Annotated in this window: 50 protein-coding genes, 1 tRNA gene and 2 pseudogenes (1 of these 53 cut by a window edge); 29 read left to right on the top strand and 24 right to left on the bottom strand. The window is 60.1% G+C overall.

Annotation, left to right across the window (positions count from 1 at the left end):
- The 5 genes from HMPREF0308_RS09990 to HMPREF0308_RS09970 all read left to right on the top strand — a co-directional run.
- Window positions 1-403: the 3' portion of a type II secretion system F family protein gene (locus tag HMPREF0308_RS09990; protein ID WP_236081525.1), read on the top strand. It extends 335 nt beyond the left edge of the window; 403 of the gene's 738 nt are visible here — the last part of the coding sequence; its start codon lies off the left edge, out of view; the stop codon is at window positions 401-403.
- Window positions 400-930, top strand: a complete 531-nt coding sequence (locus HMPREF0308_RS09985) for a type II secretion system F family protein (RefSeq protein ID WP_005531240.1) — start codon at window positions 400-402, stop codon at window positions 928-930. The genes HMPREF0308_RS09990 and HMPREF0308_RS09985 overlap by 4 nt, the downstream gene beginning before the upstream one ends.
- A 66-nt stretch (window positions 931-996) precedes the next feature.
- Window positions 997-1,188 carry a DUF4244 domain-containing protein gene (locus HMPREF0308_RS09980; protein ID WP_005531238.1) on the top strand — a complete coding sequence of 64 codons (192 nt, stop codon included), beginning with the start codon at window positions 997-999 and terminating at the stop codon, window positions 1,186-1,188.
- Between the two features lie 3 nt (window positions 1,189-1,191).
- Window positions 1,192-1,509 (top strand): hypothetical protein, encoded by a 318-nt coding sequence (locus HMPREF0308_RS09975; RefSeq protein WP_005531236.1) that lies wholly within the window; start codon window positions 1,192-1,194, stop codon window positions 1,507-1,509.
- Window positions 1,506-1,829 carry an Rv3654c family TadE-like protein gene (locus tag HMPREF0308_RS09970; protein ID WP_005531234.1) on the top strand — a complete coding sequence of 108 codons (324 nt, stop codon included), beginning with the start codon at window positions 1,506-1,508 and terminating at the stop codon, window positions 1,827-1,829. The genes HMPREF0308_RS09975 and HMPREF0308_RS09970 overlap by 4 nt, the downstream gene beginning before the upstream one ends.
- Here HMPREF0308_RS09970 and HMPREF0308_RS09965 read toward each other — a convergent pair.
- Complete coding sequence (locus tag HMPREF0308_RS09965; protein ID WP_034657445.1) at window positions 1,826-4,189, bottom strand: DEAD/DEAH box helicase; 2,364 nt, start codon at window positions 4,187-4,189, stop codon at window positions 1,826-1,828. The genes HMPREF0308_RS09970 and HMPREF0308_RS09965 overlap by 4 nt on opposite strands.
- A 189-nt stretch (window positions 4,190-4,378) precedes the next feature.
- On the opposite strand from HMPREF0308_RS09965, the gene HMPREF0308_RS09960 reads away from it, so the two are divergent.
- Window positions 4,379-4,582 carry a cold-shock protein gene (locus HMPREF0308_RS09960; protein WP_005531231.1) on the top strand — a complete coding sequence of 68 codons (204 nt, stop codon included), beginning with the start codon at window positions 4,379-4,381 and terminating at the stop codon, window positions 4,580-4,582.
- 35 nt (window positions 4,583-4,617) lie between these two features.
- Here the strand turns inward: HMPREF0308_RS09960 and HMPREF0308_RS09955 are convergent, their stop codons facing one another.
- Complete coding sequence (locus HMPREF0308_RS09955; protein WP_034657454.1) at window positions 4,618-5,247, bottom strand: DedA family protein; 630 nt, start codon at window positions 5,245-5,247, stop codon at window positions 4,618-4,620.
- Between the two features lie 279 nt (window positions 5,248-5,526).
- On the opposite strand from HMPREF0308_RS09955, the gene topA reads away from it, so the two are divergent.
- Window positions 5,527-8,469 (top strand): type I DNA topoisomerase, encoded by a 2,943-nt coding sequence (gene topA, locus HMPREF0308_RS09950; RefSeq protein WP_005531228.1) that lies wholly within the window; start codon window positions 5,527-5,529, stop codon window positions 8,467-8,469.
- Window positions 8,470-8,471: 2 nt separating this feature from the next.
- Window positions 8,472-9,131, top strand: coding sequence for a hypothetical protein (locus HMPREF0308_RS09945; RefSeq protein ID WP_034657444.1), 660 nt, complete (start codon window positions 8,472-8,474; stop codon window positions 9,129-9,131).
- On the opposite strand, the gene HMPREF0308_RS09940 is transcribed toward HMPREF0308_RS09945, so the two are convergent.
- Window positions 9,079-10,347, bottom strand: coding sequence for a DUF418 domain-containing protein (locus tag HMPREF0308_RS09940; protein ID WP_236251912.1), 1,269 nt, complete (start codon window positions 10,345-10,347; stop codon window positions 9,079-9,081). The two genes, HMPREF0308_RS09945 and HMPREF0308_RS09940, sit on opposite strands and share 53 nt — an antisense overlap.
- 60 nt (window positions 10,348-10,407) lie before the next feature.
- Window positions 10,408-11,940, bottom strand: coding sequence for an adenylate/guanylate cyclase domain-containing protein (locus HMPREF0308_RS09935; protein WP_005531225.1), 1,533 nt, complete (start codon window positions 11,938-11,940; stop codon window positions 10,408-10,410).
- Here HMPREF0308_RS09935 and HMPREF0308_RS09930 point away from each other — a divergent pair.
- Window positions 11,939-13,177 (top strand): DNA polymerase III subunit delta', encoded by a 1,239-nt coding sequence (locus tag HMPREF0308_RS09930; RefSeq protein ID WP_005531223.1) that lies wholly within the window; start codon window positions 11,939-11,941, stop codon window positions 13,175-13,177. The genes HMPREF0308_RS09935 and HMPREF0308_RS09930 overlap by 2 nt on opposite strands.
- A gap of 85 nt (window positions 13,178-13,262) precedes the next feature.
- Window positions 13,263-13,335: transfer RNA gene (locus HMPREF0308_RS09925), tRNA-Thr, on the top strand.
- A gap of 205 nt (window positions 13,336-13,540) precedes the next feature.
- On the opposite strand, the gene HMPREF0308_RS09920 is transcribed toward HMPREF0308_RS09925, so the two are convergent.
- Window positions 13,541-15,184 (bottom strand): AMP-binding protein, encoded by a 1,644-nt coding sequence (locus HMPREF0308_RS09920; protein ID WP_005531222.1) that lies wholly within the window; start codon window positions 15,182-15,184, stop codon window positions 13,541-13,543.
- A 235-nt stretch (window positions 15,185-15,419) separates the two neighbouring features.
- Between HMPREF0308_RS09920 and HMPREF0308_RS09915 the strand changes: the two genes are divergently transcribed.
- From HMPREF0308_RS09915 to HMPREF0308_RS09905, 3 genes are read left to right on the top strand one after another with little or no spacing between them, the layout of a single operon-like run.
- A complete protein-coding gene (locus HMPREF0308_RS09915; protein ID WP_005531218.1) occupies window positions 15,420-16,232 on the top strand; it encodes a GDSL-type esterase/lipase family protein in 813 nt (270 codons plus the stop codon).
- 59 nt (window positions 16,233-16,291) lie between these two features.
- Window positions 16,292-17,407 carry an S-(hydroxymethyl)mycothiol dehydrogenase gene (locus HMPREF0308_RS09910; protein WP_005531205.1) on the top strand — a complete coding sequence of 372 codons (1,116 nt, stop codon included), beginning with the start codon at window positions 16,292-16,294 and terminating at the stop codon, window positions 17,405-17,407.
- Between the two features lie 31 nt (window positions 17,408-17,438).
- On the top strand, window positions 17,439-18,059 hold the full coding sequence (locus HMPREF0308_RS09905) for an MBL fold metallo-hydrolase (protein WP_005531203.1): 621 nt from the start codon (window positions 17,439-17,441) through the stop codon (window positions 18,057-18,059).
- On the opposite strand, the gene rfbA is transcribed toward HMPREF0308_RS09905, so the two are convergent.
- The 6 genes from rfbA to HMPREF0308_RS09875 form a co-directional block, all read right to left on the bottom strand.
- On the bottom strand, window positions 18,060-18,926 hold the full coding sequence (gene rfbA, locus HMPREF0308_RS09900) for a glucose-1-phosphate thymidylyltransferase RfbA (RefSeq protein ID WP_005531200.1): 867 nt from the start codon (window positions 18,924-18,926) through the stop codon (window positions 18,060-18,062).
- Window positions 18,927-18,936: 10 nt separating this feature from the next.
- On the bottom strand, window positions 18,937-20,280 hold the full coding sequence (locus tag HMPREF0308_RS09895) for a sugar nucleotide-binding protein (protein ID WP_005531198.1): 1,344 nt from the start codon (window positions 20,278-20,280) through the stop codon (window positions 18,937-18,939).
- 9 nt (window positions 20,281-20,289) lie between these two features.
- Window positions 20,290-21,297, bottom strand: coding sequence for a dTDP-glucose 4,6-dehydratase (gene rfbB, locus HMPREF0308_RS09890; protein WP_005531196.1), 1,008 nt, complete (start codon window positions 21,295-21,297; stop codon window positions 20,290-20,292).
- A 92-nt stretch (window positions 21,298-21,389) separates the two neighbouring features.
- The gene (locus HMPREF0308_RS09885) at window positions 21,390-22,676 is read right to left on the bottom strand and encodes an HNH endonuclease signature motif containing protein (RefSeq protein WP_236251914.1); all 1,287 of its coding nucleotides are present in this window, start codon (window positions 22,674-22,676) and stop codon (window positions 21,390-21,392) included.
- A gap of 276 nt (window positions 22,677-22,952) precedes the next feature.
- Entirely contained in the window at window positions 22,953-24,305 is a 1,353-nt protein-coding gene (locus tag HMPREF0308_RS09880) for a M1 family metallopeptidase (protein WP_005531192.1), read from the bottom strand.
- Window positions 24,306-24,355: 50 nt separating this feature from the next.
- Window positions 24,356-25,435: an alpha/beta hydrolase gene (locus tag HMPREF0308_RS09875; RefSeq protein ID WP_005531191.1), complete on the bottom strand. Its 1,080-nt coding sequence runs from the start codon at window positions 25,433-25,435 to the stop codon at window positions 24,356-24,358.
- Window positions 25,436-26,225: 790 nt separating this feature from the next.
- Between HMPREF0308_RS09875 and lpdA the strand changes: the two genes are divergently transcribed.
- The gene (lpdA, locus tag HMPREF0308_RS09870; protein ID WP_005531189.1) at window positions 26,226-27,638 is read left to right on the top strand and encodes a dihydrolipoyl dehydrogenase; all 1,413 of its coding nucleotides are present in this window, start codon (window positions 26,226-26,228) and stop codon (window positions 27,636-27,638) included.
- Between the two features lie 203 nt (window positions 27,639-27,841).
- On the opposite strand, the gene ramB is transcribed toward lpdA, so the two are convergent.
- Window positions 27,842-29,248, bottom strand: coding sequence for an acetate metabolism transcriptional regulator RamB (gene ramB, locus HMPREF0308_RS09865; RefSeq protein ID WP_005531188.1), 1,407 nt, complete (start codon window positions 29,246-29,248; stop codon window positions 27,842-27,844).
- Window positions 29,249-29,639: 391 nt separating this feature from the next.
- Here ramB and HMPREF0308_RS09860 point away from each other — a divergent pair, with 391 nt between their 5' ends.
- From HMPREF0308_RS09860 to HMPREF0308_RS09825, 8 genes are all read left to right on the top strand, one after another.
- The gene (locus HMPREF0308_RS09860) at window positions 29,640-30,395 is read left to right on the top strand and encodes a succinate dehydrogenase cytochrome b subunit (protein WP_005531187.1); all 756 of its coding nucleotides are present in this window, start codon (window positions 29,640-29,642) and stop codon (window positions 30,393-30,395) included.
- Between the two features lie 14 nt (window positions 30,396-30,409).
- Window positions 30,410-32,425 carry a fumarate reductase/succinate dehydrogenase flavoprotein subunit gene (locus HMPREF0308_RS09855; RefSeq protein ID WP_034657443.1) on the top strand — a complete coding sequence of 672 codons (2,016 nt, stop codon included), beginning with the start codon at window positions 30,410-30,412 and terminating at the stop codon, window positions 32,423-32,425.
- The gene (locus HMPREF0308_RS09850; RefSeq protein ID WP_005531175.1) at window positions 32,425-33,174 is read left to right on the top strand and encodes a succinate dehydrogenase/fumarate reductase iron-sulfur subunit; all 750 of its coding nucleotides are present in this window, start codon (window positions 32,425-32,427) and stop codon (window positions 33,172-33,174) included. The genes HMPREF0308_RS09855 and HMPREF0308_RS09850 overlap by 1 nt, the downstream gene beginning before the upstream one ends.
- A 47-nt stretch (window positions 33,175-33,221) precedes the next feature.
- Window positions 33,222-33,593: a hypothetical protein gene (locus HMPREF0308_RS09845; RefSeq protein ID WP_005531174.1), complete on the top strand. Its 372-nt coding sequence runs from the start codon at window positions 33,222-33,224 to the stop codon at window positions 33,591-33,593.
- Between the two features lie 102 nt (window positions 33,594-33,695).
- Entirely contained in the window at window positions 33,696-34,982 is a 1,287-nt protein-coding gene (locus tag HMPREF0308_RS09840; RefSeq protein ID WP_005531173.1) for a DUF445 domain-containing protein, read from the top strand.
- Window positions 34,983-35,003: 21 nt separating this feature from the next.
- Entirely contained in the window at window positions 35,004-35,465 is a 462-nt protein-coding gene (locus HMPREF0308_RS09835) for a hypothetical protein (protein ID WP_005531172.1), read from the top strand.
- A gap of 13 nt (window positions 35,466-35,478) precedes the next feature.
- The gene (locus HMPREF0308_RS09830; RefSeq protein WP_005531171.1) at window positions 35,479-35,769 is read left to right on the top strand and encodes a DUF2516 family protein; all 291 of its coding nucleotides are present in this window, start codon (window positions 35,479-35,481) and stop codon (window positions 35,767-35,769) included.
- Between the two features lie 2 nt (window positions 35,770-35,771).
- Window positions 35,772-36,242, top strand: a complete 471-nt coding sequence (locus HMPREF0308_RS09825; protein WP_005531170.1) for a hypothetical protein — start codon at window positions 35,772-35,774, stop codon at window positions 36,240-36,242.
- A gap of 68 nt (window positions 36,243-36,310) precedes the next feature.
- Here the strand turns inward: HMPREF0308_RS09825 and HMPREF0308_RS09820 are convergent, their stop codons facing one another.
- From HMPREF0308_RS09820 to HMPREF0308_RS09810, 3 genes are read right to left on the bottom strand one after another with little or no spacing between them, the layout of a single operon-like run.
- Window positions 36,311-37,105, bottom strand: coding sequence for an LmeA family phospholipid-binding protein (locus HMPREF0308_RS09820; protein ID WP_005531169.1), 795 nt, complete (start codon window positions 37,103-37,105; stop codon window positions 36,311-36,313).
- A gap of 51 nt (window positions 37,106-37,156) precedes the next feature.
- A complete protein-coding gene (locus tag HMPREF0308_RS09815) occupies window positions 37,157-37,969 on the bottom strand; it encodes a class I SAM-dependent methyltransferase (protein WP_005531168.1) in 813 nt (270 codons plus the stop codon).
- An 18-nt stretch (window positions 37,970-37,987) separates the two neighbouring features.
- A complete protein-coding gene (locus HMPREF0308_RS09810) occupies window positions 37,988-38,479 on the bottom strand; it encodes a DUF2505 domain-containing protein (protein ID WP_005531167.1) in 492 nt (163 codons plus the stop codon).
- Window positions 38,480-38,503: 24 nt separating this feature from the next.
- Here HMPREF0308_RS09810 and HMPREF0308_RS09805 point away from each other — a divergent pair, with 24 nt between their 5' ends.
- From HMPREF0308_RS09805 to HMPREF0308_RS09795, 3 genes are all read left to right on the top strand, one after another.
- Window positions 38,504-39,607, top strand: a complete 1,104-nt coding sequence (locus tag HMPREF0308_RS09805; protein WP_034657442.1) for a UDP-N-acetylmuramate dehydrogenase — start codon at window positions 38,504-38,506, stop codon at window positions 39,605-39,607.
- Between the two features lie 112 nt (window positions 39,608-39,719).
- Window positions 39,720-40,565: a PDDEXK family nuclease gene (locus tag HMPREF0308_RS09800; RefSeq protein WP_005531165.1), complete on the top strand. Its 846-nt coding sequence runs from the start codon at window positions 39,720-39,722 to the stop codon at window positions 40,563-40,565.
- A gap of 144 nt (window positions 40,566-40,709) precedes the next feature.
- Window positions 40,710-41,597 (top strand): aldo/keto reductase, encoded by an 888-nt coding sequence (locus tag HMPREF0308_RS09795; protein WP_115340926.1) that lies wholly within the window; start codon window positions 40,710-40,712, stop codon window positions 41,595-41,597.
- A 16-nt stretch (window positions 41,598-41,613) separates the two neighbouring features.
- Here the strand turns inward: HMPREF0308_RS09795 and HMPREF0308_RS09790 are convergent, their stop codons facing one another.
- Together HMPREF0308_RS09790 and HMPREF0308_RS09785 are read right to left on the bottom strand one after the other, a co-directional pair.
- Window positions 41,614-42,072 carry an S-ribosylhomocysteine lyase gene (locus HMPREF0308_RS09790; RefSeq protein WP_005531163.1) on the bottom strand — a complete coding sequence of 153 codons (459 nt, stop codon included), beginning with the start codon at window positions 42,070-42,072 and terminating at the stop codon, window positions 41,614-41,616.
- A gap of 38 nt (window positions 42,073-42,110) precedes the next feature.
- Entirely contained in the window at window positions 42,111-43,193 is a 1,083-nt protein-coding gene (locus HMPREF0308_RS09785; protein ID WP_005531162.1) for an alpha/beta hydrolase, read from the bottom strand.
- Window positions 43,194-43,348: 155 nt separating this feature from the next.
- Here HMPREF0308_RS09785 and HMPREF0308_RS09780 point away from each other — a divergent pair, with 155 nt between their 5' ends.
- Window positions 43,349-44,563, top strand: coding sequence for an ATP-binding protein (locus HMPREF0308_RS09780; protein WP_005531161.1), 1,215 nt, complete (start codon window positions 43,349-43,351; stop codon window positions 44,561-44,563).
- On the opposite strand, the gene HMPREF0308_RS09775 is transcribed toward HMPREF0308_RS09780, so the two are convergent.
- Both HMPREF0308_RS09775 and HMPREF0308_RS09770 read right to left on the bottom strand, forming a co-directional pair.
- Window positions 44,560-47,814, bottom strand: a complete 3,255-nt coding sequence (locus tag HMPREF0308_RS09775) for a DEAD/DEAH box helicase (RefSeq protein ID WP_050765436.1) — start codon at window positions 47,812-47,814, stop codon at window positions 44,560-44,562. The genes HMPREF0308_RS09780 and HMPREF0308_RS09775 overlap by 4 nt on opposite strands.
- A gap of 55 nt (window positions 47,815-47,869) precedes the next feature.
- Window positions 47,870-48,256, bottom strand: a complete 387-nt coding sequence (locus HMPREF0308_RS09770) for a hypothetical protein (protein ID WP_005531151.1) — start codon at window positions 48,254-48,256, stop codon at window positions 47,870-47,872.
- A gap of 32 nt (window positions 48,257-48,288) precedes the next feature.
- Between HMPREF0308_RS09770 and HMPREF0308_RS14230 the strand changes: the two genes are divergently transcribed.
- Complete coding sequence (locus tag HMPREF0308_RS14230; protein ID WP_236251915.1) at window positions 48,289-48,639, top strand: SDR family oxidoreductase; 351 nt, start codon at window positions 48,289-48,291, stop codon at window positions 48,637-48,639.
- 414 nt (window positions 48,640-49,053) lie between these two features.
- On the opposite strand, the gene HMPREF0308_RS09760 is transcribed toward HMPREF0308_RS14230, so the two are convergent.
- The 3 genes and pseudogenes from HMPREF0308_RS09760 to HMPREF0308_RS09745 form a co-directional block, all read right to left on the bottom strand.
- Window positions 49,054-49,368, bottom strand: coding sequence for a hypothetical protein (locus HMPREF0308_RS09760; RefSeq protein ID WP_034657441.1), 315 nt, complete (start codon window positions 49,366-49,368; stop codon window positions 49,054-49,056).
- Between the two features lie 194 nt (window positions 49,369-49,562).
- Window positions 49,563-50,039, bottom strand: coding sequence for a hypothetical protein (locus HMPREF0308_RS14045; RefSeq protein ID WP_005531148.1), 477 nt, complete (start codon window positions 50,037-50,039; stop codon window positions 49,563-49,565).
- Window positions 50,040-50,402: 363 nt separating this feature from the next.
- Window positions 50,403-50,732 (bottom strand): annotated as a pseudogene (locus HMPREF0308_RS09745) (hypothetical protein); the annotation flags it as partial.
- 551 nt (window positions 50,733-51,283) lie between these two features.
- Here HMPREF0308_RS09745 and HMPREF0308_RS09740 point away from each other — a divergent pair.
- Entirely contained in the window at window positions 51,284-52,444 is a 1,161-nt protein-coding gene (locus HMPREF0308_RS09740) for an RtcB family protein (RefSeq protein WP_005531143.1), read from the top strand.
- A gap of 137 nt (window positions 52,445-52,581) precedes the next feature.
- Here the strand turns inward: HMPREF0308_RS09740 and HMPREF0308_RS13920 are convergent, their stop codons facing one another.
- The gene (locus HMPREF0308_RS13920) at window positions 52,582-53,859 is read right to left on the bottom strand and encodes a Fic family protein (protein WP_034657440.1); all 1,278 of its coding nucleotides are present in this window, start codon (window positions 53,857-53,859) and stop codon (window positions 52,582-52,584) included.
- 201 nt (window positions 53,860-54,060) lie between these two features.
- On the opposite strand from HMPREF0308_RS13920, the pseudogene HMPREF0308_RS14225 reads away from it, so the two are divergent.
- Window positions 54,061-55,161, top strand: a pseudogene (locus HMPREF0308_RS14225) (IS3 family transposase); the annotation flags it as partial.
- Window positions 55,162-55,423: 262 nt separating this feature from the next.
- Here HMPREF0308_RS14225 and HMPREF0308_RS09725 read toward each other — a convergent pair.
- The gene (locus HMPREF0308_RS09725; protein WP_034657439.1) at window positions 55,424-56,659 is read right to left on the bottom strand and encodes an MFS transporter; all 1,236 of its coding nucleotides are present in this window, start codon (window positions 56,657-56,659) and stop codon (window positions 55,424-55,426) included.
- Window positions 56,660-56,716: the final 57 nt, after the last annotated feature.

The following is a 56,716-nucleotide window of genomic DNA, read 5'->3' as shown; positions in this document are numbered from 1 at the left end:
GCTTCAAACTGCGGCTGGAATGGCTGCTCACGGTGGGCATATTCACGCCCCGCTCGTGGAGGCCGCGGACCCGGCGGTAGTGCGCCTTGGCCACGTCATACGCATGTCGACGGCACACGGGGTCGCGCTCGCAAATCTTATCGAGCAGGCCCAGGCCCAGCTCGATGCCGCGCGCCGCCACGCCAAATCCACGGAGTCTTCGCTGCAGGGCCCACAGGCCACCGCACTTATCCTGGCCTGTTTGCCGTTGGCCGGCATCGCGATGGGAGGGGCGATGGGCGCGGATTCACTATCGTTCCTGTTAGGCGGGGGATTAGGGGGCCTGCTTCTCGACGTCGGTGTGGCCCTTGCCTGTGCAGGCTTTGCCTGGTCGCGCTACATCCTGCGGAGGGCTGCGGCATGATGACCTTGCTTTGTCTGGCCCTAGCGCTTCTTATTCCCACGGCCCCGCCGCTGCGTCGTCTCGTGCGGCCAAAGACGCCACGCGATGGGCCGCGGCAGCAGCCTGCGCCTCTTGATGTTGCGGCTGACCTCGAGCTCTTCGCGGTGTGCGTGGAGGCGGGCCTGTCGGTGCGCGATGCGTTGGCTGGGGTGGCGTCGACAAGCGCCTGCCCCGCGTGGCAGGAAGCTGCCGCGCTGCTGGGGGTTGGTGCGCCGATGTCTTCGGCCATCGCGGTCCTGCGTGAACAACCGCAGTTGGCGGATCTGGCGGGTCTGCTTGAGCTCTCGGGTGAATCCGGCGCCGCGATTGCCGCGGGTTGTCACCGCCTGGTGGAGACGCTGCGCGCGGAGGCCGCCGCGAATGCTGTGGCACGCGCTGAGCGCGCCGGGGTATTCATCGCGGTTCCGCTAGCCGTGTGCTTTCTGCCAGCGTTCATCGTCTTGGGGCTCGTGCCCGTGATTATCAGCCTGGGGACCCAGCTGCTTTAGAAACCTATCCACTAATACGAATCTCACACATCAACTACAGAAACCAGCACTACAAAGGAGAAAAATATGAAAGTTCTAGCTACTCGCATGAAAGCCGTCTTAGGCAACGACGAGGGTATGTCGACGATCGAATACGCCATGGGCTCACTCGCTGCTGCGGCGCTGGCTGCGGTACTTTATGCAGTCATCAATGGCGGACAGGTTCCCGACGCCATCGAATCCATCATCACCGACGCGCTCTCCAATACTCCGCGCTAGGCTATGCAACTCATCCGCATCCTGCGTAATGACACGGGCTCGGTCACCATCGAGGCGGCTCTGGGGTTAAGTTCGCTGGTCATCGTGGCCGCGGGCGCAGTCGCCGGGGTGGCAACGATGGCGGCACACCTCGCGGCTGTCGACGCCGCTGGGGCAGCCGCCCGTGCACATGCCATCGGGGAGCCCTTCTCGAGTGACGGGGCAAGCGTCGACGTTGCTGAGCATGGCGGGCTCGTGACCGCACAAGCCACGGTGCCGGCCCCGCTCGGGTCGATGAAGGCGCGTGCTGTGTTCCCTGCTGAGATCGGGTCCACGCGATGAACCGCTGGCATAACTCCGATGCTGGCTATGCCACCGTGGCCAATGCGGGCATCATCGTGGCCATCGTGTCCCTCTTGCTCGGCGTCACCGCCGTAGCGGGGCGGGTGGCTGCGCGCCACGAAGCGCAGGTTGCGGCGGACATGGCTGCCGTGGCGGCTGCTTGGGACCACGCCCGGGGCAGGGACGCGTGCGCCCAGGCGCGGGAGACGGCCGCGCACAACGAATCGACGCTGCGGGAGTGCCGAGTGGTCGAACGCGACGTCATCGTCACCGTTGCCGTACGGCGGGTGGAGGCGGTGGCGCGGGCCGGGCCTGTCTAAGCGTCGGCAGGCATGGGCCCTGATTGCGTCATCGTCACCAGCGCGCCCAACAGCTTGATGGCGCCTGCCTTGTCCAGCGGGTTGTTGCCGTTGCCGCACTTCGGTGACTGCACGCAGGACGGGCAGCCCGACTCGCACGGGCAGGAGACCACCGTCTCGTAGGTGGTGGCTATCCACTCGGGGAAGCGGCGGAAGCCCTCGTCGGCAAAGCCGGCGCCGCCGGGGTGACCGTCGTACACAAACACCGTGGGCAAGCCCGTGTCCGCATGCTGCGCGGTAGAGACGCCGCCGATATCCCACCGGTCACACGTTGCTATCAGCGGCAGCAGACCGATGGCGGCGTGCTCCGCCGCGTGCAAGGTGCCAGGCGTATCCGCTGCGGTGACGCCCATCGCTGCAAGTGCCAGCGGATCGATGGTGTACGCCACCGCGCGGGTATGCAGGCGCTGTTGCGGCATCTCCAGGGCAATGTCATCGCCCACCGTGCCATCAGGCAAACGCACCTGATAACCCGTCACTTGGTCGATGACCTCTACCTCGACGTTGGCTACCCACAGCCCCGGCGCGTAGTTCACCAGTTCGTCGGCCTCGCGCACGATTCGAATATCCGTGGTCGAGCGCGGGGTCGTGGTGTACTCCGGGGTGTCCGGCTTAGCCAGCGCCAGGTAGTCGGCGAAGTGCAGCTCCTCGATGACGTAGCTCTCGCCCTGGTGCAGATACACCGCGCCGGGATGGACCTGGCTGGCGGCGCGTGCGGCGTCGATTGTGCCGAGCAAACGCCCGTCAGAAGCATCCACGATCATGACCTCTTCGCCCGAACCACCGCGCAGCGACACCGCCGCGTGGGCAGTCTCCGGCGTGAGCTCCTCCCCAGCCGGAATCGGCGCGGCGAACCATCCGCGGTCGCGGCGGCGCAGCAGCCCCCGCTCCGCCAGAGCATGCACCACGTCGTGCGCCCCGAGCTGCTCGATTTCCGCATCCTGGAGCGGCTTCTCGACGGCCGCGCAGTAGACGTGCCCGAACAGGATATAGGGATTCGCCGGGTTGAACACGCTCGTCTCAACTGGCTTGCCCAGCAGCGCGTCAGGGTGGTGCACCAGGTAGGTATCCATCGGCTCGTCGCGTGCCACCAACACCACCACGGAGCCTTGCCCGCGCCTGCCCGCGCGGCCTGCTTGCTGCCAAAAACTTGCCACCGTGCCCGGAAACCCCGCGGTGATGACGGCATCCAATCCGCCCACATCGATACCTAGTTCCAGCGCCGAAGTCGTCGCCACGCCCAACAACTCACCGGAATCGAGGGCCTTTTCCAACTTGCGCCTGTCTTCTGCCAGGTAGCCCGCGCGATACGCAGCGATGCGGCGGGCGAAATCCGGCCGGCCCAACGCGCCCGAAAGGTCTTCCGCCGTGCGTAGCGCCACTACCTCCGCGGCGCGCCGGGAACGCACGAAAGTCAAGGTGCGCGCGCCCTCTGCCACGAAGGTCGCCATCATTCCGGCAGCTTCCGTGGTCGCGGCGCGGCGAACCGGGGCGCCGTTTTCGCCTTCAGCGCCTTCAATGAAGCCCGGCTCCCACAACGCCACCGTTCGCGCGCCCGTCGGCGCACCGTCCTCGGTCACCTCGCGGGTTTTACGCCCCGTCAAACGCTGCGCATGGATGGCCGGGTCCTTCATTGTGGCGGAGGCAGAAATGACCACCGGGCGCGCTCCGTAGTGATCGCACAGCCTTAATAGGCGGCGCAACACCAGCGCCACGTTCGCGCCAAAGACCCCGCGGTAGGAGTGGCACTCGTCGATCACAATGAAGCGCAGATGCCGCAGGAAGCGTGCCCAGCGCTGGTGGGAGGCCAGCATCGACATATGAATCATGTCTGGGTTGGAGAAAATGAACCGCGCGTCATCCCTGATTCCGGCGCGCGCCTCGGTGGGAGTATCGCCGTCGTAAGGCGCGGCAACCATCCCGTGCAGCTCCTCGACCTCTCTGCTCATCTGCAAAACGGAGTGCAGCTGGTCCGAGCCCAGCGCCTTTGTGGGGGTGAGATACAACGCGCACGCAGTAGGGTCACTTGCCAACGCAGTGAGGATGGGAAGCAGGTATCCCAAGGACTTGCCCGAAGACGTGCCTGTGGCCACCACGACGTCGTTTCCCTGCCAGGCGCGCTCGGCTACCGCGACCTGATGGGAGTAGAGCTTGTGCACGTCACGGCCCTCAAGGAAGGTGCGCAGCCCAGGGAGAACCCATTCGGGCCACGGCGCATAGCTGGCCGGTTTCGCCGGCAGGGTGGTGGTGAAAGTGCATGTGGATTCGTCGTAGCGTCGCTGCAGGAGCTCGACGAGTTCTTCACCAAGAGGGTTGGTCACGCTACCCCCTTTCCCGAAAATCTTTTGTGTCAAACTATCGCCTACTGAACAAACGTGCCACACTGGGAGGCAGGCCGATGAATTCTTGGCTCAGTGTTTTTCTTTTTGTTAGTGCTGGCGAAGATTTGTTTTCCACAATCCAATTTTTCGTCCACACCGAGTGGACACTCACATAGAAGGTTTAACACCATGGCACAAGGTACCGTCAAGTTCTTCAACGCAGAAAAGGGCTACGGCTTTATCGAGATGGAAGATGGCTCCGGCGACATCTTCGTTCACTACTCCGAGATTCAGGGCAACGGCTTCCGTACCCTCGAAGAGAACCAGAAGGTCTCTTTCGAGGTAGCTGAGGGGCAGAAGGGCCTGCAGGCACAGAACGTGACTGCTCTCTAAAGCTTTAATTCGCGCAACCCCTTAGGAATGATTTCCTAGGGGGTTTCTGCGTATCCGCGGCGGGTATCCCACCACTCCAGCAGAGCGTTTTGAACCTTCTGTAGGCCAAAGCCGATGATGATTGCGGCGATAATACTGACCACCATCGCGAGCGCCGGCGAATCGGAGAAGGCCATACCTCCCACATAGCCAATGGCTAGCGCTTGGGCAGCCCAGATGGAGACGCCTATGGTGTCGAAGAAGAAAAACAGCGGCCACGGATAGCGCATCGAACCCAACAGAATGGTCATGAATAGTCGCGCTGAGGGAATGAAGCGGGCAATGATGATTGCGGCGCCACCGCCGCGGCGCATGTTGCGCTTGACCCACGCTAGGCCCTCGTAGGCTTTGGAGCCCTTTTGGACGCGGTTGACCAAGGCCATTAAGCGGGTTCCCAGAAGGAAACAGAGATTATCGCCCAGAATGGCTGCCACCAATGCGACGAAGAACATAGTGGGGACGTGCGGGTACCCCTGCGACGCGGACCAAGCACCCACCATATTGAGTGGGATTTCAGAGGGGAGGACGGGGAAGAAACAGTCTAGGAAGATTAGGCTTCCCACCAGCGGGTATACCCATTGGGTGAGCATGACCATTTCGATCCATGCGGTGACGGATGCAACCATCATTCCTCCCCATCGGGCGTGCTGTTCGTGTTAGTGTGCCTTTTATTGTGCCCTGTGCTGAGGCGCTGTCAGGAAACGTGGCCCCCAAAGCTACAGCTGGCTGTAAAGCGACCAGTATAACCGCGCTTAAACAAGGCAGCGCAGCTGCCCTAATAAATACAGAGAAAAAGAACTGTGTACGCTATTGCTCAATTGCCTTTTATTGTGCGCGATCCTGAAGCGCTAAAAAGGGTTTGAAACAGCGACATGAGATCGGGTCATCGAAAGGGATGAAGTCGAGTGGCAGAAGCAGCCGGGAAAACCCTGGTCATCGTCGAGTCAGCGACCAAGGCTAAGAAGATCCAGCCCTACCTAGGCGACAAATACATTGTTGAAGCCTCCGTGGGGCACATCCGCGATCTTCCACGCGGCGCTGCTGACGTCCCTGCGAAGTACAAGAAGGAATCCTGGGCCCGCCTCGGCGTGAACCCTGAGGACAACTTCACCCCGCTGTACGTCATCAGCCAGGAGAAAAAGAAGAAGGTCGCAGACCTCAAGGCCAAGCTGAAGCAGTGCGATCAGCTCTACCTCGCAACAGACCCGGACCGCGAGGGCGAAGCCATCGCTTGGCACCTGCTCGAGGTTCTCAAGCCCAAGGTCCCTGTGCGCCGAATGGTCTTCAACGAGATCACCAAGTCCGCCATCTTGGAGGCGGCAGAAAACACCCGTGAGCTCGACGAGAACCTCATCGATGCCCAGGAAACCCGCCGCATCCTTGACCGCCTCTACGGCTACGAGGTGTCCCCGGTTCTGTGGAAGAAGGTCATGCCGCGCCTGTCCGCCGGCCGCGTGCAGTCCGTTGCTACCCGCGTCATCGTCGAGCGCGAGCGTGAGCGCATGGCGTTCATCTCTGCTGAGTATTGGGACCTGACCGCTTCCCTGCAGACGCAGGGCAATGCTAAGGAGGAGTTCGACGCCCGCCTGACCGCCATCGACGGCAAGCGCGTTGCCTTGGGTCGTGACTTCGACGATAGGGGCCAGCTCAAGGGTGATGAGGTGGTCGTCGTCAAGCAGTCGCAGGCGCACGCGCTTGCCGACGCCCTCCAGGGCGCCACCTTCGACGTTTCCAGCGTCGAGCACAAGCCATATACCCGCAAGCCTTATGCGCCGTTCATGACTTCGACGCTGCAACAGGAGGCAGGCCGTCGCCTGCACTACACCTCCGAGCGCACCATGCGTATCGCGCAGCGTCTCTACGAAAACGGTCACATCACCTATATGCGTACCGACTCAACCTCGCTGTCCAAGCAGGGGCTCAACGCCGCGCGAGGGGCCGCAAGCTCCATTTTTGGTTCGGAGTACGTCTCTGAGGCGCCGCGCATCTACGACCGCAAGGTGAAAAACTCCCAGGAGGCCCACGAGGCTATCCGCCCAGCCGGCGAGAAGTTCGCCACCCCGGGTGAGCTCTCCAGCAGGCTCGACGCGGAGGAGTTCAAGCTCTACGAGCTCATCTGGAAGCGCACCGTGGCCTCCCAGATGGCTGACGCCAAGGGCACCTCCATGAAGGTCACCGTGGCGTCCACCGCCACCACCTCCGAGGGCGCTCAGGACGTGGAGTTCTCTGCCACCGGCCGCACCATCACCTTCCCGGGCTTCCTCAAGGCTTACGAAGATGTGGCTGCCAAGAATTCCGACGGCGAGTCCCGCCTGCCGCACCTGGACGAGGGCGATGACCTCGCCGCCACCAAGGTGACGGCAGACGGCCACTCCACCAACCCGCCGGCTCGCTACACCGAGGCCAGCTTGGTTAAGAAGATGGAAGACCTAGGCATCGGCCGCCCGTCGACGTACGCCTCCATCATCAAGACCATCCAGGACCGCGGCTACGTGCTTTCCCGCGGCAACGCCCTGGTTCCGTCCTGGGTTGCCTTCGCGGTCATCGGCCTGATGGAAAACAACTTCACCGAGCTGGTGGACTACGACTTCACCTCCTCCATGGAGGACGAGCTCGATGCCATTGCCGCCGGCACCGAGAACGGAACCGACTGGCTCAATGGCTTCTACTTCGGCAACGCCGCAGCCAAGGACCAGAAGGCGGACTCGATTGCCCGCCACGGCGGTCTGAAGTCGCTCATCGACATCAACCTCGAGGCCATCGACGCCCGCCAGGTCAACTCGCTGAAGCTTTACACCGACTCGGAAGGCCGCGACGTCTTCGTGCGCGTGGGCCGCTATGGCCCGTACATCGAGCGCGTCGTGGGCACCAACGAGGACGGCACGCCTGAGTACCAGCGCGCCAACCTTTCTGAGACCACCACCCCGGATGAGCTCAACGAGGAGTTCGCAGAGAAGCTCTTCGCCACCCCGCAGGGCGGCCGCGAGCTGGGTGAGAACCCTGCTAACGGGCGCATGGTCGTGGCCAAGGAAGGCCGCTTTGGTCCTTACGTGACCGAGCAGGTGCGCGACGATGAGCGCGAAAAGGCCGAGGCCGAGGCCCTCGAGGTGGTCAAGCAGGAGCGCGAGGCCGAAGACAAGCAGCGCGCCGAGGAAGGCAAGCGCGCCAAGAACTGGGAGACCAAGACTGCGGAAAAGCAGAAGGAAAAGCGCATCGCCGAGTACATCGACGAGAAGCTCAAGCCGGGCACTGCTTCGCTGTTTAGCTCGATGGAGCCATCTACTGTCACCTTGGAAGATGCGCTCAAGCTGCTGTCCCTGCCGCGTGAGGTGGGCGTGGATCCTTCCGATAACGAGGTCATCACCGCGCAGAACGGCCGCTACGGTCCGTACCTGAAGAAGGGCAGTGACTCCCGTTCACTGGCTAACGAAGAGCAGATCTTCTCCATCACCTTGGACGAGGCGCGCCGCATCTACGCGGAGCCGAAGCGCCGTGGCCGCGCCGCCGCGCAGCCGCCGCTGAAGCAGCTGGGTGACAATGACGTCTCCGGCAAGCCGATGTCCGTCAAGGATGGCCGCTTCGGCCCGTACGTCACCGACGGCACCACGAATGCTTCGCTGCGCCGCGGCGACGATCCCGCAACGCTTACCGACGCCCGCGCCAACGAGCTGTTGTCCGAGCGCCGTGCCAAGGAGGCCGCGGATGGCGGTAAGAAGACAACCAAAAAGGCTGGGAAGAAGTCGACCAAAAAATCGACCAAGAAATCCACGAAGAAGGCAACCAAGAAGTCGGCGAAGAAGCCTTCGCCAGGCACTAAGAACGTGGTCAAGGCAGGCAGCCGCAAGTAGCGATGGACTTCCTACAACGCACTGAGGAGGGCGCCGCCGCGCTGTGGCGGGCGGTATATCCCGCAATCACCGATCCCGCCGGTCACCCCGCGCGCCTTGGTTTTCTAGCTGCCGGGGAGGCCAGCGCTTGGGCGCGCATCTTCGGGTTTGAGCCCCGGCTTCTCGACGCCACAGTAATAGCTACTCTATGCACCCAAACGGCGAACCCGGTGCTGCGCGGTGGCCTTGCCGCCGGTTCGGTGGGCCAGTACTGCAAGCGCGGCGAACCGAATGCTCTGGGCATTGCCGCCATTGCCTTGCATCACGGGGCTTATCTGTATCTTTTGCGTGCGCAGCGCAACGACAAGCTGGGCTGGGGCCTGCGCATCGGCGTGTGGGCTGGCGGCCTTGCCGTATCTAAGGGCCGCTACCGCGCGGCCACCGCCGTGGCTGGTGCGGCTGTCGCCGCCACTTCGGCGCTCGCAGGGGATCCAGCTTTGCGCGCAGAGGCCACGAAGGGCGCGAGCCACGGCGCCAACCTCATCCTCTTCTCAGAGGGGCTTACCCTCGCACGCACCCTGCCCGTCAACCCGCTGCGTGATAGCCGCCTACTGGGCGCCGCCGAGGCCGCTAGCCGCGTGCTTGGCCACTTCCTTCTGGTTGATGCACTGGAGCGCCACTGACGGGTGATTCAATGCCGCTAGGCGGCTGCCTTTTTAGTTCTGGCCGCATCGTCTTGCCATAAGAAATTCGGCGATGCAGCCACTCGAATGGGCCCGGCTTGCCAAAGTATTCGAGAAGGCAGGCCAGCAGCAGAGTGAGCAGCCAGTTGCCCACCGCCAACAAGGCCAAGCCGGAGGCATAGAACTGGGAGCCGATGTTTAAGGTGAACGGGAAAATCACCGTGAAGAAGATGATCGACTGCATGATGTAGCCGCTCATCGAGCGCTTACCCAGCGCACTAAATGGCCACAGCCACCAGGGCAGTGTCTGCACCTTCTCTAGCACCAGCGCGAGCATCGCCAGGATGCCCGGGCCGGTAATCACGCCGACGAAGGTGTTGAGAAGATAGAAGGCCCCCTCGGCTTCCGCGGGGAGCACGCCGATAGCAGCAAGGCCCCACGGCAGGCCCACGCCCAAGATGATCGCTGCTGCAATGCCCGCCCAGATGCGCAGCTCGGTGCGGTGAGACGCGACGTCGGCAAGCGTGCCCTGGCGCGCCCACGTAAAGCCCACCAACATGATGGGTCCGTACATGAGCATGAACGGCACGGCGGCAACAGCCTGCCCCAACAGCATCACTAATCCATCCAGCACCAACTTCCCATAGGATTTGGGGAGCTCGGAAAAGAGGACATAATTAATGCCTGATTCCGGAACCAAAAGCGTAAACACAAACGCACCGATTCCAAGGACCGTAATGATGGTCAGCAGGGTATAAGCGATCTTCTTGAGAGTTTTATCGTGCAGGGTAATAAACATGCTGATGACCAAAGCACAGCAGCCGTAGAAAAACATGATGTCGCCATTGAAGATAAACACCAGGTGGATAATGCCGAAAAGGGCCAGGAAGCCGTAGCGCTTGATGATGACCATGCGTGCCTGGCCGAGCGGGAAGCCGCGGCGCCAAAGGCTCAGGGTGATAAGCCCAATACCGAAGCCCAGGAGCGTGGAGAACATCGGCAAGCCGCGGTTATGCGCGAACATCGCGGTAAAGAGCACGGTTGCCTTATCCCACACGTTGCCGGAATCGATGCCGCCGAAGTACTGGCCGTCTGGATGGGCGGTGGTAATCCACCCAGTGCAGACGTTGGCTAGGGCGATGCCGAGAAGAGCCATGCCACGAGCTACGTCGGGCACGATCATGCGAGGTCGAGACTGAGACACTGCGGAGGTCATGGGCCGCATGTTACAGATCTTATGAAATTAGTTCTCGATTACTGCGCCGCGCTTGCTCCACTACTGTTCCGCGCGCTCAGCAAGCGTGGGGCGGATAGGGCGTGCCAGTCGCGTCATGCGGCGTCGTCCGCGCAGCTCAATGGACTTCATCATGGTCCAACGCGCCTGTTCAGCCTCGTTGGCACCGCGCAGCGTGGCGGAGTTAGTCAGCACTTGGCCCGGGGTGTCCTTGGCCAGCTCGGTCAGGCGCGCCGCCTCGTTTACTGCGTCACCGATGACGGTGTACTCGAAGCGATCTGCGCCGCCGATGTGGCCGGCCACCACGTGACCCGCCGCGACGCCGATGCCTGCCTGCAGCTCCAAGCCACGCAGCTCCTGACGCAGCTCGCGCGCTGCCTGCAGCGCCATGGAGTTAGCGTCGTAGACGTTAAGCGGAGCGCCGAATACGGCCAGCGCGGCATCGCCCTGGAACTTGTTGATGATGCCCTTGTTGCGGTGCACCACTTCGACTACGTGCTCGAAGAACTTGTTGAGCGCTTCGACGACCTCCTCCGGTGTGTGGTTGACCGCGAAGGTGGTGGAGCCGATGACGTCGATGAAAAGAACGGCTACCTTGCGGTCCTCGCCGCCCAACTCGGGGCGCTCCTCCAACGCGCGCTGGGCCACCTCCGTGCCCACGTAGCGGCCGAAGATATCGCGCACGCGTTGACGCTCGCGCAGGCCGCGCATCATCTCATTAAAACCTGCCTGCAGCACGCCCAACTCGGATCCGTCATAAATATCGACCTGCACATCATTTTCGCCGCGGCGCACGCGGTTGATGGCGTCCTGCAGCTCCAGGATGGGATCAACCACGCTCATCATCGCGAAGACGGTACCGGTAAAACCCGTTCCCAGGGCGGTCAGCGCAAGGGCGATTACCGCGGGCATGATGTCGGTGGAGTTATCGGTAAACAGTCCCGCGCGCCGGCCCAGCAGAACGAGCACGATTCCGATCAAAGGAATGCCCGACGTCATCACCCAGGTGAAGATGAGGCGGTACTTGATGGGCGGCTCCAGCGTGGAGTCCTCGAAGCGACGCGCCACGGCCTGTGCGGCTACTGGGCGCACCAGACGCTCGGCTTGCAGGTAGGTAAGCAGGACCACCAGCAGTCCCGCCAAGGTGGTGGACACACCGACCACCAGACCCAAACGGCCCGAGGACTGCGAGGCGATAACTACGGCGAGGATGATGCCGATGACCCACACCAAGGCCGCCACCGCGGCTTGGTAAACCGGGATGCGAAGCACGAGGTTGCGCACCATGTTGGGATCATGGGCGTCGGGATTGCGCTGCCAATCCAGCACCGGACGGAAAAGCAGCAGGGTAACCGCGATGCCGATCACCACAGCGAAGGTCACGTATAGGGCGCCGACGAGCTCGAGGTTGGGAACGTCGGAGGTGAAGTCCTTAATTTCCGGCATCGGCAGGAAGAAGACCACGAAGGTCATAATCGCGATGGCGCCGACGATGTTAGATCCCAGAACGAGCGTGGCGTACATCGGCCATTGGGTGCCCATAAGCCAGCGGGCGCCACGCAGTAGTCTGTTCATGATTTATTACTTTAGTTATCCCAGTAGGCTAGGGCGAGTGAATACCGGAAGCGTTGCGCAACGATTGGCAGATACCCCGGCGGTGGCCCACACGATCCTGGCCGCCGCGCGGGCAGCCCGCGGGGAGGGGGACCCGCGTGCCATGAGCCACTCGTGGCTGTTCACGGGCCCGCCGGGTGCTGGAAGGTCCCTGGCTGCGCTCTGCTTCGCGGCCGCGTTGATGTGTACTAGCGCTGACGAAAATGGGGACCCCGGCTGCGGCCAGTGCGAGGCCTGCCGTGGCGTACTCGAGCAACAAAAACACACCGACTTGGTCTACGTGGACCCCCAAGAACAATTCATCACCGTGGGCGAGGCCCGCGAGGTGATCGGCCGCGCCGCGAGCCTTCCCAGCGTGGCGCCGTGGCGCGTGGTCATCTTCAATAAGGCCGATCGCTTCCGCAACGAGGCTGCCAACGCGCTTCTCAAGACTGTTGAGGAGCCGCCGGAGCGCACGGTCATCATCATGGTCGCCCCGTCGGAGGACCCACAGGACTTTTCCCAGACCCTGCGATCGCGCTGCCGCCACCTCTATATCCCGGCACCGAGCGTCGACGGAATCGTCAAGCAGCTCATCGCCGAGGGCGCCAGCGAGCACGACGCCCGCCTGGCCGCCGTGACCAGCCTGCGCCACGTGGGCCGCGCGCGCCACTTGGTGCAGGATCCCGGCGTGCAGAAGCGTCGCGCCATGGCCATCAACCTGGCTGAGGAGGTCTACCGCGGGTCGCAGGCTTTCCAAGCAGTAACGGCATTGCTGAAGTTCGTGGAGACCGACGCCAAAAATTCCCGCGCCGAGCAGGATGCGGAGGAGCTGGTCAAGCTGGAGCAGTCATTTGGCGTGGGTGCCAAGGGTAAAGGCGCGGCCCGGGCACAGCGCGACGCCAAGTCGGCCCTCAAGGAGCTCGAGGATTTGCATAAGAAGCGCGCCAAGCGCCGGATTACGGACGGCTTGGACATGGCGCTCATCGATCTAGCGGGAATCTACCGCGATGCCCTCATGCTCAAGGTCGGTGCTCAAGTGGAGATGACGCACCCGGATTTTGCTGGATTGACAGGCGAACTGGCCAAGCGCGTGAGCGAGGACGGTCTGCTCGCGGCGCAGTCCGCGATTCGCACCTGCCGTGAACAACTTCTGCAGAACGCCAACCCCCAAGTGGCCTTCGACGGCATGGTGGGGCGGTTGCGTTTGGCCCGCTAGAGCCTGCTTTCCGACGCCGATCCACACGCGATTTCCGGAACCCGCCAGCACTGCGATAGAATCCCTTTTGCTGCATATGCAGTGTGCCGCTTTAGCTCAGTCGGTAGAGCATTTCACTCGTAATGAAAAGGTCGTGAGTTCGATTCTCACAAGCGGCTCAAAAAGAACCCGCCTTCTTATCTGTAAGAGGCGGGTTTAGTGCTTCCTGGCTAGTTACCCAGACCTGGAACTACAGACTTCCTGCTCGCCACCGCACGTGCTTGCCGACGCCCCGCAATCCACCAGAAAGCTGCATTTCCACCCCTGGGTATTTGCTAGAGGATGGCGGAGGGAGGGGGAGAAGTAGGAAAGCGTTAGCTCTCGTTAGCTCTGCAGCAAGCGCGGGACAACCTTGCCCGTAGCGTTGCGCGGAAGCTTGTCTAGGAAGTGGACATCGCGCGGCACCGAGTGGTCGGCGAGGTTCTCGCGCACCCATTCGCGGATGGTTTCTGCCGTCACGGACTTGCCCAGCGAATCCTTGGTGGTCACAGCCCACACCGCGATGCGCTGGAAGGTCTTCTCGTCCTCCACGCCGCCGGCGTGCACCTCGTGGATGCCCGGCATCGCTTCCAGAATCTCAGTGACCGACTGCGGGTGAACGTTCTCGCCGCCGACGATAATCATGTCGTCGGCGCGACCCACCACGTGCAGGTAACCCTGCTCGTCGATGTAGCCCAAGTCGCCGATGGAAATCAGCCCGTCAATCTTGTTTAGCTTGATCTTCGGGTTGGTGTAGCCAATCAACGCGGTGGAGTTGGTCAGGTAAATCTCGCCGACCTCGCCGCGCGGCACCTCGATGCCCTCCTCGTCGAGGATGCGCAGCTTCGTGCCCGAAGCCACCTTGCCGCCGGTGGTCGGGTCCTTGGCCACCTCTTCCATCGTCGCCGTGGAGGCGAGCGCGAGCTCCGTGGAGCCGTATACGTTGCACAGAATGGGTCCGAAGCGCCCGTTGGTTTCCTCCACAATCTGCGGCGTGAGCGCGTGGCCTGCAGAAGCGATGAACTTTAACGAAGAGGTGTCGTAGCGCCCAGATGGGTCCACTTCGACCATCGCACGGAAAAAGACGGGGGAGGATAGCAGGCCGTCGAGCTTGTAGCGCTGAATATCATCGAGCGCCAGCTCCGGGTCAAAGTCGCGGCGGGTCACGATGGTGTTGCGCAGACCCAGCGCGATGTTGACGCAGGCCCAACCCCAAGTGTGGAAGATGGACGCCGTCATCTGCACCTTCTGGTTTGCGCGCCACGGGATGTTGCCCACGATGGAGGCAAGCACGACCGGCAGGGTCGGCTCTGGGCGCATGATGCCCTTCGGGATGCCGGTGGTGCCGGAAGACATCAGCACGATGTGGCCATGCTTGGGGTACTTGTCCAGGCGGACCTGGGAGACGGCCTCGGGGTGCTTGACGACGTCGCTTAGCGTGCGCAATCCATAATGTTCCGCGCCCGAGTCGTGGCTGATGATGACCTCGAGCTTCTCGTAATAGGCCGGATCGAGACGGTCGATGAATTCGTCATCGATAGCGAGGACGTTGATGTTGTTTTCTTCGATGCAACCGGCTAGCTGTTCCGGAGAGGAACCCACGTTGAGCAGGAAGATGTGGGCACCCGCGTAGCCTTTGGCACCGAGCGGGATAATGATGCCGCGGCCGTTGCGAGCCATGACACCGAGGCGGATCTCCGGCAGGTCGAGCGCGCGCAAGTGCTTGGCGAGGGTCTGCGCGTTATTGCGCAGTTGGCGGTAGGTGAGGGTGCCGTCGTCATCGATAAGCGCAATGCGATCTGGACAGGTGATGTAGCCCTGCTCGAGCTCGCGCGCCGTGGTGAAGCGGTAGCGGGTCAGGATTGGCCCTGCCTTGATCAGGGGAGTGATTCCGTCGTGGTGGGTAATGATTCCGGACTTGAAGAGTTCGGGGACAAAGCGGCTGATCGCCGCAGCTTTGAAAGCTAAATCGGAAAAATTGAAAGACATATAAACCTATTTTCAAAATAATTTGGAGAGCTATTCGCTTCTCTATCGTATTTTCAGGGCTAACCGTTGCTCTGAAGGGGTCAAATGTTGCTAGTGTTACAGAAGTTACCGTAAAGTAGCGTAGGATACTTTTGATTCTAAACACATTTTCTGAATATCCGGATTCCTGGCGGTCAACTGGACGGGCATCCAGGTTGCGCTAGGATAATGTGCGACAAATTTTGAGAGGAATCTAATGAAGCTGAAGAAGAAGGTGGCTGCTGTCGCCGCCGCTATGTTTGTTGCGGTGGGGGTTGGCCAGGTGCCGCAGGCGGTTGCGGCTGAGCGTAACTTGGTGGCTTTCGGTGACTCCGTTTTGGCGGACCCTGATGTGGGAGCCTACCTGCAGGCGCGTCTGAGCTCTCAAAGTGCTGGTGGTGTGAATTGCCCGCAGTCCAATAACTTTGCAAAGCGCACCGGCGCGAAGTTGGGCCTGCCGGTCGCTGATTTCTCCTGCTCCGGCGCCGTTTCCTTCTCCCCTGGGCCGCAGATGTTCTCCCAGGTGGACCGCGCTATCCAGACGGGGGCGCTCAGCGGTGAGACGCGTCGAGTTCTCTACACCACCGGTTTCAATGACACCTACAACAACCCCGGAATGAGCGAGGGCGAGCTGCGTCGCCGCTTTGTTGATGCGAATGCACCTTTGATTAACCGCATTCGTGCCGCTGCGCCGAACGCGCGTATTCAGATTGTGGGCTATCCGACCATTGGTTCCGCGGGGAGCTACTGCTTGCTGCACGTTGGCCCAACTCCGGCGGATCGCACCTACCTTCCGCAGGTGGAAGGCTGGGAGAATGCAGCCCAGTGGATGCAGGTTGACCTTGCGTCCCGTACGGGTGTCGAATTTCTCGACATGAAGCCTTCTTCCCGTAATAACGGCATGTGTGCGAACGCGGATCAGCGCATGTGGGCTGGTCTTGTGGACTTTACTGCGGGCGACGGCAATCTGCCGCTGCACATCAACCAGCGCGGTCACGAGCATGCGGCAAACGTTATTGCCGCATCCTAGATTCTGAAAGACATTTTCATTAGTACGGCCTTGCTGAAAATCTGTGTAGGCTCGGCCGCATGAGTGAAACAACCGTTAAAGCAGTAATCGCCCGTTCCAAGGGTGCACCAGTAGAGACCGTTGACATCGTCGTGCCCGAGCCGGGCGCTAACGACGTCATCGTAAAAGTTCAGGCCTGCGGTGTGTGCCACACCGACCTGGCCTACCGCGACGGCGACATCGAAGATGCCTTCCCGTTCCTGCTTGGACATGAGGCTGCGGGCGTCGTCGAGCGCGTGGGCTCCGACGTAACTCACGTGGAGGTCGGTGACTTCGTCATCCTGAACTGGCGCGCCGTGTGTGGCGAGTGCCGCGCCTGCAAGAAGGGCGAGCCGAAGTACTGCTTTAACACCCATAATGCTTCCGCGAAGATGCGTCTGGCCGAAGGCGACCAGGACGCCGGCACGGAGCTGACCCCAGCGCTCGGCATCGGGTCCTTCGCGGAGAAGACCCTGGTTCACGAGGGTCAGTGCACCAAGGTGGATCCAGGCGAGGATCCTGCCGCCGCTGGCCTGCTCGGCTGCGGCATCATGGCAGGCCTGGGCGCTGCGGTTAATACCGCCGACATCCAGCTAGGCGAGTCCGTCGCCGTATTCGGCTGCGGCGGCGTGGGCACTGCGGCCATCGCAGGAGCCAAGCTGGCAGGTGCTGCGAAGATCATCGCGGTGGACATCGACGAATCCAAGCTGGAAACCGCCCGCGAGTTCGGCGCCACCGACACGATCAACACCAAGGATTTGAGCGAGGACGAGGTCGTCGAGGCCGTCCGCAACCTCACCGAGGGCTTCGGCACCGACGTCACCATCGATGCAGTGGGCATTCAGCCGACCTGGCGCCAGGCTTTCTACTCCCGCGATCACGCCGGCCGCATGGTCATGGTGGGCGTGCCGAACCTCACGGATCACGTGGATATCCCAGCCATCGACCTGTACGGCCGCGGGGGTTCCATCAAGCCGGCGTGGTACGGTGATTGCCTCCCGGAGCGCGACTTCCCGGCCTACGTCTCCTTGCACCGCAATGGGCAGTTCCCGCTGGACAAGTTCGTCTCGGAGCGCATTGCGCTTGACGACGTCGAGGAAGCCTTCACCACCATGAAGTCCGGCAAGGTTCTGCGTTCTGTCGTAGAGTTCGCGTAAACCGCTAGGGTGCAATCAAGAAGGAGCAAAGATGCAGATCGATAAGGTAGTGACCTCGGGTAAGTTTCGCCTCGACGGCGGGGAGTGGGACGTGGATAATAACGTCTATGTCATAGGCGATGCCTCCGGCGTTTACGTGGTGGACCCTTCCCACGACCTAGACGCAGTGGCCGACATGGTTGGCGACCGCCCCGTCAAGGGCATCCTCCTCACTCACGCCCACAACGACCACTGTGACCTCGCGCCCGCGGCCGCCGAGCGCTTTAGAGCCGAGGTTTATCTCCACCCCGACGATGAGATGCTGTGGGAGGAGTCCAACGGCGGTGCGCCTTTCACCCCGCTGGCGGATAACCAGCAGTTCCAGGTCAGCGGCGAGGACATCACGGTGTTCCACACCCCAGGTCACTCCCCGGGCTGTGTGGTCTTGCACCTGCCATCCGACGGCGTTCTACTCTCCGGAGACACCCTCTTCAATGGCGGGCCCGGTGCTACCGGCCGCAAGTACTCCGACTTCGACGTCATCATCGAGTCGCTGCGCAACGTCGTGTTCCACCTGCCCCCGGAGACTCGCGTCCTGCCAGGTCACGGCGATGAAACCACGGTAGGGGCAGAGGCTGCCCGCATCGACGAGTACGTGGCCCGCGGCTATTAGTTAGCCCTCGCTCGCTGCGTCCACCAGATAGGCGCCATAGCCTGATTTCATGAGCGGATCGGCGAGCGCGGCCAAGGCCTGCCGGGAGATGAAACCCTCGTGGTAGGCCGCCACCTCGGGTGAGCCAATCACCGTGCCGGTGCGCTTTTGCATGACCTCGACGTAGGCGGAGGCCTCGCTCATGGAGTCCACGGTGCCGGTATCCAGCCATACGTCGCCGCGCTGCATGCGCTGTACGCGCAGCTGCCCGCGCCGCAGGTATTCCTCGTTGACCGCGGTGATTTCTAGCTCCCCGCGGGCGCTGGGCTCGATAGACTTGGCGATCTCAACAACGGAGTTGTCGTAGAAATATAGGCCCACCACCGCATGGTTGGACTTGGGCCTTTCCGGCTTCTCCTCAATCGAGAGCGCATTGCCGTCGGCGTCGAAGTCCACCACGCCATAGCGCTGCGGATCAGAAACCTCGTAGGCGAAGATGATGCCGCCCTCCGGATTGCGGCACTGCCCCAGCGCGGTGGCAAAGCCGTGGCCTTCGAAGATGTTGTCGCCCAGAACGAGCGCCACCGAGTCATCCCCGATGAAGTCCTCCGCGATGAGGAAAGCCTGCGCCAGGCCCTCCGGCTGTGGCTGCACCGCGTAGGAGAGCATGAGGCCGAGCTGGGAGCCGTCGCCAAGCAGGCGTTCAAAGGATGCCGAATCCTCCGGCGTGGTGATGATGAGGATCTCCCGGATGCCCGCCTGGATGAGAGTGCTCAGCGGGTAATAGACCATGGGTTTGTCGTAGATCGGCATGAGCTGCTTCGAGATGCCCTTGGTGATGGGGTAGAGGCGCGTGCCTGAACCGCCAGCGAGGATGATGCCTTTCATGAATTCAACCTTAATCCAGCGAGTAGAGCGCGAGGTACAGCGCAATCGCCGCGCGCCAGTTCATAGGGCTAAAGCCGGTGGCCTCAATCTTGGACAAATCCAGCGTGGACTCCAGCGGACGCTGCGCGGGCTCATCGCCGTATTCCTCGGCGCTGACCGGGTGGACCTCGGAAGGGTCGTGGCCGAGCCCGATGAACGTGGCCATCGCGATTTCGTCGCGGCCTACGCTGTCGCCCCCGGAGGATATGTTGTAGATGCCGTAGGGTGCCTGCACCTTGAGCAGGTGAGCGATGCCCTTGGCTAGGTCCTCGGCGAAGGTCGGCCGCCCGTGCTGGTCATGGATCACCTTCGGTTCCACGCCCTGTTTGGCAAGCCGCGCCATGGTCTTGACGAAGTTATTGCCGTCCCCAAAGACCCAGGAGGTGCGCACGATGTAGTGCTTTGGCGCCACGCTTGCCGACGCCTCACCTGCCGCCTTCGACGCCCCATACAGGCTTAACGGGCTGGGTGTTTCCTCCTCGGTGTGGATTTTCTGGGAACCGTCGAAGATGTAGTCGCTCGAGACATGCACCAAGGTCAGGTTGTTCCCCACGGCGATGCGCGCGAGCTTCGCGGGCGCTAGGGCGTTGACTTCCCAGGCGCGGGCGCGGTCGGACTCGGCCCCATTGACGTCGTTGTAGGCAGCGCAGTTAATGATTGTGGAGTAGTGCCGCCAATGGCGCTCAGGTGGGTTGCAGATGTCGAAGTCCTCGCGTGCACAGAACTCAGCGTGGGGCAACACTTGGCGCAGCGCGCGCCCCAGTTGACCGTTTGCACCGGTGACCAATACTTTGCGCGGGGCCATGGGGGTGACGTCGGCAAGGCGTGGGTGAGCCCGGTCTTTGTCAGAGATCTCCGTGGGTTCGAGCGGCCAATCCACCATGTCCAGATTCACGAATGTGTACTCCGCATCCGGTGACCAGTGGTCATTGACGAGGTAAGAATAGGCGGTTTCCTCCAGCGCCTGGAAACCGTTGGCCACGCCCCAGGGCACAAAGACGGCGGTCTCCGGCCCAATTTCGTGGGTGACCAGCTCGCCGTAGGTCGGAGAGCCCTCGCGCACGTCGCACCACGCGCCAAAAACTTTGCCATGGGCGATGCTCACCAGCTTGTCCCATGGTTCGGCGTGGAGGCCGCGAGTCACGCCCCTCGCGGCGTTGAAAGAAACGTTGTTCTGCACCGGCTGAAAGTCCGGCAGCCCGGCATCCAGCATCTTGGCGCGCTGCCAATTCTCCTTGAACCAGCCACGGTTGTCGCTGTGCACATCCAGTTCCAGGATGAGCAGGCCTTCAATGGCTGTCTTCTTGATCTGCATGATTGCCCCTTATTGTCCTTGCTGCGCGTAGTGCTTCTCGACGTCGCCCTTCACCGGACGCCACCACTGCTCATTGTCGTGGTACCACGTGATTGTTTGCTCAAGCCCCACGCGGAGGTCCGTGTAGCGCGGGACCCAGCCGAGCTCGCGGCGCAGTTTCGAGGCGTCCATGGCATAGCGTTGGTCGTGGCCCGGCCTATCTGCCACGTGCTCGTAGCGGGCCTTACCAGTTTCGTCAGTAGCTCCCATGATCTCGCAGATCACTTCGATGACTTCTTTGTTGTTGATGTCTTTCTGGTCGGCACCGATGTTGTAGGTTTCACCGATTTCGCCACGATCCAAAATCGCTAGCACTGCTGCGTTGTGATCATCGACGTGAATCCAATCGCGCACTTGCTCGCCGGTGCCATAAAGCTTTGCGGGCTGATCATCCAATAAGTTGGTGATCTGCCGCGGAATGAATTTCTCCACGTGCTGGTACGGGCCATAGTTATTGGAGCAGTTGGAGATGGTCGCCCGCAGACCGAAGCTGCGCACCCAGGCACGCACTAGATGGTCCGAGCCGGCCTTGGAAGCCGAGTACGGTGAGGAAGGGTTGTACGGAGTGGACTCCGTGAACTTCGTGTCGGCGCCGATTTCAAGGTCGCCGAAAACCTCATCGGTGGACACGTGGTGGAATCGCACGTCATGCTTGCGGCACGCCTCGATCAGTGTGAACGTTCCCACCACATTGGTCTGAATGAAGGGGGAAGGGTCCCGCAGCGAGTTGTCATTGTGCGACTCAGCGGCGAAGTGAACGACTACGTCCGACTGCGCCACTAGCTCGTCTACCAACACGGCGTCAGCGATATCACCGACCACTAGCCGTGCCTCGACTCCCTCAAGGTTCGCGCGATTGCCGGCGTAAGTGAGCTTGTCGAGGACCGTGATTTCCACCTCCGGCCGCTCCTTAGCTACGAGACGAACGAAGTTTGCGCCGATGAATCCGGCGCCACCTGTGACGAGCATTCTGTGCATGGCTACCAAGTTTAGGCCACCGTTCCTATCCTTCCTCAGCTCCGGAGCAAAACGCCAGCGTTGCCCTCCCGCAAGACACACTTGTCCTGCGGTTAGGCACTGAGTTTGCGCGCTGGAGCTTTTTGCGCAGCCGGACTGTCATTGAGAAGGATCTGCCCCGAACGTGCGGGGCGATAACCCACTCTTCCTGTTTTGGGGCATCGTTCCGCATGACCCATATTTCTGGCCCCGTCCCGTTGGTCATTGTTATCAACATGATGACCTCTGCATTGGAGCGTTAAGTTCCGTAAGTCCGTGGTCCCACCGGCTGCCCAAGCATGAATATGGTGGACATCGCATTCGACCCAGGGCTTATCACATCCCGGCCGCGAGCACACCAGCTCTGATGCCGCCAAAGCAATCCGTTGATAGAGGCTTGCACTGCGCTTGCAGCGGCCAAGTTCCAGCGGGAAACCTTTGTCATCTACTGCGCAGATAAAGTCATGCGATGCAGCTCCTATGCGCAACAGGTCGAGCGGGGAAAGCTCCACTCCTGTGTTGGTGGCGAACCTCGTGGAAGAATCCATCTCCTCCAACTCGCTCAACGTGGTGGTGATGAGCAGGGAACCTACTCCGCCGTTAGTGTGCTGCTTCGACTCCAAGTAGTCGTGCACTATTGCCGCCAGCTGATCCGCCATGCGCTGCGAATAAGTGCGCGAGTCTTCCTCGGCGGGGACATTTGGTCCGCCCTGATGGCGGGCTGGTGCGAAAGCAGCCTTGAGCATCGCCGCAGTAGCAGCATCGACATAGCCGCTGATGAACACGCCTCCGTCGGCATCTGGCTGGGAAATGCGCAAGCGGCGCTTCTTAAAGACCGCATCCACATCCGAAACCGATTTGTTGGCCTGACGGATAGCGTTGCGCAGCCAATCCCGCAAAGCCGTATGGGAAAGCTCGCGGGACTTCTCCAAGGCTTGTTGGCGCAATTCTTGCGGCCCAGGCGTCGCGCCCTCAGTGAGGTGTTCCAATTCGCGCTCGATAAGCGCGATGGTCTTTTCGCGCGCGGCATCTTCCTCGAGCATCTGACGGCGCCGCTTTTCGGCTGCCGCGCGCTCCCGCCGATCACGCTCGCGAGCAGCCTCTTCTCGCTTGCGCTCTTCGTCGCTAGCTTCCTCGCCCACTGGCAGCGTTTCAGACGGTGCAGATTCAGAAGGGGAGACCTCAGCAAGCGGCGCAAAAAGTGATTGCCCCGTCTTTATCCGTGACTGAGCTTCGGCGTAAGTGAGCCCCAGTCTCGCCGTGAGGTAGTCTTCTGGCTTGCTCGACCCCACCACGCGCCCAGCATCATCGCGCGCGGCAATGAACGCGAATGCCGCATCCACGGTGGTCTTTTTGCTCATTACGGTTTCGAGATGCTCAAAGGCGGGGTGGAGGCGCCCAAAGTAGACATCAGAGGGATCCTTCAAGAGCTCTCGCAGTGAAGTTAGCGAGCTCGTAATGCTATTGATTGTGGAAATTATTGCCTCATGCTTGTCTTGCATTGTTTCCGTCCCCCTCTCGAATCCCCGTATTCGATTACATGTTCTATTATATCGAATCCTAAAGGTGTGTCAATAGGGAAGTAGAAAAACTTTTCGAATTAAACACTCAGTAAGGGTAGACAGTTATGTGACGAGCTATGCGGGGAATTTGGGTAGCGCCGTGTGATCCAGCCACTGCTCAAGCAGCGCGTCCACGGCAGCCGGATCCTCGCTCTCTGCGTGCAGGCGTTCAATGAGATTCGCAGGACTAACGACGTTATGCTGGCTGGCCTTTACATAGGAGCGGACGGCGCGGAAAAAGGCGACGTCGCCAAGCAGGCGGCGTAAAGCGTGAACCGTGAGGGCCCCACGTTTGTATACGCGGTCATCGAACATGTCGCGTGTGCCGGGATTGGAAAGCTTAAGGTCCTGCTTTTTGCGTGCCAAGACGTTGTAGTGGGAACGCGCCGAATCATGCGCAGGCTGGTCGTGCGCGTGCTCCATCCACAGCCACTCGCAGTAGCAGGCAAAGCCCTCATTAAGCCAAATGTCTTTCCATTCTGTGAGTCCCACCGAATTACCAAACCATTGATGGGATAGCTCGTGAGCGATGAGACGCTCAAAGGTAGCCGAGACATGGTTCGAGCCGAAAATAGAAAGTCCCTGGGCCTCCAGCGGAATCTCTAACTCGTCCTCGGTAATGACGACCTGGTATTCGTCGAATGGGTAACTGCCAAAGCAATCGGCGTAGAACTTCAACATTTCGTGTTGGTGTGCGAATTCGCGCTTGACCGCCTCTTTGAGCTGCGTCGGGGCCCATGCGCGAACGTGCTTGCCCAAATCAATCTCCACAAATTCACCAACCTGCACCGTGGCGAGGTAAGTGGCCATGGGGTGCTCGGTGCGGTAATGCCAGGTCGTTGTGGAACCGCTGGCTTGCTTGCGGGAGACCAATTTTCCATTAGAAATAACACGGAACGGATCATCTGCGGTAATCCGAATATCGTAGGTGGCCTTCTCGCTCGGGGTGTCATCGCATGGGAACCAGCTGGGAGCGCCGTTGGGCTGGCTAGCCACCAGGGATCCTGACTCGGTCTCCTCCCACCCCAGCTCGCCCCACGGGGTGCGAATTGGGCGCGGGGAGCCGCCGTAGCGGATGTGGAGCTCAAACTCGGTGCCTTCCTCCACGGTCTCGGCGAAACTGATGCGCAACTTGCCAGTGGATTGCCGGAACTTCGCCACGCGTGGTGCATTTTTAGCCGTGATACGGCGTGCCACCATGGCGCCACCAAGATCAAGGGTGAGCTTGTCGACGTCGTCAAGTGCGCGCATGTGCAGCACCGCCACGCCCTGCAGCATGTTGGGCTCCACGCGGTAGGTGAGGTCCAAGTCGTAGTGGAGCACCTCGAAGCCTAAATTAAACGCAATACCGGTGTACTCGTCGCGGTGCTCGGAGAGTTGACCAGCGGTTGAGGCGACATGCGAAAGGGCGGTGGAAAGCAGCTTCATAATGCTGCGATCCTACCGCCCTTAAGGTCTAAAGCCCTATTCGAGAAAGCCTAGGAGTTAAGTGCTGCCTCAAATACCGGCCAGGACTTCTCAATGTCTTCGCGCCAGCCCGGCCAAGAGTGGGTGCCGACGTTGCGGAAGTTGAAGGTTGCAGGAATCTGCTGCTTATCCAGCTTTGCCTTCAGATTGTGGGTGCAGTGGTTGACTGCAGCCTCAATGATGCCGCCCTCGACCTGCAGCTGGGCAGAGCCCATGAGTGCAACGGCTGGGTTCATACCCTGCGCGGTGTAGTAAGAAGAGGTGTCGGTCTCACCAGCGAGACCGGTTGCGGAGGAAACGTAGAGAGCAGTGCCGCGCAGCTTCTCGGAGTTGAGCAGGGCATCGTTGTGACGGTTGTTCTCGGAGCCCATTTGGCCCCACATCTGCTCCGGCTCAGCGCCGCCACGGTTAACGGTTAGGCGCAGGAACTGGTGCTCCAGCGGGGTGGAGGTAGCGGCACAGCCAGCGAAGGAGCCTACTGCATCGTAGAAGCCCTGGTTGTGCTGAGCGAAGAGGAGGGAGGAGGTTGCGGACATGGACATACCCGCAACGGCACGCTTGTTGGAAGCCTGCAGGCGGCCCTCGAGGGCGGTCGGCAGCTCCTTGGTCAGGAAGGTCTCCCACTTCTGCGGGCCGGAGAGGTAGCTGCCGTTCGGCTCCTGCTCCCAGTCGGTGTAGTAGGAGAAAGCGCCGGCCTGCGGAACGACGACGTTGACGTTCTTCTGGGAGTAGAAGTCAACGGCCTGGGACAGGTTTAGCCAGTCAGAATCCTGCTCAGCGGAACCTGCACCATTGAGCAGGTAGATGGTTGGGCGGTTAGCGTCCTTCGCACGGATCACTGCCAAAGGAACAACGCGGCCGTTCATAGCAGGGGAGGTGGCCTGGAGCTTCAGGACGCGTGCATCGTCCTTGTACTTCTGGAACCACTTGGTTGCTTCTACCTCTGGGGTGACCTGCAGATCGGAGACCTCCGAGAGGGTGGTCTCGCCAGCTACCTGCTGTGGGGTGAGGGTTGCAGCACCTGCGGCAGGTGCAGTGAGAGTGCCAGCAGCGATGGCTGCTGCTGCGATGATAGTGCTAATTCGCTTCATTGGCTTCTTTCCAACATCTGAAGAGTGACAAGGAGAGCTTACTGTGTTCATGCTGTCTGGTCTACCGTGCGGAGCCAGTAGGGGTAAACAATCTCAGTTCAGTAAGCCATTCGGTAACTGGGATATCGGCGACCGCTTCGTATTCGTTAACAATTTCCGATGAATTTTACTGTTTCAAAACGGCGGCTTGGGGGAATGCCTTTTGTGTAGCGTGTCGGTCAAGGCTGGCTAAGCTGCACAAATTGCTAGGTGGCAGTGTCTTGTAGTGACTTTCGGGGTTTGCCTGTCGATGATGGTGGGCAATGATCATAGGACTCTCGTGAAGTTATTGAAGTTAGCAGTGGTGTGGGGGTGGTTTTTGTGTCATAATCTTCTGCGTCGGAAACCATGTGGCACGTAACGACGTCGCATGAAAGCCCGTTAATATATGTGCAACCCGGTCTGCGGCCCACCCCTTGGGCGTGTGGCCTGCACCTAAATCAGCCAGAAACAATAGAAAGTGAAGCTCAATGAACGCTTTTGATACCCTTCTCGTCATGATCAACAACATCCTCGGTGGCTGGATCCACGCTGGTTCCTCCATGTCCTCCAACGCGGCATTGGCCATGGGGCTGTTCTAAATTAGCCAACGCTGCCCCCGCCACGGTGCCTATATATAGGTCCGGAGGCGGGTTCTTTTTGCTCATCGTTGGTGGGGAGCACATGCTTACCGACGTCCCCATCTCTCGCCCATGCACACAATCGCGGGGGGAGAGAGACACAGCGCACGAAGTTACGTATTCTTATATGCGTGACTAATGAACATTATGACGTTGTAGTACTCGGCGCGGGCCCCGGCGGCTACGTGTCCGCCATCCGCGCAGCCCAGCTCGGTAAGAAGGTTGCTGTCATTGAGAAGCAGTACTGGGGAGGCGTCTGCCTCAACGTTGGCTGCATCCCGTCCAAGGCGTTGTTGAAGAACGCCGAGGTTGCACACACCTTCAACCATGAGGCTAAGGCTTTCGGCATCTCTGGTGATGTCTCCTTCGACTTCGGTGTTGCTCACAAGCGCTCCCGCAAGGTCTCTGAGGGCATCGTCAAAGGTGTCCACTACCTGATGAAGAAGAACAAGATCACCGAGATCAACGGCCTTGGCTCCTTCAAGGACGCAAAGACCATTGAAATCACAGAGGGTGATGACAAGGGTAAGACCGTCACCTTCGACAACTGCATCATCGCAACCGGCTCCGTCGTTCGGTCCCTCCCGGGCGTCGAAATCGGCGGCAACATCGTTTCCTTTGAGGAGCAGATCCTGAAGGACGAGGCTCCGAAGTCCATGGTCATCGTGGGTGCCGGCGCAATCGGCATGGAGTTCGCATACGTCCTGGCTAACTACGGCGTGGACGTCACCATCGTCGAGTTCATGGACCGCGTTCTGCCGAACGAGGACAAGGACGTCTCCAAGGAGATTGCTAAGCAGTACAAGAAGCTTGGTGTGAAGCTGCTGACCGGCTTCAAGACCACCTCCATCAAGGACAACGGTGACAACGTCACCGTTGAGGTCGAGTCCAAGGACGGCTCCAAGACCGACACCCTGACCGTTGACCGCTGCATGGTCTCCATCGGTTTCGCACCTCGCGTGGAGGGCTTCGGCTTGGAGAACACCGGTGTTGAGCTCACCGAGCGCGGTGCAATCGCGATCGACGACTACATGCGCACCAACGTTCCGGGCATCTACGCTATTGGCGACGTCACCGCGAAGCTGCAGCTCGCACACGTGGCTGAGGCACAGGGCGTTGTTGCCGCTGAGGTCATCGCGGGCGCTGAGACCCAGCTGCTGGGTGACTACATGAACATGCCACGTGCTACCTTCTGCAACCCGCAGGTTGCTTCCTTCGGCTACACAGAGGAGCAGGCACGGGAGAAGTTTGCTGACCGCGAGATCAAGGTCGCTACCTTCCCGTTCTCCGCAAACGGTAAGGCTGCTGGTCTCAACGAGACCGCCGGCTTCGTCAAGCTCATCGCTGATGGCGAGTACGGCGAACTCATCGGTGGCCACATGGTTGGTTCCAACGTCTCCGAGCTCCTGCCGGAGCTCACGCTGGCACAGCGTTTCGACCTCACCGCAGAGGAAATCGGACGCAACATCCACACACACCCGACGCTTTCTGAGGCCATGAAGGAAGCTGCCGAGGGCATCGGCGGCCACATGATTAACCTCTAAGCGCTTTTTGCGTTAAGGCCCCCGCGAGGGGGCCTTTTCTGCATCTTCTGGCAAATACCCAGCCCTGGAAACACAGACCTGCTGGTGGCGATCCCGCGAGAACAAACGGGATGCTTGTACGACCACGAGGTCTTGTCTTTCAGGGCTGGGTATTTGCGTTCCGGCAGCGAAGCGCGGCGCCGCAAGCCCGGGATGTCGCGTGCTTAGTAGGGGGCTACGGAAGAGCGGTGGGCGTCGATATTTAGCGTCTCGTTGATAGCAGGGAAAGCGCGCTGTGCGCAGTTCGCACGCGGGCAGGTTCGGCAGCCATTGCCAATTGGTGTTGCTGCAGAGAGGTCGCCTAAATCAAGCCCCTCGGCGTACACCGTGCGGTCTGCGTGGCGAGCTTCGCATCCTAAGCCAATAGCGAAGAGCTTATTCGTATCGCCATAGCGGCCCTGGTGATGCTGCACCGAACGAGAGATCCACAAGTAATTACGGCCATCGGGCATCTGGGCCACTTGGCGGGAGATTACGCCGGGTTTAGAGAAGGTCTCGTAAATATTCCACAACGGGCAGGTGCCGCCAGAGTTGGAAAAGTGAACGCCCGTGGCTGATTGGCGCTTGGACATGTTTCCTGCACGGTCAACGCGCACAAAAGTAAAAGGAATGCCTCGCTTGTTTGGGCGCTGGAGGGTTGAAAGACGAGACGCAACCGTCTCGTAGCCCACGCCGAAGACCTGGCACAAGTACTCAAGGTCGTATCCAGATTGCTCGGCCTCTGCGTGAATAGTCGTGTATGGCAGGATGGTGGCCGCTGCGAAGTAGCTGGCGATGCCGCGCTTAGCCAAGTTACGTGAGGCCTCTGAGGTGAAGGGCTCTTCGTCGACGAGGGCGTCGATAAGCGAGCCGGCTTCTAGGAACCCTAGCTCCGCCGCCATACGGAATGCGCGCTGGCCTTCAGTAAGGCGGCTGGCGAGACGGAACGTTCCCTCTTCGGAATCAAAGCGGTGCAGCGTTCCGTCCATTTGGGGTGTGGTGAGGATCTCCACCCCGTGCTTTTCGGTGAGGCGCACGGCTAGGGCGGCCTCTGTGTCACGGATGCGGAACTGGGAAACGTTGAGCTTGGAGGCAAGGGCCTCGGCGTGTAGATCAAGCTCGTCAAGATAGTTCTGGCGAGCGTAGAAGAAGTCGCGGACTTCGTCGTGCGGCATGGATAAGGCTTGGGTGCCAGCAGTGCGCCGGCTATCGGTAGCCAGTGAGAGCTTGTCGCGCACATTGCGATAGCGACGGTGGATGTCCACGAGGGTTCGTGCCACCGTGGGGTGGTTATAGACCAATTCAGAGAGCTCCTGGAGCTCAACGGGGGAGGGGCAGAGCTCCTTGTCTTGAATTACGTCTTGGATTTCCGCGAGGAGGCGTGAATCGTCGTCGCGTGAGAAGAACGTGGCGTCGACACCGAAGACTTCCGTTATTCGGAGTAAGACAGGTACCGTTAATGGGCGAACATCGTGTTCGATTTGATTCACGTAGCTGGCCGAAAGGCCTAGTGTAGCTGCTAGGGAAGCTTGGCTAAGGTCCCTTTCGCGCCGCAGTTGGCGAAGGCGCGAACCCACGTATGTCTTGCTCATGTGAGAAAGGTTACCGGCGCAGGCCCGGTCGTAACAGGAGTTTTGCAAAGTTTGTGTGAAGCTTCTTAACGACCCTGCGACTGGGGGTATTTTGCGTGGGGTGTGGGTGGTGTGACTCCTGCGAAAGTTTGACACCTAAAGGGGTAACCCTGTCACTTGAATCGTCGCCTGTGACCAACCTCATAAATTGCTGGGAATTCCGCAACGCCCGTATTGCGTAAAGGGCAGCATGCAAGGTAAACGGCTTTTCGAAAGTTAGTTTTTAGGCGATCCTTACCTAAAGAATTTTCTACGGAATGCTTAGTGGCACTTTGGCGGGCTAAAGAAGGCCCAAATTGACTAGTTGCCAGCGAATAAGGCTGCGTAAGGTAAAAGCGACTATGGAGGTGTCATGTCTGTAAAAAATCCTGACCGTGAAGCTCTCGCTCACGGCCGTATCACTAATGAAGCAATTCGTACCAAGCCTTCCGTTCCCACCTGGGCACTGAAGCTCACCATGGCCGTTACGGGCCTGTTCTTTGCGCTCTTCGTTGTTGGCCACATGGCCGGCAACCTGAAGCTTTACTTGCCGGCTCACGACGGCGATGAGGCGCTGGACATCTACGGCGAATTCCTGCGTGGACTCGGCGAGCCGCTGATTCCGCATGGCCACATGCTGTGGATCATCCGTATCGTCCTTCTCGCCTGCGTTATCGCTCACATCTACGGCGCATTTGCCCTGACAGCCCGTTCTAAGCAGTCCCGCGGTAAGTTCAAGCGCACCAACCTCATGGGTGGCCTGGATTCCTTTGCCACCAAGACCATGCTGGTCACCGGTGCCGTCCTGCTGCTGTTCATCATCTTCCACCTGCTGGATCTGACGATGGGCGTGCAGCCGATTGCCCCTGAGGCATTCGTCCACGGTGAGGTTAAGGCAAACATGATTGCCACCTTCAGCCGCTGGCCTGTCACCATCTTCTACGTGCTGGCAATGTGCTGCCTGTTCCTGCACCTGACCCACGGCATCCGTCTGGCTGCTTCTGACCTGGGTATCACCGGTGCAAAGTGGCGTCAGGTCTTCGTGATCCTGGCCTATGTCATTCCGGCAGTCGTTTGCATCGCAAACATCGTTATGCCGCTGTCCATCGCCCTGGGTTGGGTCAGCTAAAGGAGCTTTTGAATATGTCTAACACTGAACTCAAGCGCGAGCACCCAACGTTCTCGCACCCGACGTCGATTGTTCCTGGCGTCACCGCTGGCCGAATTCTGGAGTCCCACGAGCCACACGGCGTCCCAATGAAGGACATGTGGAGCTACCAGAAAGACCACATGGAGCTGGTCTCCCCGCTGAACCGCCGCAAGTTCGAGATCGTCGTTGTTGGTACCGGTCTGGCGGCCGGTTCTGCAGCTGCCGCCCTCGGCGAGCTGGGCTACAACGTCAAGGTCTTCACCTACCATGACTCCCCACGTCGTGCGCACTCCATTGCTGCACAGGGTGGTGTTAACTCTTCCCGTCATAAGAAGGTTGACAACGACTCCGCTTACCGCCACACCAAGGACACCGTGAAGGGCGGCGACTACCGTTGCCGCGAGTCCGACTGCTGGCGCCTAGCTTACGAGTCCGTCCGTGTTATCGACCACATGAACGCCATTGGTGCGCCGTTCGCCCGTGAGTACGGCGGCACCCTGGCTACCCGCTCCTTCGGTGGTGTGCAGGTCTCTCGTACCTACTACACCCGTGGTCAAACAGGTCAGCAGCTGCAGCTGTCCACCACCTCGGCGCTGTACCGCCAGATCGGTCTGGGCAACGTGGAGCTCTTTGCTCACCATGACATGCAGGACATCATCACCTACAACGACAATGGTGTGAAGCGCGCAGGTGGCATCGTCACCCGTAACCTCATCACCGGCGAGCTGAAGGCCTTCACCGGCCACGCAGTTATCCTCGGTACCGGCGGTTACGGCAACGTCTACCACATGTCTACGCTGGCCAAGAACTCCAACGCTGGTGCCATGATGCGTGCCTACGAGCAGGGCGCATACCTTGCTTCCCCGGCATTCATCCAGTTCCACCCGACGGGTCTTCCGGTCAACTCCGAGTGGCAGTCCAAGACCATTCTGATGTCTGAGTCCCTGCGTAACGACGGCCGCATCTGGTCCCCGATCAAGGAAGGCGACGACCGCCCCGCCAACGACATTCCGGAAGAGGAGCGCGACTACTTCCTGGAGCGTCGCTACCCGGCCTTCGGCAACCTGGTTCCGCGTGACGTTGCTTCCCGTGCGATCTCTCAGCAGATCAACAAGGGCCTCGGCGTCGGACCGCTGCACAACTCCGTTTACCTGGACTTCCGTGACGCTATCCAGCGCCTCGGCAAGGACAAGATCCGTGAGCGTTACTCCAACCTCATCGAGATGTATGAAGAGGCAATCGGCGAATCCGCATACGAGACCCCGATGCGTATCGCACCGACCTGCCACTTCACCATGGGTGGCCTGTGGACCGACTTCAACGAGATGACCGCTATCGACGGCCTGTTCGCCGCCGGTGAGTGCTCTTGGACCTACCACGGTGCGAACCGCCTGGGCGCTAACTCCTTGCTGTCCGCATCCGTCGACGGCTGGTTCACCCTGCCGTTCACCATCCCGAACTACTTGGCTCACCACCTCGGTGAGGCCAAGCTGGCTGAGGATTCCGCAGAGGCAGCACAGGCTATTGCACGCGCACAGTCCCGCATCGACCGCCTCATGAGCGTTCGCGGGGAGAACCCGCACGGCCCGGCTTACTACCACCGCCAGCTTGGCGAGATTCTGTACTGGGGCTGCGGCGTTTCCCGTAACGTCGAGGACCTTAAGGTTGCTATCGACAAGGTCCGCGCTCTGCGTGAGGAGTTCTGGGCAAACGTCCGCATCACCGGCAATGCAAATGACATGAACCAGGTTCTCGAGTACGGTCTGCGCGTTGCTGACTACATCGACCTGGGCGAGCTCATGTGTGTTGACGCTCTGGACCGCGATGAGTCCTGTGGTGCGCACTTCCGCGACGACCACCTCTCTGAGGATGGCGAGGCTGAGCGTGATGATGAGAACTGGTGCTTCGTTTCCGCCTGGGAGCCGGGTGCAAACGCTGGCGAGTTTATCCGCCACGCAGAGCCTCTGTACTTTGATTCGATCCCGCTGATGACAAGGAACTACAAGTAATGAAACTGACACTTGAGATCTGGCGTCAAGCCGGACCGACGCAAGAAGGCAAGTTCGAGACCATTCAGGTCGCTGACGCCGCCGAGCAGATGTCCATCCTGGAGCTGCTGGACCACGTCAATGATGGTCTGATCGAGGCTGGCAACGAGCCTTTCGCATTTGCCTCTGACTGCCGTGAGGGCATCTGTGGTACCTGTGGTCTGCTGGTTAACGGCCGTCCGCACGGCCCTGGCCAGAACACCCCGGCCTGCCAGCAGCGCCTGTTCCAGTTCAAGGATGGCGACACCATCAAGCTGGAGCCATTCCGTTCCGCTGCATACCCCGTCATCAAGGACATGATCGTGGACCGCGCCAAGCTGGACCACGTCATGGAGCAGGGTGGCTACGTATCCATGGACGCCGGTACCGCACCGGACGCAGATACTCTGCACCTCAACCACGAGACCGCTGAGTACTCCCTCGACCACGCTGCCTGCATCGGCTGCGGTGCCTGCGTGGCATCTTGCCCGAACGGTGCAGCACACCTGTTCACGGGCGCCAAGCTGGTTCACCTCTCCCTCATGCCGCTGGGCAAGGAAGAGCGTGGCCGCCGCGCCCGCAACATGGTCGACGACCTTGAGCAGAACTTCGGTCACTGCTCCCTTTACGGTGAGTGCGCTGACGTCTGCCCGGCAGGCGTCCCACTGACCGCCGTGTCCGCGGTTACCCGCGAACGTGCACGTGCTGCTTTCCGCGGCAAGGACGACTAAGATATAGTCATTCACAGGAATAACAGGAACGAGAGAAAGTTTCAGCCATGAGCGACAACACCCATGCAGTTGCTGATCACGCAAGTGAGACCTACCCGGAGTTCTCCGGCAAGATCCAGGACTCTTACATTGAGGGATACGACCCAGTATCCTTCGGCGCACCGCACTCTTCTTTGCTGCGCACCTCCACCTGGGTAGGCATGGGCCTGATCCTTTCTCTGCTGCCGGCAGCCGGCACCCTGATTTGGGGCCTCGGCGCTGGTGCCTTCCAGTACGGCGTGGGCCAGGAGAGCTCCCAGATTTCCATCATCGTCGGTGCTGCCCTGCTCGTTGTCATGGCTGTCGCTTGCGTTGGTCTCATCCACTACGGTCGTCGTTACTACCGTCAGTATCGTTCTGAGACCGGTCGTATCAACTAGTTTCTGTGCATCGGACGCCCCCGCAGCCCTCGTGGCGCGGGGGCTTCGTTAGTCTCTAGGGACATAACAGGGTTAGTCTCTAGGTTCGACCAAGGAGTACCAATGACCATCGCCGTCCCAGGCCCCAACCCAGCCGACGTCGCCGAGCGCCGCCGCACCCTGCGCAAGTACCAGTGGGGCGTCACCGGCCTGCTCATCCTCGCCGCAGTCATCTTCTTCGCGTGCTCCTGGTGGCAGCACCACAACCCCGACGCCCCGACGTGGGTGGGCTATGTGCGCGCGGGCGCCGAGGCTGGCATGGTCGGCGGCCTCGCGGACTGGTTCGCGGTTACCGCCATCTTCCGCCACCCCATGGGCATCCCGATCCCGCACACCGCGCTGATCCCCAGGAAGAAGGACCAGGTAGGCGAGGCACTGAGCACCTTCGTAGAGGAACAGTTCCTCACCCCGGATGCGCTCTCGGCGAAGATCTCGGAGAACAACATCCCCGAGAAGGCCGGCGCCTGGCTGGCCCAGCCGCGCAACGCGGAGCTCGCCGCGCACAAGGCCGCAGACGTGGCCTCCCGCGCCGTCAACAGCTTTGACCCCGCCGAGGCCGAGGAACTCATCCGCACCCAGATCCTCGACCGATTGATGGAGCCCGAATGGGGTCCGCCGGTCGGGCGTTTGCTCGAGGGCTACATCGCCGATGGCAAAGCAGAGCCGCTTGTCGACGACCTCATCGACTGGGCCCATGGCAAAGTACTGACCATGGAGGATGCCGTCATCGAGCTCGTCGATGAAAAGATGCCCGCCTGGCTGCCTCGTTTTGCCCGCGGCATGGCAGGCGACAAGGTCTATGTGGCCATCGTCGAGTGGGCCTCCGAGGTCAAGTACGACAAGAACCACGATGTGCGCCAAGCTATCCGCCGCAACCTCGCTCTGTTCGCGCAGAAGCTCCAAGACGATCCCGAGATGGTCGCTCGTGTCGAAGGCATCAAGCAAGAGATGATGAGCTCCGAGCAGATCCAAGCCATGCCGGGGGCGGCGTGGGAGGCCTTTAGGAGCGGCGTCGCCAAGCAGGCTGCGGATCCCGAGTCCTTCTTGCGCACGAAGATCGCCACCGAAGCCCAGCGTTTCGGCACGCGCGTGCAAACGGACCCGAAGTTTTTGCAGCAGGCCAATGACATCGTGGACAAGGCCGCGCGCTGGGCCGCCGAGAACTTCGCCGGCGACATCATCAGCATCATCCCGGAGACCATCAAGCGCTGGGACGCCACGGAAGCCTCCGAAAACATTGAGCTTTTGGTAGGAAAAGACCTGCAATTCATCCGCCTCAATGGCACGGTTGTGGGAACACTGGCAGGATTGGTTATCTATACCGTCAACCATCTAGTTTTTGGAGCCTAAGGGCCTTAGAAGGAGAACTCCATGGATAACTCATTTCTCGACTCACTGAAAACCGCCGGTGCCTCCAGCGCTGAGGTGGCAAAGAACTTTGGCAACCGGTTCAAGGAGGAGCGCCAGCAGCAGGCGCAGCAGGCGAAGGCCGAGCGCGTCGCCCGCGCAGCCGACGAGCCAAGCTCCGCAGAGGGGGAGAAGCCCTTCATCGATAAGTTGACCGAAACCGTCCGCGAGCTGGGCGAGACCGTCGTTAGCGCCGCAGCTGAGACCTTCGAATCCGAGTCCTTCGCGCGCGCCCGTCAGGACGTCACCGCCGCCTTTGAAGAAGGCCGCGAGGGCGTGGCCGAGGCTATCTCCAATGCGAAGGAAAAGCGCGCCACCCCAAAGAAGGCCGCCGAGACTGCGCCGCAGGCTCCGCTGGATGAAAACATCGTCGAAGGTGAGGTCGTCGACGACGACAATTCCAACCCCTTCGGTTCCGCCAGCTAGACTGTTCTAACGTATGAACACTGCATATTATATTCTCGCAAACATGGAGCACTGGATCTTCATGGCCGTTTCAATCTTCGCGATCGTGGGCGCCGTCGTGGCCGCCACGACCCGCGAAGACGCATTCCGTGCCGGAGACCGCCAGGGCAAGTGGACGTGGGTGGGCCTGCTGGTGGGCTCCGCAGTGGCGATGAACCTGCACTTGCCGTTCATCGAGTGGATCGGCGCCGTGGTCACCGGCGTGTACTGGTTTGATGTCCGCCCCCAGCTCAAGGCCATCATCAACGGCGACTACAGCTATTAAAAATGCGCAACCTGCTTGAAGCAACAATCGCAGATGTACGCGAAGCGGCGCAGAATGACAGCGCCCTCCTCGTCTCGCCCACGCACGTGCTCGCCGCTGCACAGGCGCCGCACGTAGCCACCGTGGCGGGCTATCCCACCGGCCGCCACCACAGCCTCATCAAGGCCTCCGAGGCGCGCCTTGCGGTGCAATCCGGTGCGGCGGAGGTTTGGGTTGCAGTTGATGCATTGCTTGGCGACGCCACCGCCCTCCTCACCGATCTCATCACCGTGCGCGAGGCCTGCCCTCAGCCAGTCGCATTGGGGCTCATCGTCCCATCTAGCGAGCATGCGGCCGCCGCGGCACGCGCGGCAGCCCAGGCGGGCTTTGACAAGCTCATCTATGCCACGCAGGAACACCTCGCTGAAGCCGAAACCCAGATAGCACGAGAGCCGGCAGGTGTACTGCCGGCTCTCGTGTGGCCTACCGCTTAGGCCGGCTCTCGTGTGGCCTACCGCTTAGGCCGGCTCTCGTGTGGCCTACCGCTTAGGCCGCGGATTCGCTATCCCTGCGCGGGGGCGCTCTGGCCGCCCGCGGTCACAGCGCCCAGCTTGCTCATCGGAACGTCCTTGCCCACGATGGTCATTTCCAGCTCGCCGTCTGCCACGTCAACTGCTTCGAGGCTAAGCCCCTCACCAATGAACTGGTCCTTCATGCCCTCCTGCAAGGCAGAGGAGATGGCCCCGGTAGCCTCCTGCGGCAACTCAAAGCCGAGGAGGGAAGCGTTCTTTGCCTTGATGGACAGGCCGCCGTCGCGTGCGACAGGCTCCAGCGCCAGGTTAGCCAAGCCATTAGCGAACTCGACGTTGAGGACGTTATCAGCGTCGTTAGCCGTGATGTCAGAGACCGCTAGGTTCGCTATCTGATCGCTACCTGACTTCTCCGCGATGGCCTTCTGGAAGGTGGCCAGCAGGAAATCGTCCGGAACCTTGGTCGAAGCACGCAACGAGCCGGCTACCGGGTCATCAGAGAGCGTCATGTCCTCGATGTGGATATCGGTGGCCGGCTGGCCCTTGATCTCGGTGCCCTCGATCTTCAGCGTGGACGGCGTGGTCATGTTCATCTCAGAGAGCTTGCCGCCCAGCATGCCAATCACCAGCGGGGTAGCGCCGAAGCTGACGTCCGGCTCCTCCTGAGTCTCAACGCCTTCGTCCTTGGCTGCCTGCACGAATTGGTCTTTCATCTGGTTTCCTATGAACCAGCGCATGCCGAATTCCGCCACCAACACGAGAATGAGGAATGTGACGAGCACCCCGATGAGAATTTTCCATGCTAGTGAAGTCTTCTTTTTAGCCATGCCTACTAGTGTTACTCATGTGGCGGCAGATGGCCAATGCGGGTGGGGCCTTCACAGCTTCGGCGCAACGACTTCCCAGTCAACGCTCAAAACATTGTCGCGAAGTCGGCGCCGGATCGGGTGGAGGGGAAGCCCGGCGTCGATAAGCGATTGGTGCGCCATGCGCCATCGCACGCGTGGTCCATGCGGCGCCCAGCCCGCCGAGTACTCCCAGGCGCGGTCAGCCTCCTTGAGAAGGTCGTGGATGGGCTCGCCTGGCACATTGCGGTGGATGAGCGCCTTGGGCAGGCGTTCGGCCAAGTCCGAAGGCTTCTCCACAGCAAACGGGTCCCACGAGAGCGTTAGAGACTGCGGCCCGTCCGCGTTTAACAGAATCCAGGTAGAAAGCCGACCCAGCTCATCGCAGGTGCCCTCGATGAAGAATCCGCCGGGGGCTAGCCGCGACGTCACCTCGTGCCAGGCCTCGGGAACCTGGGTGACGTCGTACTGGCGCAACACGTTGAACGCGCGAACGAGCTGCGGACGATAGCCCGCCAGCTCGAATCCACCCAGCTCGAACGTCACGCCGTCGCGCGGCGGCAGCACGCGCTCCGGCGCAATCTCTAGGCCGGTCACCCGCACGTGCGGATTCACCCGGCGCAGCCAGCCCGCCCACTCCACGGTGGTGAAATGGGACGCGCCATAGCCGACGTCGAGAGCCAGCGGCTCCTCCACGGACCGCAGCAAAGTCGTGATGGCGGGGTGCGCCGCGACCCACCTGTCGCAGCGACGAAGCCTGTTTTGATTGGTGGTGCCGCGGGTAATAACGCCGAAAGGCCGACCCGCACTCGCGCTTGCGCGCAGGTTATGTGCGTGATCGGCCATTTCTGTTAAAAGTAGCGTTTAGAGGTTGTCAGCGATCCACTGCTCGGTCAGCTTGCCCTCGTTATTGAAGAGCTCACCTAGGGCATCGGCAACCTTCGGCTCGATGGCAGCGCCCATCATCGGGATCTTCACGGAGATTTCGTTGACGTAGGACAGGGTGGTGGTATCACCCTCGCCGGTCAGGGCGATGTCGCCGCCGAAGTCAACAGGGGTGCCCTTGACGTCAGCGGTGTACTTGACGTCGGCAGCGTTGCCGTTGAGGTCACCGATGGTGACGACGCGCTTGACCTTGAGGTCCTGGGAAACCATGGCGCGGACAGCTTCAGGCAGCAAGGTGGTTGGCAGCACCTCGAAGAGGATGGCTACGTTGTTGGTGAAGTCGTGAACCTGGCCCGGATCCGGAGAAAGGTTAGCAACAATGTGCTCCCAGTAACCCTGCGTGAGCAACGCCTGGTGTACCTTTTCGATGGGCTGATTGATCGTTACGGTGTTTTCGCTACGGGTTGACATGCTTTACAGACTACCTTGGTAGACGTGCTTGACGAATTTATGACCCAGAAGCTGCAAGAGATCACGGGCGTGACGGTGGAACATGAGACCACTTTCAAGGACCTGACCACCCTGCGCATTGGCGGCTCGCCGCGGGCCACGGTGCACTGCGAGACCGCGGAGGCTGCAGTGGCGGCGCTGCGCGTGCTCGAGGAAGTCCCGTACCTCGTTGTCGGGGGCGGCTCAAACCTCGTGGTCGCAGAGGGCGAGCTTGAGCAGGTTGTGGTGCGCCTCGACTTCGACGATATCGACGTCTCCGTGGCCAGCGGTTTGGTCCGCGCGGATGCAGGCGCTACTTGGGACGACGTCGTTTCGATGACCGTGGAATGCGGCCTGGGCGGCATCGAGTGCCTGTCCGGCATTCCGGGCGACGCCGGTGCCGTTCCGGTCCAGAACGTGGGCGCGTATGGCGCCGAGATCTCCGACGTCCTCACGCAGGTCTACCTCTACGATCGCGCGACCGGCGAGGCCTCCTGGGTGCTCGCCGCGGCGCTGGAGCTGGCGTATCGCTACTCCAACCTGAAGTTCACCGGCCGCGGCGTGGTGCTGGCCATCGAGCTGCAGCTGACCACCGATGGCCTGTCCAAGCCGTTGCGCTTTGGCCAGCTCACGCAGACCCCAGGCGAGCGCCGGCCCGTGGCTGAGGTCCGCGAGCAGGTCCTTTCGCTGCGTCGGTCCAAGGGCATGGTGCTTGACGACGCCGACCACGACACCTGGTCCGCCGGCTCCTTCTTCACTAACCCCATCGTGGAATCTGCGGTTGCCGATAGAATCCAGGAAATCGTGCGCACTGAACGCGGCGCCGAGGACGCAGACCGCATGCCGCGCCACGCAGTCCACGCAGGCTCGGACGGCGAGGAAATAAAGCTCTCGGCCGCCTGGCTCATCGAGCGCGCCGGGTTCGCAAAGGGCTATCCAGGTGCTGGTCCGGCTACCTTGTCCACGAAGCATACCCTCGCGCTGACCAACCGCGGGACCGCGACGGCTGCCGATGTGGTGGCGTTGGCGCGCGAGATTCGCGCGGGCGTCGCCAAGCGCTTCGGCGTGGAGCTCGTGCCGGAGCCGGTCTGGATTGGGGTATCCGTCTAGAACGTACCGCTGTGTGTAAATAGGCCTCCCAATTGCGCGAATTGACGGGCCTATTTACATTGAGAGGTATCCGCATGCTTGGGGGAGCACGCACACTTGGGGGAAGTAGAGGATGCTGCAACCAATTCGGGGGAAACACTCGCGCACTATCGATCGCCTCGTGGCGAAGGGCAAAGCCGTGCGCATCACGCCGGGCCTGACGTTGCCGCGCCAACCCACCCCGCGCGAACTCGCGGGGATTCTGAACGAGCGCTATCCCGGCACCGTTCTGGATGGAGGCTCGGCCATGGCCGCTTATGCCGAGCGCAAGCTGGAGTTTCCGCTGCAGCTCATGGCGGCACGTCACGCTCGTACCTGTGAGTATTTCACCACGCGGCGCGCCACACCCAAGGGCCCATATATGGTCAACGGCCTAAACGCATGCAATCCGCTGCAAGCGCTGGAGATTGTGGAAGAAGACAAAGCCATCGAGTTCTTGGAGCGTTTCTGCAACGGCAAGGATGGCCACCAAAGGTTGGCCTTTTTTAGGGAGGATTTCCAGCGCTTTCCCGCGCGCACGCGGCGGATTATGCAGCGTAGCGTCATCGGCAGTGATAGCAAATACGAGCGCCGCCTTATCCAAGCCCTTGCCGATGCCTGCCTCACCGTGACCAACAACCAACGCATCGGCCCTTATTACTGGGACATCGTGCTGGCAAAGGAGAAGGTCGCGATCGAGATCGACGGCTACGAGTATCACAAGGGTGAGCGCATCCAGCGTTTTGAGCTGGACCGCCAGAAGCTCAACGACGCGGTGCAGCGCGGGTGGAAGCCCCTGCATTTCACGGCAGGCATGATTGAGCATCATCTGCAGGTGGCCGTCGACCAGGTCATCGCCGTGGCCCGCGGTGGAGGGGAGCTGCTACCACCGGCGTGGAAGTGGCATTACTATTTCCGCTACGAGAACGCGCCGTGGTGAACGCTGTGCCCGCGGCACCGTACTTCTGTGTGTATTTAGCGCAGGAAATAGTGCCGGTTTAAGGGGGCTATTTACACAGGGAGGTACACGCACACGAGGGAAGCAGCTACGGTGGTGTCCATGATCGCGCTTGGCTGTACCTCAATGACTCCGCACTCCTATCCCGATTCCCCGCGTCGCGCCGAGATGGTCGATGTCCTGCGTGGCGCAGTGGAGGCAGGCGTAGAGCTTTTCGACACCTCTGAAATCCAGGGGCCCTTCACGGGCGAAGAAATGCTTGGCGACGCCCTGGGCAACCGCGCCCGCGTCCTCACCAAGTTCGGATGGGAAATTGAGGGAGGAAAGCCCACCGGCGCTTTGAACTCGCGCCCGGAGGTTATTCGCGCGAGCGCCCATGGTTCGTTACGCCGGCTAAAACGGGAGCGCTTGGACGTGTATATGCAGCATCGCGTGGACCAAGACGTGCCCATTGAGGAAGTAGCGGGCACAGTGAAAGAACTTATCGATGCAGGTGACGTGGCCGCTTTCGGGCTGTGCGAGGCAAGCCCGGAGACCATTCGTCGCGCGCACAAGGTCTGCCCGGTGAAGTATCTGGAGTATGAATACTCCATCTTTAGCCGCGACGTAGAAGAAGAAATCATCCCGCTAGCCCGCGAGTTGGGCGCGGAGTTTATGGCCTATTCACCGCTGGCGAAGGGGCTTTTGGCAGGCCGCAGCGAGCCAGATGATGATTCTTCCTCGCCGCGTTTGCACTCTGCGAACTTCGCGGCCAACAAGCAGCTGGCGCAGGAAGTGGCGGCAGCAGTGCCCGGCCGCAACGACTCCGAGATAGCGCTGGGCTGGTTGCTGGCCAAGGACGTGGTGCCGATTGCCGGTTCGACGAACCTCGCACGGATCAAAGAAAACCTCGCAGTCACTGCGCTGAGCGCGCAGGAGTGCGAGGCCATTGACGAGGTACTAAGCCGAAAGCCCGTGCAGGGCGCGCGGTTGACGCAACTGCACGAAGGCTTCGTGGATAAGGGCCGTAGATAAGACCCGCGGATAAAGGTTAAGCCATAACCTCGAGCCACTCGTCCTTGTGCGCGAGGTACTCGCGGGCAGCAGCCTGTGCGCCCTCAAGACAGTGGCTGGCGCCCCAGCCGCACTGGCGTTCGTTGGCGGCCGGAACCTCGGTGGCGTTGAGGATATCGTTGAGACCGTGCTCGAGTGCGTTGAGCAGCTCGTCCTGCTCCATGTTGTACGTAATGGCGTAGAAGCCGGTCTGGCAGCCCATCGGTGCGAAGCCGATGAGCTTATCCGTGTAGTCGCGCATAAAGTTGGCCATCATGTGCTCAATGGAGTGCACCGTAGGCATCTCTAGGTGCTCCTCGTTGGGCTGGCAAAAACGCAGGTCATACTTGATGATCTCCACGTCGTCGCTGAGGCGCTCGCGCTTGGCCACGCGTACGTACGGGGCCTTGACTAGGCGGTGGTCGAGTTCAAAGGATTCCACGTTGCTCTTTGTCATGGGATCGAGTCTATCGTTCGACTTCCGCGAAGCCCGATTTAAAGTCCCAGTGCCGGGGCGATGGCCTGCGACCACGCCTTCGGCAGTTGATGCTCGAAGAACTCATAAGAGTGCGAGCCGTAGTTCTCGCGTGCGTAGGTGATGTCCACGCCGGCGGCGCGGGCCTTGGCCACGAACTGGTCGGTCATGGGGCGCGCAATGGTCTCGGCGAGCATCTCCTGGAAGTCATCAAGGTCGTACGGGTCCTTCGTCATAGGCGTGCCATTGCCGGTGGTCGCCCAGACCTTGATGCCGCGCAGGCGCTCCGGGTGAGCGGACGGATCGTTGTCGTCCCACGCCGGGTCATCCGGCCAGCCGAAGGCGTTGACGAGGTCTCCGCCCAGGCGCGCGGTCATGACCGTGTTAAACGCGCGGCCGATGACGGAGGACGGCGCCGGGTACGGCGAGAAACCCAGAGCGGCGGAGAATTTACCGTTCGACTTTGCCGCGATGTTGAGCGCCGCCGAGCCCGACATGGACAAGCCCGCGATGGCGGAGCGTCCGTCGCCGTGGAACTCATGCTCCATGACGTAGGGAAGCTCCTGCGAGTAGTACGTCACCCACTTGTTCATGCCGAATTCCTTGTCCGTGCGGCGCCAGTCCGCGAACTGGGAGCCCCGGCCACCGACGGCGGAGACAACGTTGACCGGCTTGTCCGCGAAGAAGTCCTCATAGTTGGTCTGGGTGTACCAAGTGGAGCCGAACTCGCCGCCCTCGGAGCCCTGCATGAGGTAGACCGTCGGGCGCGGTCCGTCAACAGAAGGCTTCAAGTAGTAATTCGTGATGACGCGGTCCATCGACGGCGAGTAGATGTCGATTTGGTAGACGTTCTTTTCGATGTGTCGGGTCTCGACCAAGCGCGCGCCCGAGCCATCCGTGGTCGGGACATTTGTACCGTCCACCTTGGGCAGCACCGTTGAGGAGCCTTGCGGGAATTGCGAAGGCTCAAATCCCGGGGCGAGTCCAGACAGGACTTCCGAAGGCGCGAAGTTCGAGGACTGCGCGAGCGCCGGGGCGGCGGTCGACGCAGCAAGGAGCACAGTAGCGCAGGCTGCAGCCGCGCGGGAGAAAGTAAGAGGCATGGCAACGAATGTAGCCGGTGGCGGGGTTCTTTCCTAATGGCAGCACAGCAACAGTACCAAAGTTAACTTTAAATTCCATCCAGAATTGGAAGAAAACTAAAGTTAACTTTAAATTGTTGTCGCCATTGGTGAAAATCTGAACTAAACTTTAAGTCATGACTCGCGCACATGAACTTCGCACCCGCAAGGACTACCTGCAGACATTGGTGGATTGGGACGCGGATCCGGCTACTAACGGTATGGTGAGAGTAATAAGTGGTGTGCGACGTTCGGGAAAGTCGTCTCTACTGGAGCTTTATAAGCAACACGTTGGTTCTGAAAAGGTCGTTTCTGTCAACTTTGAGGATTTTTCCACTCTGGGGCTTCGTGAAGCCCAGCGGTTTCACGAGGAAATGACGGCACGAATTGCAGCAACGGGGGCGACGCATCTTCATGTGGATGAGGTTCAGGAGCTCGACGATTGGTCACAGGTTATTAACTCGCTGCGGCTTCACGAGAATCTCACCATCACGGTGACGGGTTCGAATGCTTCCATGTTCGTGGGCGAGGGACTTACATACCTAGCTGGGCGTTATATACAGCTGGAGATGTTTCCTCTTTCGCTTCATGAGTACTCCTCTTTCGCTCCGGAAGCTCCTTCTCAGCCTTCGGCTCGTTACGCGGAATGGATGCGCGGTACGTTGCCAGCCGCGGCGCAAGTAGGATCTCCGAAAATCCGACGGGAGATCAACAACGCCATTTTCGACTCTATTTTCGCGCGCGACATTGCACTGCGAGGTGCAATTAAAGATCCTGACATCTTCATGAGGGTCGCGAGATTCGTATTCGATAATGTGGGCTCGCAGCTGTCGGCACACAAGATTGCCAATTACCTGACATCTGCGGGCGCAAAAACGACGCAACCAACGGTGGAGCGGTACCTCGGTCTTTTGGTCGATGCGCACATGCTCTATCGCTGTGACCGCTTTGATGTCCGTGGGAAAGCACATCTCAAAGGCGGTGCCAAGTATTATTTTGTCGACCCAGGACTGCGTGACGTGTTACTTGGAGCGAACTCGTCGAATGCCGGGCACGATCTGGAAAATATGGTCTATCTCGAGCTGCTTCGGCGGGGGTTCTCGGTTGCAGTTGGAAATGCGCCGCAGGGAGAAGTCGACTTCGTGGTGACGCGGGATAAGGAACGCTATTATGTGCAGGTCGCGCTCACGGCCTTGGATGATAAGACGCTGCATCGGGAGCTGTCTTCCTTCCGTGGCCTGCCCGCTGGCAGCCATTGCATTCTCCTCACATTCGATGCAATGCCTCTGAACACTGGAGAGGTAGTACATCTCCATGCCGCTGATTTCCTCGACGGCGCCCCGTTGCGTTAGGCCAGCAGGTCCCTAATCGCCGCTGCATCGAGCGCTGCCCCGCCGGTCGCGGAACCGGTGGGCTCGAGGAAGGCGCTGGACAGCGCGCGCTTGGTGTCCTGGAGGGCGACGACCTTGTCCTCGATGGTGTTCGCGGAGACCAGCCGATAGACCGTGACGGGCTGCGTCTGGCCAATGCGGTGGGCGCGGTCGATGGCCTGGGCCTCCGCTGCCGGATTCCACCATGGGTCAGCGACGATGACGTAGTCCGCCTGCGTGAGGTTGAGGCCCACGCCGCCGGCCTTCAAGCTAATGAGGAAGACCTGCGTGTTACCTTCCGTGAACGCGCGGATCGCGGCGTCGCGGTCGCGCGTGCCGCCGTCGAGGTAGGAGAAGGAAACTCCCTCGGCCTCGAGGCGGGCACGAATCTCCGCGAGGTAGCTCGTGAACTGACTGAAGATGAGTACGCGGTGTTCCTCGGCTAGGATGTCGCGCAGGAGCCCCGTCATCGCGTCGAGCTTGGAGCTGGGTGCACCGGACTCGGGTTCCACGAGCGTCGGCGAAATCGCGAGCTGGCGCAGACGGGTGAGCGCGGCGAGCACCTCGACGCGGTTGGACTCGGGATCCTCGGTGAGCAGGCGAAGCACGCGCTGGCGCTCGCGGGCGAGGTGCACGTCGTACAGGTTGCGATGCGCGGGCGCGAGCTCCACCGGCACGACCTGCTCTTGGATGGGCGGCAGGTCGAGCGCGACGTCAGCTTTGCGCCGACGCAGCAGGAACGGCTCGACGCGGCGGCGCAGCTCCGCCATGCGCGTCTTGGACAGCTCTGTGTCGTTGCCTGCGATGGGCTTTTCGAAACGTTCACGGAACTGCTGGAAGCTCCCCAACAAACCGGGCGCGGCGAGGGAGAATTGGCTCCATGCGTCTTTGAGCGAGTTCTCAATCGGTGTACCCGTCACCGCGTAGAGCACCGGCGCCTGCAGGTCGCGCACCGCTGCGTAGATCTTGGATGTCGGGTTCTTCACGTTCTGTGCCTCGTCGAGAACCACGCCCGCCACGCCCAATGCCTGGTACTCGGATGCCTCGAGACGCAGAAGCGTATACGAGGTGACGAGCACATCCGCAGACTCCGCCAGAGATGCCAGAGAATCCTGGCGTCGTTTCACCGTCGCTTCCACCACCGTCACCCGCAGTGACGGCGCGAATTTCGCGGCCTCGGCCTTCCAGTTGGAAACTACGGACGTCGGCGCCACGACCAACCAGGGACCGGCGCCAGAATCGAGGATCATCGACAAAATCTGGATGGTCTTGCCCAAGCCCATGTCGTCAGCCAACACGCCGCCGAATCCACGCCGCCGCAGGCTTGCCAGCCAGCGGAAACCGTCTTCCTGGTATGGGCGCAGCGTCGCGTCCAACGCAGCCGGCACGTCGAACGAGGGCAGCTCCGTGTGCGCTGCTGCCACGACCTTGTCGAGCCACGCGCGCTCATCGACCTGGAGCGCGTCGAGCTCGCCCAGCTGCTCCCACCAGTCCACGCGCGTCTTCGGCACGCGGACGGCGTTGCGGCGGGCGTCGGAAAGCCCCTGCGCGTCCTCGAGGAGCTGCGCGAACTTATCGAACTGCGGGGAGTCGAGGTGTGCGTAGTGCCCGTTCACGATGAGGATGCGCGCCTGCGAACGCAGCGCTCGGATGACCTCCGCGAGCGGCACGCCCTGCCCGTCGACACGGACTTCCATCGACAAGTCGAGCCAGTCCTTGTCCTGGCCCTTGAGTCCCGCGTGGAGATCGATGGACTCGGCCGTCTCCAGCCCGAGGAGCTCCCGCGCGCCGGGCGACAACCGTGCATCGACATCCGCGGCTTCCAGCTGCGGCAGCGTCTCATGCAGGAATTCCATGAGTTCTGCGCCGATTATCTCGCGGTCCGTGAGGTTGAAGCCTTCCAGGCCCGCCAGCAGCTCGCTTTCCGATTCCCCGTTGCGCGTCGGGTCCGCTTCCGTCCCCAGCGCGTACGTGCGCCCGTTGGAGTAGGCGAAGCGGAACTCGACGGCCCCGCGCAACAGGTGGGCCGTGGCCGTGACAAACGCCCGCACCACGGGCGGTGCCGGTGGCGTGGGCACAAACGACTCGTCCGGACTGCTCCACCCGGTTGCACGCAGTCGCGGCAGGAACTTCTCTTCGAATTCGGCGCGGCCCTCCGGCGGCACCGTGATGGGGCGGCGGGCTTCCCGTAGGCGCTGCCATTCCGCTGGTGCGCGGTGCCGGAAGCGTCCCAGGTTCAGGTACCCGTCATCATCGAACCATGCCGCACCGCGCGCCTCATATCCCAGAATGAGTGGGGGATGGTCGCCGGACTCTACGATCGCGGCGTCCATGCGCAGCCCCTCATCATTCTCGGTGACGTACACGGTTGGGGTGAGCGGCTCTTCATGGAGGATGACGAGCCCTCCGTCTGCCGTGGTGAGCTCGATGCCGTACTCCTGGGCTTCGTCGAGAAGCGCAAAGAACTTGGGACTGCGGAGACTCCGCAATGACTGAGGCTGGCTATGAATGTCGTAAGAACCAGCCTCGGAAAGAATTTCAATGAGTCGGTCGCGGTCTCGTTCTGCGACGGGATGACCGGTGCCGTTCTGCAGCTTAGCCAGCGTCATGTCAGAGCTCACCCACCCGCGTCCGTTTTTACGCGGTCGGCCGCCGGTGACGCTGAGGTTGCGCAACACCGCATGATCCCCCACAACGTTAAAGTCGGTCTCGAAGACCACCGCGACTGGCGTGGCGGCCGAGGACTCTGCGGATTCCACAGGCAGGTATTCCTCTAACAATTCCTGCCACGTCGGCTCGCGTCGTACAGGCCGGCGGCGCCGTTCCCACCCCAGTACTTCGCTGAGCACCTCCCGTGTTTCGCGGAAGCTGTCCGTGCGTTCCACAAGGTGGTCAACAAACTCGCCGAACGCGCCCAACGGCTCGCGCTTGCCTATCTCGCGATAGTCAAGGTGGTGCTTGAGCGCCAGCGCCACCGCATGCTTGCACCGCTCGCCATATGGGCACGCGCACCACGAGTTAAATGCCGTGACCACCCCGTCGGTGCCCAGCGTGTAGTCGACCGTGACGAAGTACTCGTCCCCACGCGACCCGGTGCAATAGCCCGACACCTTGGCGCCCTCGCCTCGGGCAGCCTCGACGGACTCGATGCGCGCGGCATTCTGCGTGGCCAGCGCAACCCCGCGCTGGACGACCCGCGGGTCTACGAAGTTATTGAGTGTCTCGGTCCTCACACCACACATGCTACGGGAGGGTGCCGACACGAGGTCGCTGACGGCGAAAGCGCTGCTAATTCATGGGGCGAGCGATGTGCCTATCTAACGCTAGAGAGAGCTGCGGGTTGCTCAAAATGCACCACCAGCCCGCGGCATAACTGCTCATCATGCCGGCCGTGCTCCAGCGGTCCCGCGAGCTGCTGGGTACCGAATTCATGCAGCGGATGAGCTGCTCCTCGGCGGGACTCGTGGGATGAATGACCCGATAGCCGGCATTGATATTGATAAACATGGACGCGCCCGCATAGGAGTCGATGACCTCGGTGAGGCTTGTCGAGGACAGTGCAGGCAGCGGTGTAACTTCTTGAGCGGACGCCGTAGTCGGGGCGAGCGCCGCGAGGGCAAGGAATGAGGCAGCGGCGGCCTGGGCGAGCCGTGCCGAGCAAGTGAGAGCAGACATTCTCTCATCATACTGGCGCCCCTGCTGCGGCGTTGTGGGATTCGAAAGAGGACCTTCATCTGCGCGTACGTTGCGTGTGCTGCGCCGAATCCGAGCATTCCGTATGCGCCGTCAGCGCTGCCGATGCCCCCTCGCGTGCCGCCGCCCGAATCGCGCCGGGCATCGTGCGTACTCTGATCATGAAGGGACTGGCCGAGGAGCTCGCAGAAAACGCTGGCAAGCCCGCCGAGTGGGGCTGGGAGCAGTTCACCAAGGACATCTCCTTGGGGCGCCTCTCCGAATCCGAGGACGTCGCCAAGATCATCGGATTCCTCGCTGGTCCTGACTCTGACTACATCACCGGCCAGACCATCATCGTCGACGGTGGCATGGTCTTCCACTAAACCGCAGGTCGACTATCCGTGAAATGATCGTTGGAAAACTTAGGTGCGCTGACATGACATGTGCTGTTCGCCAGAGCTTGGTGATGAGGGCGAAAGTAGGGCAGCCGCGTCCGGGGAGGATAGACCTAGCGAAGCGTATGAGACGAGAGGATTAGAGACCGCTCTAGCGCCATAGCCCTGCTCAAATAGTTCCACTGCTTGTTCACGCTGAGCCTGGCTCAACTTGCTGCTGGATGCATAGAAAACTCCCCACAATCTGGTTTCTGATTTTTCAGTCCGGATTATGGGGAGCAGTTCACTTTTGACACCTTTACGGTTAAAGCTGCGGAAAGTCCGCACCGCAGTAGGGGGCGCGGGATCTGGAAATTTCAGGCATATTTTGTTCGCCGAGGGTGTGCTGCGGCTCTGAATTCTTTAGAGCCATTCAGCGCTGGGGAAGCGACCGTCCGTGACAAAATATATGATCCCGATAACAACCCAAATTATCCAAGCGAACAGTAGTGGGGATAATCCGGCAAGAATAGAAAATGCAACAAGCAACCACGATTGGCTTTTGTATGCAAGGACTCCAGCTGCTACACCTATGGGTACGGTAATGATGTAATACGGCATGGTCCCTTCCGGAAAAATGGAAGGAAAAAGATACGGGAACGCAATCGCAGTTGTTGAGAGTAAAGCTGAGAGAAGTTTACTTAACTTTAGGCTCTTGTTGCTTTTGTGCCTGTTCATTTCTTTCTCCTTCCTGGACCGTTGGGGACCCACTATGCTAATGGATTGCACGGGGCGGAATTGAAATATGTAGCAATAGCAAGGGCCATCGCGTTTTCTCCGACTCCATTGAATTTGCCCCGGTTTTACGAATTCCTTGAACCAGCTCCCTGTCGCATGAGCAAGCGAAGTATCCTCGCGAACCATAGCATTTATCATGCTTTTGGCAGAGAGAGTCGAGAGTATTGATTGGGGGCACCCGGACCACTGTGCCCTGGGCCGCACCAGTTTCCATACCCAGGCATGTCGCGCGTTTCAAGGCTATATATCATGACCTCGTTATTGTCGGCTACGCGGTTGAGGTTTTCTCCTGCGACGAGTAAATAATGCGACGCATTTTCTTCTTTGGCTTTTTCGGTGTCGAAATGGCGTTGTCCGTCCGCCCGATATACGAGGTAGTGAGACAGTGTGGCCATCGCAGTATCAAAATCTGTTGACTCTGATACCTCGCTTGCAGGGATTGCTAAAGCTTGATTGCCAACTAAGTTTTTGTCTTGCGTGCTATCAGCTGGGGATGCGGCGGATACTGTTGGGGTGGTCTCCAAGGCAAAACTTCCGGTGGGGGTAGCGAATATTGTTGCGGCTACAACAAGAACGGGAAAGACTTTTTGGAATGTATTCTTCAACTTCATTTCCTTAATTCTCTTGTCAATCTGGTTTTGTCGAGGAAATTACTGAAGAATTCAAGAGATGGCAATACTTTTACCCAAATTTTCATGAACTTTTGTCTTGTAGTGTGCTGCTTTATCGTTCCAGCAGCCGTTCGATGAGCTGTACCGTGGCGCGATACCACTAAAAACCCAATCGAGAAATGCACCATCATAATCACTTTGTTTTGGGTCATTGCTGTGTCTAGCATCAAACTTATATGGGACCTTGCAAGTTGGAAGGGGGCGGCTTCGCCGTTAGTGAGCAGATGGGTCTTCAACAACCGTCTCTTATCCCCAATAATGTATGCCAGGTTTGTGCAGGCCGCTCATTTGTCAGCGGTCGTGACCCGCGGCGAGGCGCTGCTCGGCACGCTCGCGCCACGCCGTTGCAGCGTCAGCGCCGCGCTGCTTGGCGACGGCCTCCTCAAACACGCCCGGGTGGGCGTACACGATGAGGGCGCCGACGTGTCCGAAGCCGAGTGAGGTTAGCGCCGCGGCCTTGACCGGACGGCCAGCGGCCCCTAGGTCGAGCGGCGAACGCAGCCATACCGGGTTCTTCGCCTTCGGTGCGATGAGCGGATCAACGCAGTCCAGCGAGACGTTGGCGGGGATGCGGCCGGTGCGGAAGACGTCGATGATACCGCCGGTCTGGAAGAGCGCGGCACCCGCCTTGGAGGGACTCGCCTTGCACGTCGTCGATGCCGCCGGCGACCACGACGTCGGCTTTACCCAGCGCAATCTTGCTGCATAACCCAGATAAAGATCCAGCCCACTCTCGACTAGGTCGAGGCGGGCTGAACGATCAAATGAAGCTCATCACGGCGCACGATACTCCGCCAGACGGACGAACAAATAAGCAGGCAGCGAATGCTGTTGAATGGACGGTGTCAAGTTTTCGTGGCTGGGTGAATTCCCTTGCATCATCAATCGCGTGTAGAAATCGCGTACATCGTGTAGGCTCACACGCAGCACTAACAGCCCGAAAGAAGAACAAGAAAGCATAAAGGAGGCGAACCCGCGATGATGACCTATAACAATCAGCCGCTAGGACGCTTCTTTAAGCAACTCTTCTAACAGGCTGACTTGACCATTTTCCGGGAAAGCGGCCCTGCTTATCCCGGACGTTGGTGCCAGCCGCGCAACCCGCGCGCAAACCTATAAGTCAGCCGCCCAAGCAGGCCCTTTCTCACGAACTGCGCTATTAAAGCGCAGAGAAAGGCTCCCTTATGCGCCTGCACAACTTCGCCTCCATCGTTGAAGACAAGACGGTGGCGCAGGCACAACTCGTCGCTGACCTGCCCTTCGTCTACCCACACGTGGCGCTCATGCCTGATGCCCATTTTGGCAAGGGCTCCTCGGTCGGCACCGTCTTCGGTACGCTGCGTGCCGTCATCCCGGCGGCCGTCGGCGTGGATATCGGTTGCGGCATGATTGCCGTGCGGACCCACCTTACGCACGCGGATATCCAGGACTTCGCTCTCGAGGACCTGCGCACCGCGGTCGAAGACTCCATTCCACTCTCGCCCGGAAACTACAACGGTTGGATCATGGACCCGCGCACCGAGGCCCGCACGCGCGAGCTCGCGCAGCTGGCCCAGGACACCGGCGTGGACCTTAGTCATTCGAAGAACTGGCGCCAGCAGTTGGGCAGCCTGGGCGGCGGCAACCACTTCATCGAGCTGTGTCTCGACGAAGAAGACCGCGTCTGGCTGTTCCTGCACTCCGGCTCGCGCGGCGTGGGTAACAAGATTGCGCAGAAGCACATCAAGGCCGCGCAGCGCCACTGCGAGAAGCACTGGATCCAGCTTGCAGACAAGGACCTGGCCTACCTCGTCGAGGGCACGGAAGAGTTCGACTCCTACATTGCGGATCTCCACTGGGCACAGCACTTTGCGCTGCTCAATCGCGATGAGATGATGGACCGCTTCCTCGACTGCGTCGCCACCTGGTCCGGCGCGGATCGCGAGAACCTCGAGCTCGAGCGCATCAACTGCCACCACAACTACACCCAGCGCGAGAACCACTACGGTAAGAACGTGTGGCTCACGCGCAAGGGCGCCATCAAGGCGGATGAGGGCGACCGCGGTCTCATCCCCGGCTCGATGGGCACCGCCAGCTACGTCGTGGAAGGCAAGGGCTACGCGCCGGGCCTCAAGTCTGCGCCGCACGGCGCAGGTCGCGTCATGTCGCGCACCCAGGCCAAGGCCCGCTTCACCGAGGCGGACCTTGCCGCACGCATGGAAGGCATCGTCTATCGTCCCGGTGCCGAGTTCGTCGATGAGATTCCGGACGCCTACAAGGACATCGACCGCGTGATGGCCGATGCCACCCAGCTCGTTGAGGTCAAGCACACCCTGCGCCAGATTCTCAACGTTAAGGGCACCTAACCTGCGCCATGATGGGACCGTCACTTTGAGTGACGGTCCCTTTTGCGCTTTCCGATGCCCCCTCCTGCACCGTCGCACCAGCACGACGCTTTGCCTTATGTAAGGAAACGAAGCGCGTGACTACTAATGATTACTGCTTATTTATCGCGAAGGGCTGGAACCGCTCGGCCGGTCGGAGGTGAAAGCCGAGTATTAAACTGCGTCGAGGCGAGTTGGCGTTCAGCATCGTCGACCAACATGAAAACATCGTCAGCGAAGTAACCGAGAAGCCCGCCCACACCGATGACTTTCTTACGCAGAATGCCAGCGTCGGTGAGTGAATCGAGAGCATCTCGGGCCGTGCTTGTCGATGAAATCCCCAGCTCGGACTTCACGATGGGCACCGTGACCAAAGGCATCGCAGGTAGTTTCTTGAGCAGTTGGAACTCTGTCGAATTCGATTTCAATGCGCGCTTGCTTCCTTGCGCAGTGCGGTGGTGATTGACCTTGTCCATCCATTCTGCTTCTAGGGCGGCGACGCTATCCGCAAGTTCAGCTGCTTTGGTGGTGGCGACTTGTGCAGCCTCGACGAAGAAAGAGATCCATGCCAGCACGTCACCCTCGCGGAATTTCGTGAGTCCGTCGACGTAACGGTCACCGAGCGTTGCCAGAACCATACTGACGGGGAGAACCGCAGCATCGGTGAGCCCTCTGCGCTGCAAAAGCGCGTGAATCATGGCTCGCCCCACGCGTCCATTCCCATCCGGGAATGGGTGGATGGTCTCGAACTGTGCATGAACGAGTGCTGCTTGAACGAGCGCGGCGTGGTCTGCCCCGTTGAAGTATTCAATGAGATCGTCGAGGAGTCCTGGGACTTGTACAGGAGGCGGGGGGACAAAAGCCGCATCGATGGGGTGATAGTCAGACCCACCAATCCAGTTTTGAGTAGTACGTACTCCTTGCAAAGGCTTTTCTGCAACGAGCGCTGTCTGCATTGCAACAATGTCATCCAGGACCAGCTCGTCTTTGTAAGCCAAGTCTGCATTGATGGTGTCGAGGATGGCGACATTGCGGGCGACAGCTGTTGCGGATTCTTTGAATCCCCGAATTTCGGCATCTGATTCACGCGCGAGGATCGCCATGGCCACTTTGTCGGAGTTGGGAGCGATTCCTTCGATCCGGGAGGAGGCGACGGCCTCAGATCGGAGCAGGAGTCGCGCAACTCCTTCAAGGGAGTGGGTATTGTCTCTCATCCCGAGATTGTGAATCTCCCGCTCGATGCGAACGATACGTCGCGAGAGCTCGGACGGCAGTTTCAACGACATGCCTGCAAGGGAATCGGGAACGAAAGCGTGATACTTACCTCCCTGTTTGGCGCGTCGAGAAAGACCGCTGCCATCAGCGGGGATCCATTCCAATTCGACTGTCTTTGCCACAGTTGACTCCTCTCATGCGCTTGGGGCATTGGGGATAAGGTTTATCTTGGTAGATTGATATCCTAGTTTACCGGGATAGCCGTTATCCCGGTGGACTGCGAGCGCAATGCGCCAGATAACTCTTATCGTGAGTCACTGCTTTGTTAAAGACGCTTGATACGGTCCTATGCTTCGTATGGTTCTGGATGAGTGGAAAAGATTATCGGAACCAATCGCTCGATTTTGGGGTATTGGTACTAGCAATTCGGCACCAACGTCGCCGAGGATGATGATGCAGCGTCGCCCACAGAAAAGCTGGCTGATACGGAAAGAATCCGTCGGCGAGAGCGCGAAAGCCAGCGGCTTCGTGAAGAGTGCGATATTCTGCGCAAGGCCGCGAAGTATTTTGCTTAAAGAGACGACCTGGTGATCCGCTTCCAGTTCACTTGTGACCATATCCCCGACTACTCGGTCAAGCGGATGTGCACAGTCCTGGGCTTAAATCGGTCTTCGTATTACAAGTGGAAGAACTCGGCTCCGCGGCGCCGTGCGCGCCTTTTAGATGACGCTGTGGTGGCCGCGGAGATCCAGACCATTTTCGACGCTGAAAACGGCGTGTGGGGCGCTCGTCGCATCACCGCCGAACTCAACGACCCCACACGTCGCGACGGTGCTACAACCCCTGCCAAGCGGATCAATCGCAAAAAGGTGGCACGTTTGATGCGGGCCCAGAACCTGTTCGGATTTCAAAAGAAGCGCAGGGTCTAGACCACTGTGCGCGACAAAGGCCGGCGCGTGTTTGCAGACTTGGTCAACCGTGACTTCACAGCCTGCGCTGCAAATCGTGTGCTTGTTGGCGATATTACGTATCTGCCGATCGCAGACGGAACGAACATGTACTTGGCAACAATGATTGATTGTTTTTCCCGCAAACTTGTCGGCTTTGCTATCGCAGATCACGTGCGTTGCGAACTGGTAGAAGAAGCCCTCGAAAACGCTTCCCATCTGCGTGGAGGTCTTGATGGTGCGGTTTTCCACTCGGATCACGGAAGCGTGTATACCTCGTCGCAGTTCCAGGCAACATGCAAGCGCTTGGGCGTTACCCAGTCGATGGGCGCGGTGGGAACCAGCGCGGATAATTCGCTGGCTGAGTCGTTCAACGCGGCTCTGATACGGGAGGTCCTCAAAGATGCGAAGACATTCGCCAATCAACTGATCTGCCGCCGAGACGTCTTCCGGTGGTGCGTGCGCTACAACACGTGCCGTCGGCACACTTGGTGCGGGTATAAAACTCCCGATGAGTTCGAGTCCCAAGCCGCTTAAGGTCTGATAGGCTTACACCTACATTTTGTTCACCCCACGGTGTCTACTTTCCGGGGTCGGGCTCCTTGAAACCGTCGCTCACCAGCCGCCCAGAGTTCTCTTTCTGGAAGTCCTGAATTTTGATTAGGTCTGGGAGCATTACGGTGTTTCAATCATTCCAACTGGACGGGGAGATGAGGTATATGTCGTCGAAAGTTATTTGGCTTAATCGTTCTATGGGGTAATCCTTATTTTAAGAGCATTACAGTGCAGAGTGGAACTATCAGGATTGAACTTCGTCGAGTTGAGATAGCAATGGTATTCCGCGAACCGCTGAGGTTAGCGTCATCATGGTGGCAATGAGCGCGATTGTTGAAATGAGTCCGAGTGTTGTTGGAGCTCCCCAGTGCTCAAATCCAAAGCCAGCGAGAAATGCTCCGAATGGCATGAGAAATATTCCAGGAATGGTAGAAGCTGTGGTTACTGCGCCCATTCGGTAGTCAGGGGTAATGGCGGCAGTAAAAGCCCCAATTGCAGTATTAAAAGACGCTAGGGGTAGACCCGCGATAAATAAAGCAATGATGGTGGCGACCGTATTGCTATGTAGTGTGGTAAGCACAATAAGGCTTATTGTGAAGGTAAGTAAAGCTATAGTGCCAAGTTTTCCTAGTGGTACAACCTCTGCTAGCTTGCTGGCCAAAAAAGAACCTACGATGACACCGGATCCAAAAGATGCTGAAATCAAACCGATAATGAATGCAGATTCTCCTGTAGCGCGGTATGAAAAAATCAGTACCAAGATAAAAGCTGACATTGGAATGTTGGCAACGGCTGCCACGAGAGTGATTGCGCGCAGCCCTGTGTGGCTAAATACAAAACGGAACCCATCAGTCGAGGACTTTAGAACAGAAACATTTGTGTCGTGTTCTTCGGGTAGCTGATTTGCTGACGCTGAATTAGGCTTTCGAGGAACGAGAGCGCAGGCGATGGCATGGAATGCTCCCTGGACAAAAAGAGCTAAGTGGGGGTTTAAACCGTAAAGAAGTCCGGCGCTCGGTCCGCCGAAAACTTCCGCAGTGGATTCACGTCCATGCGCGATAGCATTTGCTGTACCTAGATCGCTTGTAGGGACCATCTGCTTGATGAGACTTTGTTCGCTTGGTGCGTCGAATGCAGAGAGCGCGGAAGCGAGAACGATGCATAAAACTATGGGGAGTAACGGAAGATCACTAAAGGAGAGCATGAGAGCAATGCTGATCCAAATGATCGTTTGAGCGAGAGTAACTCGTTTTAGCACTACTGAGGGATGAAACTTATCTGTTAATGCACCGGCAAACAGGCTCAAAAGAATAAGCGAACCTGTTCCAAAAGCTGATACTGATCCTGCCAGTGTGGCGTTTTTGCTTATGTCAAAAATCAATAGTGGAACTATTACTGAAGCCATTGCATAACCAGTTTGGTTGAACGCCATTGTTCCGACTAAGCGGCGATAGCTAGGAATACTCATTAAGGTGGCCATTTCTTAGTCCTTTCATGAAGGCTAATGTTGGCAAGACGGGGCCTGACCCCCGGACAG

The organism is Corynebacterium striatum ATCC 6940, from assembly GCF_000159135.1.
Classification (GTDB): Bacteria; Actinomycetota; Actinomycetes; order Mycobacteriales; family Mycobacteriaceae; genus Corynebacterium; species Corynebacterium striatum.
The sequence above is the reverse complement of the archived record's forward strand: the minus strand, read 5'-3'. Positions and strand labels throughout refer to the sequence as shown.

Bases quoted from the DNA above. Each gene is read 5' to 3' on its own strand.
- HMPREF0308_RS09985 (WP_005531240.1), top strand. From the start codon at position 400: ATGATGACCTTGCTTTGTCTGGCCCTAGCGCTTCTTATTCCCACGGCC.
- HMPREF0308_RS09980 (WP_005531238.1), top strand. From the start codon at position 997: ATGAAAGTTCTAGCTACTCGCATGAAAGCCGTCTTAGGCAACGACGAG.
- HMPREF0308_RS09975 (WP_005531236.1), top strand. From the start codon at position 1,192: ATGCAACTCATCCGCATCCTGCGTAATGACACGGGCTCGGTCACCATC.
- HMPREF0308_RS09970 (WP_005531234.1), top strand. From the start codon at position 1,506: ATGAACCGCTGGCATAACTCCGATGCTGGCTATGCCACCGTGGCCAAT.
- HMPREF0308_RS09960 (WP_005531231.1), top strand. From the start codon at position 4,379: ATGGCACAAGGTACCGTCAAGTTCTTCAACGCAGAAAAGGGCTACGGC.
- HMPREF0308_RS09955 (WP_034657454.1), bottom strand. From the start codon at position 5,247: ATGGTTGCATCCGTCACCGCATGGATCGAAATGGTCATGCTCACCCAA.
- HMPREF0308_RS09945 (WP_034657444.1), top strand. From the start codon at position 8,472: ATGGACTTCCTACAACGCACTGAGGAGGGCGCCGCCGCGCTGTGGCGG.
- HMPREF0308_RS09940 (WP_236251912.1), bottom strand. From the start codon at position 10,347: ATGACCTCCGCAGTGTCTCAGTCTCGACCTCGCATGATCGTGCCCGAC.
- HMPREF0308_RS09930 (WP_005531223.1), top strand. From the start codon at position 11,939: ATGATTTATTACTTTAGTTATCCCAGTAGGCTAGGGCGAGTGAATACC.
- HMPREF0308_RS09935 (WP_005531225.1), bottom strand. From the start codon at position 11,940: ATGAACAGACTACTGCGTGGCGCCCGCTGGCTTATGGGCACCCAATGG.
- HMPREF0308_RS09920 (WP_005531222.1), bottom strand. From the start codon at position 15,184: ATGTCTTTCAATTTTTCCGATTTAGCTTTCAAAGCTGCGGCGATCAGC.
- HMPREF0308_RS09915 (WP_005531218.1), top strand. From the start codon at position 15,420: ATGAAGCTGAAGAAGAAGGTGGCTGCTGTCGCCGCCGCTATGTTTGTT.
- HMPREF0308_RS09910 (WP_005531205.1), top strand. From the start codon at position 16,292: ATGAGTGAAACAACCGTTAAAGCAGTAATCGCCCGTTCCAAGGGTGCA.
- HMPREF0308_RS09905 (WP_005531203.1), top strand. From the start codon at position 17,439: ATGCAGATCGATAAGGTAGTGACCTCGGGTAAGTTTCGCCTCGACGGC.
- rfbA (WP_005531200.1), bottom strand. From the start codon at position 18,926: ATGAAAGGCATCATCCTCGCTGGCGGTTCAGGCACGCGCCTCTACCCC.
- HMPREF0308_RS09895 (WP_005531198.1), bottom strand. From the start codon at position 20,280: ATGCAGATCAAGAAGACAGCCATTGAAGGCCTGCTCATCCTGGAACTG.
- rfbB (WP_005531196.1), bottom strand. From the start codon at position 21,297: ATGCACAGAATGCTCGTCACAGGTGGCGCCGGATTCATCGGCGCAAAC.
- HMPREF0308_RS09885 (WP_236251914.1), bottom strand. From the start codon at position 22,676: ATGAGCAAAAAGACCACCGTGGATGCGGCATTCGCGTTCATTGCCGCG.
- HMPREF0308_RS09880 (WP_005531192.1), bottom strand. From the start codon at position 24,305: ATGAAGCTGCTTTCCACCGCCCTTTCGCATGTCGCCTCAACCGCTGGT.
- HMPREF0308_RS09875 (WP_005531191.1), bottom strand. From the start codon at position 25,435: ATGAAGCGAATTAGCACTATCATCGCAGCAGCAGCCATCGCTGCTGGC.
- ramB (WP_005531188.1), bottom strand. From the start codon at position 29,248: ATGAGCAAGACATACGTGGGTTCGCGCCTTCGCCAACTGCGGCGCGAA.
- HMPREF0308_RS09860 (WP_005531187.1), top strand. From the start codon at position 29,640: ATGTCTGTAAAAAATCCTGACCGTGAAGCTCTCGCTCACGGCCGTATC.
- HMPREF0308_RS09855 (WP_034657443.1), top strand. From the start codon at position 30,410: ATGTCTAACACTGAACTCAAGCGCGAGCACCCAACGTTCTCGCACCCG.
- HMPREF0308_RS09850 (WP_005531175.1), top strand. From the start codon at position 32,425: ATGAAACTGACACTTGAGATCTGGCGTCAAGCCGGACCGACGCAAGAA.
- HMPREF0308_RS09845 (WP_005531174.1), top strand. From the start codon at position 33,222: ATGAGCGACAACACCCATGCAGTTGCTGATCACGCAAGTGAGACCTAC.
- HMPREF0308_RS09840 (WP_005531173.1), top strand. From the start codon at position 33,696: ATGACCATCGCCGTCCCAGGCCCCAACCCAGCCGACGTCGCCGAGCGC.
- HMPREF0308_RS09835 (WP_005531172.1), top strand. From the start codon at position 35,004: ATGGATAACTCATTTCTCGACTCACTGAAAACCGCCGGTGCCTCCAGC.
- HMPREF0308_RS09830 (WP_005531171.1), top strand. From the start codon at position 35,479: ATGAACACTGCATATTATATTCTCGCAAACATGGAGCACTGGATCTTC.
- HMPREF0308_RS09825 (WP_005531170.1), top strand. From the start codon at position 35,772: ATGCGCAACCTGCTTGAAGCAACAATCGCAGATGTACGCGAAGCGGCG.
- HMPREF0308_RS09820 (WP_005531169.1), bottom strand. From the start codon at position 37,105: ATGGCTAAAAAGAAGACTTCACTAGCATGGAAAATTCTCATCGGGGTG.
- HMPREF0308_RS09815 (WP_005531168.1), bottom strand. From the start codon at position 37,969: ATGGCCGATCACGCACATAACCTGCGCGCAAGCGCGAGTGCGGGTCGG.
- HMPREF0308_RS09810 (WP_005531167.1), bottom strand. From the start codon at position 38,479: ATGTCAACCCGTAGCGAAAACACCGTAACGATCAATCAGCCCATCGAA.
- HMPREF0308_RS09800 (WP_005531165.1), top strand. From the start codon at position 39,720: ATGCTGCAACCAATTCGGGGGAAACACTCGCGCACTATCGATCGCCTC.
- HMPREF0308_RS09795 (WP_115340926.1), top strand. From the start codon at position 40,710: ATGACTCCGCACTCCTATCCCGATTCCCCGCGTCGCGCCGAGATGGTC.
- HMPREF0308_RS09790 (WP_005531163.1), bottom strand. From the start codon at position 42,072: ATGACAAAGAGCAACGTGGAATCCTTTGAACTCGACCACCGCCTAGTC.
- HMPREF0308_RS09785 (WP_005531162.1), bottom strand. From the start codon at position 43,193: ATGCCTCTTACTTTCTCCCGCGCGGCTGCAGCCTGCGCTACTGTGCTC.
- HMPREF0308_RS09780 (WP_005531161.1), top strand. From the start codon at position 43,349: ATGACTCGCGCACATGAACTTCGCACCCGCAAGGACTACCTGCAGACA.
- HMPREF0308_RS09770 (WP_005531151.1), bottom strand. From the start codon at position 48,256: ATGTCTGCTCTCACTTGCTCGGCACGGCTCGCCCAGGCCGCCGCTGCC.
- HMPREF0308_RS09760 (WP_034657441.1), bottom strand. From the start codon at position 49,368: ATGAACAGGCACAAAAGCAACAAGAGCCTAAAGTTAAGTAAACTTCTC.
- HMPREF0308_RS14045 (WP_005531148.1), bottom strand. From the start codon at position 50,039: ATGAAGTTGAAGAATACATTCCAAAAAGTCTTTCCCGTTCTTGTTGTA.
- HMPREF0308_RS09740 (WP_005531143.1), top strand. From the start codon at position 51,284: ATGCGCCTGCACAACTTCGCCTCCATCGTTGAAGACAAGACGGTGGCG.
- HMPREF0308_RS09725 (WP_034657439.1), bottom strand. From the start codon at position 56,659: ATGGCCACCTTAATGAGTATTCCTAGCTATCGCCGCTTAGTCGGAACA.